The sequence below is a fragment of the Mycobacterium tilburgii genome (assembly GCF_902168065.1).
Taxonomy (GTDB): Bacteria; Actinomycetota; Actinomycetes; order Mycobacteriales; family Mycobacteriaceae; genus Mycobacterium; species Mycobacterium tilburgii.
In genome coordinates, this window is record NZ_LR655706.1 from 1 (window position 1) to 55,371 (window position 55,371).

Here is a 55,371-nt window from a genome sequence, read left to right on the forward strand (position 1 = left end):
GCTCGGAGCCAGTTGGTGGGCGGGGGCGGCGCGGAAGCACCGGCGGCGGTTCGGGGAGTCGCCCCGGCGATGGGGTCGAGCCCGGGCGCCGGCCACGATCGGTTGGTCGATCGCCGTTCACCTGGCCAACATACGCGGGTGTGCCTGGTGCGCAGGCACGCAATGCGCGTCTGGGGGCGCCGCTACTACTGGCGGGCGCGCAACCCGTTGATGAACGGGCAGCCCATCAGCACCCGAATGGCCTGGCTCAGCCCGGCCATGTCGTCCACCGGTTTGTGGAAAGGCAGCCGGATGTCGTGGTCGCCGTCGTGGCCTTCGACACGGAAGCGCACACCGTAGCGGTCCAGTCCCAGAGGCCGAACCTGCCCGCGCCGCAGCGGCGCCGGCAAGCGGGACACCAGGCGGCCGACCACGTCGCTGTGCGCGTTGTCCAGGTGCAACAGCAGGGCGGATTCGATCTCGCAGAACGGATCGGGCCGCGCCGCGAGCAGGTCGTCGATGCTGACGGGCTCGGCGCCGACGGCGTCGGTGACGACGACCGAGGCGATCGCGAGCCGCAGCAGGGTGTATCGCTCGTCGCCCGGACCGGCCGGCGCACATTTCGGGGTATCGATCTGCAGCAGGGCCGACTGCGGGCACTCGCTGGCGATGATATCGAGCGTGTCAGTGATCTGGGCCGGCGGCACCGGCTGCAACCGGCCGCGAACCCACACCAGCGAGCGCACCGGCTCGCGCAGCGGCAGCGGCGCGTAGTCAGTGAGTTCGAGCAGCGCCTGCGATCCGCCGAACCGCCCGCTGGCCACGCTGTCGGTGGGCAGCCCGACCGCGAACGTTCCGTCCTGGAGCAGGTGGTGCACCAGGGTGGGCACCGGGTTCTCCCGCTCGATGGCCAGCAGAGCACCGCCGGCCCGAGCGCATGCGCTGCGGATGCGTTCGGCGGTCGTCGGCGCGGCGCTGGTCAGCGAAGACATCGTTCTCCTCAAGTGCTTAGATAAGCCTAAGTCAACTTACTACGTGAGACGAAGCAAGGTCCAATTTACATCGACCCCACTAGGGTTGTGCTCGTGGTCGCCATCACTTACCTCGGACCCGAAGGGACCTTCACGGAGGCGGCGCTCCTGCAGATGACCGACGCGGGCCTGATTCCCAACCAACACCTGGGGCCGGTCCAGCGGTTGCCGGTCGACAGCACGCCGGGAGCGTTGGAGGCGGTCAGCAACGGCGAGGCCGACTACGCGTGCGTGCCGATCGAGAACTCGATCGACGGATCGGTGACGCCTACCCTGGACAGCCTCGCGATCGGGTCGCTCCTACAGATCTTCGCCGAGACGACGTTAGACGTGGCCTTCAGCGTCGTCGTCCAGCCCGGCCGCGGCGCCCGCGACGTGCGTACCGTGACGGCCTTTCCCGTGGCGGCGGCCCAGGTGCGGCACTGGCTGGCCGCCAATTTTCCCGACGTCGAACTCCGGCCCGCGTACTCGAACGCCGACGCGGCGCGCCGGGTCGCCGAGGGGGGGGCCGACGCGGCGGTGACCTCGCCGCTGGCCGCCGCGCACTGGAAGCTGGCCGCATTGGCCGAAGGCGTCGTCGACGAGACCAATGCCCGCACCCGCTTCGTCCTGGTGGGCCTGCCGGGGCGGCCGCCGGTGCGCACCGGAGCCGACCGCACTTCGGTGGTGTTGCGGATCGAGAACGCGCCGGGCGCGCTGCTCGCCTCACTGGGCGAATTCGGCATCCGCGACATCGACCTCACCCGCATCGAATCCCGGCCCACCCGAACCGAACTCGGCACCTATCTGTTCTTCGTCGACTGCGCCGGGCACATCGACGATGACGCCGTCGCGGAGGCGCTCAAGGCGCTGCGCCGTCGCTGTGTCGAGGTACGGTATCTGGGTTCCTGGCCAACGGGCTCGGCTGCCGGGATAGGGCCGCCACCGCCCGACGAGGCCGCGCGGTGGCTGGCCCGGCTGCGGGAGGGCAGACCGGACGACGACGCCGCGGTCGGGGGACCGGGCCGATGAGCGGCCGTTTGGTGCTGCTCCGGCATGGCCAGTCCTTCGGCAACGTCGAGCGCCGGCTGGACACCCGTCCGCCTGGGGCGGACCTGACGCCGACCGGTCGCGAACAGGCACGAGCATTCGCGCGTGAATCGAAAAGGCCTGGACTGCTTGCACATTCGGTGGCCATCCGCGCGTCGCAGACGGCTGCGGTGATCGGCGAACAGGCCGCGGTGCCGCCGCGGGAATTCGCCGGCATCCACGAGGTCCAGGTCGGCAGGCTGGAAAACCGCAACGACGACGAGGCGGTCGCGGAGTTCAACGCCATCTACGAGCGCTGGCAGCACGGCGAGCTCGATGTGCCGTTGCCCGGCGGCGAAACCGGGAACGACGTGCTGAACCGCTATGTCCCGGTGCTCACCGATCTGCGGCTGCGCTACCTCGACGACCACGACTGGCGCGACGACATCGTCGTGGTCAGCCACGGCGCGGCGATCCGGTTGGTCTCGGCGGTGCTAGCCGGGGTGGACGCCACCTTCGCCCTCGACAATCACCTGGGCAACGCCGAATCTGTGGTGTTGGTGCCGATCACCGACGGGCGGTGGAGCTGCGTGCGTTGGGGAGCTGCGACGCCGCCGTTCCACCCAGAACCGGAGGCCGGCCCGGTCGTCGACGCCGTCCGATCCAACAGCGACCCGATGGGTTAATCAGCCGGCCAGCGCGATCGATTCCGTGCAGGTGCAGCCCACGGCGTCGCAGTCGATGACGAAAGTGTGCGGCAGCAGCTCAGGGCTGACGCAATCCGGCTCGGTGCATTCCGCGCGGTTCAGTGTGTGTCGAATGATGGTGCCGTGGCAGTGTTCCAAGCCCGCCAGGCAGTCGCGGCAGTCAGCGCTCATAGGCCATTCCTAGCACCGGGGGCCGACAAATTTGCGCTGCCGCGCCCGGCCCGGACGGCGTTTTCTCGGCCCGGAAGTCAGCCCCAGCCCAGCTCGTCCAACTGGTCGTCGTCGATACCGAAGTGATGCGCGATTTCGTGAATGACGGTGATCGCCACTTCCTCGACGACGTCGGCCTCGTGCTCGCAGATGTCCAGCAGCGCTTCGCGATAGATCGTGATGGCGTCCGGCAGCGAGCCGCCGTAGTCCGAGTCGCGTTCGGTCAGGGCCACGCCCTCGTACAGACCGAGCAGGTCGGGCTCGTCGGGATGGCGGTCTTCGATGAGGACGGCGACGTTGTCCATCGCCGCCGCTAGTTGGGGCGGGATCAGATCCAGTGCGTCGGCGACCAGTTCCTCGAACCGCTGCGTATCCATCCGCACGGCCACCCGGCTAGCCTCCCGGCGCCGGGTTGGCCGGGGGCGGGGGCGCACCGGCGTCCGCAGGCGGCGGCACGTCCTGTGGCGGCTGAGCGTCCGGCGCTTGAGTGGTGGTCGCCCGGGGCGGCGTGACAACGGGTTGTTGTTGCGGGAGGTGCTGGTTGCCGGGTGGCATGTCGGGCGGGGTGTTGGACTGCTGCGGCGGGCTGGCGGGCTCCTGGACGAGGATCGGCGGCATCGTCAGCCGTTCCTCGGGGATGTCGGGCGGTGGCACCGGCGCCTGGCCGTTGATCAGCAGCTGCTCCTTGACGCTGTTGACCAGGGTGGCCCAGCCGCCGTTGCCCAACGTCGCGCCGATGCTGCAGGCGACTTCGCGGCTACCCGCCGACCAGCTCGGCAGCGACACGGTCGGGTAGATCAGCGTCAGCGTAGTGGTGCGCAACTTGACCGGCGCGAGGTAGGCGTCAGTTATCTTGGTGCAGGTATCCTTGATATAACCGTCCTGCTCGGGTTCGGTCGGCAGCCCGCCCGGGAACTTCTCACCCAGGTTGACCGTGCCGGTGACCTCCATAGCGTGCGGCGCCTTGCAGTCGACTGGGACATCGATCGGCTGGTTGGCGGTCGAATCGATGCCCAGGCAGGTACCGGGGGGCCATACCTTGGACTGGTCGACGTCGGCGACCTTGCCCTTGAACGCGGCCTGTTCGTTGTTGGTGCCGGGCATCTGCAGCCCACACAGCATGCGGCGCTCACCGGCCTGACGCCAGGCGCGGTCCCCCGCCCACAACAAGCTGACACTGAACTTGCTGTTGGGGTCGTACTTGGGCCCCATATAGTGGCGCACCGCGGCCTCGCACTGTTCCTGGCCGATCTGCTGAATCCGGGCCGGCGAAGGTGGCGCGGCGTTGGGCCCGTACTCTGAGCCGGGGAACGTCCGCATGTCGATGGACTCGGCGACCTCGAACTTGTGATCGTCGGAGCACTTGACGATGGTCGCCGCCTCCGGCGTGACGTCCGGCCACATCAGGCAGTCACCCGACTTGGCGCGGTTGAAGGTGGCGTCGCTCTTAGCGCCGGTGCGGGGCACCGGATTGCTGTCTAGGTAGCCGGCAAGCCGGCCCTGTCCCGGGCCGCCCACCGGCAGCGCGGTCACCAGGCCGGCGATCAACAGCCCGCCGAGGGCGAACAGCAGCAGCGCCCGCCGCGTAGCGGCCGCCTGCAAGGTGCGCGGCCACCGGAAGCTGGCCAGCTGTCCCTCCGCCTCGGCGGCGGTCGGGCTTGGTGCGGCAACTTCCGTTTGGAGGGCGTCCGACATCGCCTCCATTCTGACAGCACCCCCTGGCGGTCGTGACAAAAGTTACTGATGTGAGTACTGGGAAATAGTCGCGGACGCGATGCGCGCCCGGCGCCGGGCAAAAAGTAATCTTCAGGCCGTGATTGACCTCAAGCTGCTCCGGGAAGACCCCGACGCCGTCCGCCGCTCCCAACTCAGTCGTGGCGAGGACCCGGCGCTGGTCGAGGCGCTGCTGGCGGCCGACGCCGCCCGCCGGTCCGCGATCTCGGCCGCCGACGCGCTGCGCGCCGAGCAGAAGTCCGCGAGCAAGAACGTCGGTGCCGCGGCACCCGACGAGCGCCCCGCGCTGCTGGCGCGCGCGAATGAGCTCGCCGAGCAGGTCAAGGCTGCCGAAGCCGCGCAGGACAACGCGAAGACGGCGTTCACCGCCGCGCACATGGCGATCTCGAACGTCGTCATCAACGGGGTGCCTGCCGGCGGCGAGGACGACTTTGCCGTGCTGGATGTCGTCGGCGAGCCGCCCGCGATCGAGAACCCTAAGGATCACCTGGAGCTGGGCGAGGCGCTGGGCCTGATCGACATGCAACGCGGCACCAAGGTGTCGGGCTCGCGGTTCTACTTTCTGACCGGGCAGGGCGCGCTGCTGCAGCTGGGCCTGCTGCAGCTGGCGCTGCGGCTGGCGGTCGAGCACGGCTTCACCCCGATGATCCCGCCAGTGCTGGTCCGCCCGGAGGTGATGGCCGGGACGGGGTTCCTGGGCGCCCACGCCGACGAGATCTACCGGGTCGAGGCCGACGATCTGTATCTGGTTGGAACCTCCGAAGTACCGCTGGCCGGCTATCACTGGAACGAGATCATCGACCTGTCCGACGGGCCGTTGCGCTACGCGGGCTGGTCATCGTGTTTCCGGCGGGAAGCCGGCAGCTACGGTAAGGACACCCGCGGCATCATTCGGGTCCATCAGTTCGACAAGGTCGAGAGCTTCGTTTACTGTACCCCCGCCGACGCCGAGGCCGAACACCAGCGGCTGCTGGGCTGGCAGCGCGAGATGCTGGCCCGCATCGAAGTGCCGTACCGCGTAATCGATGTCGCCGCGGGCGATCTGGGATCGTCGGCGGCCCGCAAGTACGACTGCGAGGCGTGGGTGCCCACTCAGCACACCTATCGCGAGCTCACGTCGACCTCGAACTGCACCACGTTCCAGGCGCGCCGGCTGTCGACGCGCTACCGCGACGAGAACGGCAAGCCGCAGATCGCGGCCACCCTCAACGGTACGCTGGGCACCACCCGGTGGCTGGTCGCCATCCTAGAGAACCACCAGCAGTCCGACGGCAGCGTGCGCGTCCCCGACGCGCTGGTTCCCTTCGTGGGGGCCGAAGTGCTTGAGCCCTAATCGTTTACCGTCGCGCGGTCCTGCTCGTGGCGGCGCTACCGTTCCGTCGTTGCGAAGTAGAAGGCGAACGCGAAACTGGTTAACAGCCTGGACACGAAGTACAGCCACGGGTGACGCAGACCGCGGCGGTACACGTCGACGACCGTAAAGATCGGCAGAAGAACAACATTCGCAATCGTGTAGTCCTGGCTGACCGAACTGGCGGCGGGGTTGGTGGACATCAGCTTGATGTACTCCAGCCAGCTGCCGTGTTCACCCCACAGCGGATTGTGGATCGCTGCGAGCACTCACGTACGAAGGTGACAGGGCCCCACCCGCGTCCTGCGCCGGTTCGACGCCGCGACGCCACCCAAGAGCACCGACGAGATGTATGCCTGTGTTACAAATGAATTCGAGTGCGCGGCGATCGACGACATGCTGTTCGCCTCGGTGACCAACGTGCTAGACCGCTACCTGCCGTACCGCGAGAAGCACGGCGCGCTGCGCGGCTCGATGACGGTGCTGGCGGTCAACACGCTGCCCGGGGCCCCGCGACCCCGGGCAGCGCCGCCGCACTCGCGTTCGGGCTGGGCGTGCCCGACGACAGCACTGTGCAGATGAAAAAGCTGCGCGGCGGCATCGGCCGCTCACCTCGCATCTGTGCGACGTGCTGGCAGAGCACGGCGGAGAACTTCGGTTGCGGACCAAGGTGACCGAGATTCTGGTCGCCGGCGGACGGGTCGCCGGGGTGCGCACCGAAACCAGCGAGACGTTGACGGCCCCCATCGTCGTCTCGGGCATCGCCCCGGACGTCACGCTCAACGAGCTGATCGATCCCGCCGACCTGCGCGAGCGCTACGCGCGCATCGACCACCGCGGCAGTTATCTGCAGATGCACTTCGCGCTGGACGAGGCCCCCCATCTTCACCGCGCCCTACGAGGCACTCAACGATCCGGCGATGCAGGCGTCGATCGGGCTGTTCTGCACACCCGAGGAGGTCCAGCAGCAGTGGGAGGACGCCCGGCGCGGGATCGTGCCGGCCGACCCAATGGTGGTTCTGCAGATCCCCTCGCAAAACGATCCGGACCTCGCCCCGCAGAGCAAGCACGCCGCGTCGGCGTTTGCCCTGTTCTTCCCGATCGAGGGTGAGGTGGACTACGGGCAGGCCAAGATGGAGATGGGCCAGCGGGTGATCGACAAGATCACCAGGATCGCAACGAATTTCGAGCGCAGCATCATCCGGCACACCACCTTCACACCCCGGCACAGGGGGTGATGTTCGGTGCACCCGGTGGCGACTACTGTCACGGCTGTTGAACGCCAACCAGATCGGCCTGAACAGGCCCGGGCCGAAAGGTTTTCTCGGCCAGCCCATCCCGATCGAGGGGCTGTACCTGGGTAGCGCGGGTTGCCACGGCGGTCCGGGTATCACGTTCATCCCGGGGTACAACGCCGCCCGGGCGGCGCTCGACGACCGTTAGTCGGTGCGGGTCAGCAGCTCGTCGAACAGGGCGACGAACTCGTCCGGACGGGCCGGGGTGAACGCGGGGCTGGGCCGGGTCCCCGGCACGTCGAGGATGATCAATCGCGACTTGAACGGCCGTTGCAGGTCCAGCGCCAGCCAATAACGCGGGTCGGCGCCACCCCAGAAGGTGAACCGGGCGGTGAACCAGCCGAGCGGCTGCGCCTTGTACCCGCGGATCGTGTCCAGCGCGATGACCTTCGACGTGCCGTCCGGAAAGTGATAGCGCCGCAACGTGATCGCCGTAGGGTCGAGCTGCACCACACCGTCGTCGTAGGTGGCGCTCATGTACGGCGGCTTCGCAGCTGGTGACCGCGGGTGGTCAGGCAGCGACCATCTTCCAGTCGCCACTGCCAGCCGTGCAGATTGCACGTCAGTGTGTTGCATTCCACCACACCAAATTTCAATAGGTCCGCCTTGAGGTGCGGGCAACGGCGTTGAATCTCCCAGCCATCCAGGGTGACCGTCGCCGAATCGTCGTGCGACTCGGCGAACCAGCCGTCGGCGTAAGCGATCCGCTCGTCGGTGAGGCACTTGAAGAAGGTGTACAGGTATTCGTTGTACCCGCTGACCCGCCAGGCCCGGAACCGGGTGGACAAGAAGATGGTGTTGACCCAGTCCGGCTCCCGGTCGCGCAACACCGTGCGAACCAACTCTGGGGCGATCTCGAACCCGTAGCGGACCTTTTCGTGGGGAATCCGTTCGCGCACCGTCCGTTTGGGGAAGTCGAGGACGACGGTCTCCGGGCCGATCGCCAGTTCGACGGAGTAGCCGATGCCGTCGCAGATCTCGCGGCTTTGCCGCATGATCGGCTCGAACAGCGCCTGCAACGGCTCCAGCAGCGGCTCGCCGGTCGCGGGCGCCCAGCTCTGCCGCTCGGCGGCCAGGACCGGCGCCATGCGATCGGCGTACTCGGCTATGTAGGCGGCCTTACCGGTGGTGAAGATCGCCTCCACCTCCTCGATGGGCAACGGATGCCGCAAAGAAGTCAGGGCGTCGCCGGTGAAATCCGCGACCGAACCGGGCATCATCAGCAAACCGCGATCGTGTCCATGCCGGCGCAATTGATCGAGGAACACCATTTGGTCGGGGAAGATGTTGGCCGGATCGCCGTGGTCGTCGTTGAGGTGACGCAGTTCCGGGTCCAGGAAACACGGCGGCCCCGCAGACGGGACCACCCAGGTCGCGTCCACCTGCGCGATGTACTGCCGGGCGCGGTCCATCTGACGCTGCCGTTTCTGGATGCCGAACGACTCCTTGGCCCGGGCGGGCATATCGTAGACCATCGGATACCAGATCGCACCGGAGTACTGCAGCAGGTGCACGTCGATGTGCCCGAACTCGGTTCCCAACATGTCCAGGTCGACCGGCCGAGCGTCGTTCATGTTGAAAACCGTTGTCTGGCCGTCGGACACGACCAGAGCGGAGTCACCGATGGGTCCGTCAGCGGGCGCCTGGAGCGCAACGATCATGATGTCGAGCGCACCCTGGGGTGCGTCGATCCGATGCTTGACCGAATCGCTGGTCTCGAAGAAGCGCCAGAATCCTAACTCCTGCAATGCATTTTGAAGGTCGGGGACCGGAAATTCGGGCAGCAGCACCAGCGCGTCCTTATTGACGTGGTCGCGCAGCAGCTTGGCATCGAAGTGATCCTTGTGCAGGTGCGAGACGTATAAGTAGTCACAGTCGCCCAACGCGTTCCAGTCCAGACCGGAATTGTCCGGGAACGGGAACCAGGAGGCAAAGTAGGCTGGGTTGACCCAGGGGTCGCACAGAATGCTGCCTGCCCGGGTCCGAATCAGAAATCCGGCGTGGCCTACGCTCGTGAACTGCACAAATGCCTTTCGAAGGTTTCGGGAACCGGCTGCAGCTTACCGCGCGGCGACCCCGTTGGCCCGCCACAGCCACCCGCGGTGGCCAGTGGGTTTTCCCACTGTCGGCGGTGCACCGGCGGTAGCACTAGGCTGAGAACCTGTGGAACCGGTATACGAGACTGTCATCTTCCTCGCCCGCACGATCTGGCGGGTCCAGGGGCTGAAGATCACCGTTTTGGGCGTCGAGCATTTGCCGGCCACCGGCGGTGCGGTCATCGCGATCAACCACACTGGCTACCTCGACTTTACCTTCGCCGGCCTGCCGGCCTACCAGCAGGGCCTCGGCCGCAAAGTGCGGTTCATGGCCAAGCAAGAAGTGTTCGACGGCAAGATCACCGGCCCGCTCATGCGCAGCCTGCGGCACATTCCGGTGGACCGGCAGGACGGCGCCGCCTCCTACGAGGCGGCCGTGCGCAACCTCAAGGACGGCGAGCTCGTCGGCGTCTACCCCGAAGCGACCATCAGCCGCAGCTTCGAGATCAAGGAATGCAAGAGCGGCGCCGCCCGCATGGCGCTGGAGGCCCAGGTGCCGATCATCCCGGTGATCGTGTGGGGCGCCCACCGGATCTGGACCAAGGACCACCCCAAGAAGCTGATCCGGCCGAAGGTGCCGATCGTCGTGCTCGTCGGCGAACCGATCGAACCGACGCTGGAGGTGCCGGAGCTGCGGGGCCTGCTGCACTCGCGGATGCAGCATCTGCTGGAACGAGCGCAAGAGCAGTACGGACCGCATCCGGCCGGCGAGTTCTGGGTGCCACATCGGCTGGGCGGCGGGGCGCCGTCGCTGGCCGAGACGGCCCGCCTGGACGCCGAGGAAACGGCCGCGCGGGCGGCCAGGCGCGCGCAAGCCGCGGGGGCGTTGGAGTAGTCGCCGATGGTGGAGCCGACCTACAGCACCCTCGAGCTTCTGTCCTGGCTGGCGGTGTTGGCCACCGGAACCAAGATCACCTACGGCGGCATCGAACACATCCCCGAACGCGGCGGTGTGGTGGTGGTGGCGATCAATCACACCAGCTACGTTGACTGGCTACCGGCCGGGTTGGCCATGCGCCGCCGCAACCGGCGGCTGCGGTTCATGATCAAGGCCGAGATGCAGCAGGTGAAAGAGATGCAGCAGGTGAAATTGGTCAACGCGCTGATCAAGCGGACCGGCACCATCCCGGTGGACCGGACGGCCGGCTCGGGTGCCTACGCCGAGGCGGTGCAGCGGCTGCGCGCGGGCGAAGGTGCGCGAGGTGGACGTCCCGATCGTCCCAGTGATCGTGTGGGGCGCGCAGCGGATCTGGACCAAGGACCATTCCCGGTGCCTCGGCCGCCACAACGTCCCGATCACCGTGCTCGTCGGGCCCGCCGCTGCGCGCCGAGGACGACGTCGCACGGACCGGCGAGGCGCTGCGCGCATCGATGACGAAGCTGCTGTACGCGGCGCAGCAGTAATACCCGCACCCGGCGGGACAATATTGGGTGCCGCATCGGCTAGGTGGCGGGGCGCCGACGTTGGCCGGGGCGCCCGGATCGAGGCCGCGGCCAGGGCGGCAATCCGGACACCGCGCCAGTAGCCTTAGGGGGCAAAGGAGAAGACATGGCAGAGCCGTTTTATCGGTTCGGGGAATTGGTCGTTCCCTCACTTGTCGCGATGAACGGGACGAAGTTCACGTTCCGCGGACTCGAGAACATTCCGCAGCGCGGTGGGGCGCTGCTCGCGCAGAATCACACCAGCTACCTGGACTGGCTTCCGCCGCTGTTTGCCGCACGGGAGCGGGGCCGGCGGATGTACTTCATGATCAAGGCCGAGATGGCCGACGTGAAGGCCGTCGACTACGTCATCAAGCACGCCAGGCTCATTCCGGTGGACCGCCGCAACGGGCACGACGCGCTGACCGTGGCGGTGCAGCGGCTGCGCGCGGGCGAGTTGATCGGCATGCACCCCGAGGCCACCATCAGCCGCAGTTTCGAACTGCGCGAATTCAAGACCGGGGCGGCGCGGATGGCGCTGGAGGCCCAGGTGCCGATCATCCCGGTGATCGTGTGGGGCGCCCACCGGATCTGGCCCAAGGATCACCCGAAGAAGGTGTTCCGCAACAAGGTTCCGATCACCGTCGCCGCGGGACGGCCGATCCCGCCGCACGGGACGATCGAACAGCTCAACACGACGCTGCGGCAAGTCATGAATACGCTGCTGTATCAGGTGCAAGAAGAGTATCCGCACCCCGAAGGTGAGTTCTGGGTGCCGCGGCGATTGGGCGGCAGCGCGCCGACGCGGGATGACTCGCAGGCGATCCGGCTGGCCGAATTGCAACAGCGGGTGCAAAAGTACGGGACCGATGGGGTGACTCGGCCCGGGCAGTCGCAAAGTGGCCGGCATTGACCGGCGCAGCTGACCGGACGGGCGGATCGGCTCAGTGACCGCTCGATAACACCCCTATGATGGGGCCGACTTCGCGGCCGGCGCTGATCGCGTGCGATGTCGACGGTACCCTGTTCGACGACAACGAAACCATCACCCCGCGTACCCGCGACGCCTTACGCGCCGCCGTCGCCTCAGGCGCCACCTTCGTGGTGGCCACCGGCCCGTCCGCAGCGCTGGATACGCCCCATCGTCGACGAGTTGGGGTTCGCCCCAATGGCGGTGTGCGCCAACGGCGCCGTCGTCTACGATCCGGCCCACGACCGGGTGGTGTTGGCGCGCACCCTGCCTGTCGACACCCTGGCCGAGCTTGCTACCCGCGTCATCCCGGGCGCCGGCCTGGCGGTGGAGCGCATCGGCACCAGCGCCCACGACACCGCCACGCCGCAGTTTGTCAGTTCGCCGGGCTACGAGCACGCGTGGCTCAAACCGGACAACACCGAGGTGTCGATCGAGGATCTGCTGAGCGCCCCGCGATCGAACTGCTGATCCGCCAAGCCGGCCGCCTGCAGCGCCGACATCGCGACCGAACTCGCCAAACACGTCGGCATCGAGGGTGGCATCACCTACTCCACCAACAATGGGCTGGTCGAGATCGTGCCGCTGGGCATCAGGAAGGCCACCGGCATCGAAGAGGTCGCGGCACCGCTGGAGATCGGTCGCGACGAGGTGGTCGCGTTCGGGGCGACATGCCCAACGACCTGCCGCTGCTGCGCTGGGCGGGCCGGGGCGTGGCGATTGCTGTCGACGTGATTACGGCGTGGATAACGGATCCGGACAACGTGGATTTCGCGATCGGCTGGGCGAAGGGGTACCTCGATGAGGGGCCGTACGGCTATCAGGCCCTGCTGGCCGGATTGTCGGGCTGTCGGGTTGGCTGCTAATCGGTTGGTTAAGGCCGAGAGCGAATCGGGGAAGGCGACCCGGGACGAGATGAGGACCATCCTGCAAGACATCGCGCGCAGGTCGATCTAGCCTTCCCGCAGGCTTTTCGGCTGCACCGACGCCACGACCAGGGTGTCGGCGTCGATGCTTCGGGGCTGGTAGGACAGCGTCGGTAGCCGCGCCACCACCGCGGCGATGGTATCCGCATCAGCGTCGGCCAGTCCGCAGAGAAATGCCCACCCGTGTTCTTCGACGCCGAAATGGCTTACAGTTGGGAAGTTTTCGTTGAACCGTAGGCACGAAAGCCGCAACGACTCGATGCGCCACAGCGTCGGGCAGCCGGCCTGCGCGACCACCACCCGGCCGATGTCGCGGCAGCGCCGCAGGAAAGCGGTGTCGTAGAGGCGGTTGTGCTGGGCGGGTTCGACCCGCTCGTCGGGAAGGTCGATGACCACGATGTCGTAGGGCGCGACGGCGTGCTCCACGAACTCCCAGCCGTCGCAATAGTGCACCGCCACGGGGACCAATCCCGCTTCGACACCGCGTAATTCGTTGACGGTGTAACCTTAGGGGAGGCGTTGTGCGCACAGCCGGACCGCGTCGCAATCGATGTCGACATGGTCGACCCGGGTGGCGCCCGCCGCGACGGCCCGCTGGCTGACTACACCCTCCCCCAAGCCGATGACGAGCAACCGGGTGACGTTGCCTGCCAGCAGCAGGGCGGGAACCAGCAGCGCCTCGTGGTAGACCAGCTGGCTGAACTCGGTGCTCTGTCGTTCGTCGTCGCTGAGCAGCGCGACGCCCTGGTGGGTGCGTCCGATGACCAGGTGCTGGAATCTGGTGTGCACGTCGCAGATCACTTCGGACAGCTGCCAGCTTCGCGTCAGCCCCGGCGCCAACCGCTCGATAATCTCCCGGCACGGCTCCACGGCGGGTCGATCGACGAAATACGTTGGCAGTACCGGAAACCCATTGAACGCGACCGGTGCGTAACTGGCGGTGTAGGCACCGGCGTTGAGGATGTCGACCCGGTCACCGGGGACCGGGGCGGCGGGTAACGGATAGCTGCGGTAGAGCAAGTCGTCGCCGTCGCAGGTCGGCCCGGCCACGACCGCATCGTCGAGCCGATCCCCGTCGCGGTCGGTGCTCAGCCAATATCGGATGTATTCGTTCTCCGTCGCGGCCAGACCGCCGTACCGGCCGATGTCGAGGTACACCCAGCGCCGGGTGTCGGTCCCGGTGCGCACCGACACCACCTGGCAGGCGATGGTGCCCACCGAGGCCACGAGCAGCCGGCCGGCCCCACCGCGAGCCGGGGTGGCTGGCTGCCGAAATACCCGGCCAGCGCGGAGGTAATGACCGCGGTGATCACGGCGAGGTCCGGCACGTCGCACGCGTACGGCACCGGGAAACCGCCGCCGACGTTGATCGTGGTGAGCTCCGGGACGTCCTCGAAAATAGGTGCCGCACTGCGTATTACGAGTTACCATGTGGACGGCTCCAGCTGCTGGGAACCGACGTGAAAGCCCACTTCCTACGGGCTCAGTTCCAGCCGCCGGGCGCCCGCCAAGAGCTCCACCACAGCCTCGGGAGCACAGCCGAACTTGTGCCCGAAGGGCGTCACCGAGGCCGGAAACGTCGTTGCGATAAGTCATTCCACCGCAGCGCCGGGCGCATGCTTGGCAATGGCAACGAGGCTCCGCTCGCTATCGAAGGCGAATCGGCGAACGCCGCGCGCATGGCCCTGGCGATGTCGATTGGCTTCTTGATGGTGTTGCCGAACGTCAATCGCCGGCCGTCGATGTCGGCGGCGGCGCAGGCGTCGACCTCGCCGACCGAGGCGACATCGAAGGCGCAGCCCTCGTCGGCAAGCATCCGCAGCACCGGTTCGGCCGGATTGGCCTCGACCGCGTAGCGAATTTGCGCCCCCGACAACGCGGCGCGCAGTGCCCGGTGATTCTGACGCACCCGACCGAGATCAAGGCTCAGGTACGGGGTCTCGGGCACAGTTCGCACAGTAATACCCGCACTACCCGCTGTCCCGTGGGCGGGGCCGGGAGTCAGGAGTCCGGGTGTGTCAGCAGTGAGAAGTGTTCCGGCGGGACGGCCGGGGCGGCGGGATCTTGCGCCGCGAGTTGTGTCGTGATGCCGTCGAGCACCTGGCTGATGGTGCCGGTGAGACGATCGTAGTTCAACGTTCCATGCTGGAAGTTCTGCGTGATCTGCAGCGGCTCTTGAATTTCGGCGCTGGTGGGCAGGCCGAGCGGGCCGCGCTCGTAGCTTTGCGCGGCCCAGGCGTCATAGATCGCCCCGATGACGGGCTGCGCGCCGGTTGCCGGTGACCAGTACATGGCGCCCTTGGCGAAGGTGGAGTAGCGGGCATCGCCCTCGGCGTTGTCCTCGGGCGATGTCGGTGCACCCAGCCCGCGTTTTCCGAACCGCGCCACCAACGTTCGACGGCAACCGTAGAGTGTGATGACTCTGCGGTGCCGTCAGGTGACAGGACCCCAAAGGTTTTAGAGTTTTAGACGGGGGGCAGCGCGGGCGGCAGGGCAGCGCGGCCCGCTGCTGGGAGGGCACCGGCCGCATGCGGCAGCGCGGCCGGTGCACCCGGCAGGGCCGCGCTGCCCTGCTGTGCCTGCGCGATGGCCGGCATCACCAAGCCCTTGAGCAGGTCAATGGCCTGACCCGCGCCCAACTGGTTGGCGGCCTGCATGACGTCGTTGACGAGCCCGCCGCCACCGTTGCTGCTCCCGCCGCCGATCGGCGACGTACCGCCCAGCGTCGACGGGTCACCCAGGATCGGGTAGGTGCCGTCGACACCCGGGTCGAGCGGAGCGCTGATCGGCACTTCGCCCGGGGTGCCCACGCCGGGCGTGAGTCCGGCCGGGCTGGTCAGCCCTGTGGCACCCGGAGTCAGGCCGGTGGCACCTGGAGTCAAGCCGGGACTGGTCAGACCCGGGTTCGTCAGGCCCGGAGTGCCCAGACCGGTGGTCCCCAGGCCGGGGGAACCCAGGCCCGGGCTGGTGAGGCCGGTGCCGGTGCCGCTGAGGGCGGGCACGGGCGGCAGGTTGATCCCGAACGAGGACAGCCCCTGGCTCAGTGCGCCCATGAGCTCGCCCGGCAGGTCGGCCATGACGGCGGCCTGTTTGAACTCGTGGTGCTCCACTGGCTTGCTGCTGCCGGCGGTCGATTCGTAAACAAGGCAGTACGCGCATGGACTCGCCATTGCCAGGGCGGCGACCGCGCTCATGGTTGTCGAGAGCTTGCGACGGCGTCGGTTCGGCACGGAAGTCTCCTCAATCTATTGGTTGTGTCGGGGCGCCCGGCCGGTCCGTTCCGGGGGGAACCACACAGAATTGATGGTACGAGCGAGAAGAGTGTTACTAGAGTGGCGATATTGAATCGTGAGGCTTTTGCGACCCTGCGCGTTATGTGCGATTCGAATCACTGCAAACCACTTTTACGTGCTCGAACCCCAGCCTGCCCGGCTCGCCGGATGGGGTAGCCGCGCGGGGTCCGATACCCTAAGCAACCGATGACCGCTCGTTTTGACCTCCTCGTCGTCGGCTCCGGTTTCTTCGGCCTCACCATCGCCGAACGCGTGGCGAGCCAACTCGGGAAGCGCGTGCTCGTCGTGGAGCGGCGCCCGCACATCGGCGGCAACGCCTACTCCGAAGCCGAGCCGCAGACCGGCATTGAGGTCCACAAATACGGCGCGCACCTGTTCCACACCTCCAACAAGAGGGTCTGGGACTATGTGCGCCAGTTCACCGACTTCACGAACTACCAGCACCGCGTGTACGCGATGCACAATGGACAAGTCTACCAGTTCCCGATGGGCCTGGGCCTGGTGTCGCAGTTTTTCGGCAAATACTTCACCCCCGACCAGGCCCGGCAGCTGATCGCCGAGCAGGCCGCCGAGATCGACACCGCCGACGCGCAGAACCTCGAGGAGAAGGCCATCTCGCTGATCGGCCGGCCGCTCTACGAGGCGTTCGTTAAGGGCTACACCGCCAAGCAGTGGCAGATCGATCCCAGGGAACTCCCCGCGGCCAACATCACACGACTGCCGGTGCGCTACACCTTCGACAACCGCTATTTCAACGACACCTATGAGGGCCTGCCGGTCAACGGGTACACGGCGTGGCTGCAGAACATGGCCGCCGACGAGCGCATCGAGGTTCGGCTGAACACCGACTGGCTCGAGGTCCGCGACCAGCTTCGCGCCGAGAACCCCGACGCGCCGGTCGTCTACACCGGCCCACTGGACCGCTACTTCGACTACGCCGAAGGCCGGCTCGGCTGGCGGACCCTCGACTTCGAGCTCGAGGTACTGCCCGTTGGCGACTTCCAGGGCACCCCGGTGATGAACTACAACGACCTCGACGTGCCCTACACCCGCATCCACGAATTCCGGCACTTCCACGTCGAGCGCAACTACCCGACCGACAAGACGGTGATCATGCGGGAATACTCCCGGTTCGCCGGGGACGACGACGAGCCCTACTATCCGATCAACTCCGAGGCCTACCGCACCCTGCTGGCCGCCTACCGGGCCCGGGCGAAGTCCGAGACCGCTTCGGCGAAGGTACTTTTCGGCGGGCGGCTGGGCACCTATCAATACCTGGACATGCACATGGCCATCGCCAGCGCGCTAAACATGTACGACAACGTTCTCGCGCCGCACCTCCGTGACGGTGCATCGTTGACTCAGGACCAAAACAACGGCCAGGACAAAGCGGAAGGCGCGCGCTGATGCGCGCCGACGACAATGCACAGCGACGCACGATGAGGAGTGGCGCCCAATGACTGCCGTGAGCTTGCTGTCTCGCATCATCTTGCCGCGACCGGGTGAACCCCTCGACGTCCGCAAGCTGTACCTAGAAGAGTCCACCACCAACGGGCGGCGCACGCATGCGACCAGCCGCATTTCGCTGGAGATCGGCAAAGAGTCCGAGGTGTCGTTCGCCACCTACTTCAACGCGTTCCCGGCCAGCTACTGGCGGCGCTGGTCGATCTGCACCTCGGTAGTTCTGCGGGTCGAGGTGACCGGGACCGGGCGGCTGGACGTGTACCGGACGAAGGCCACCGGGGTACGGATATCGGTCGAGGGCCGCCAATTCGTCGGCACCGACGGCCAACCGGCCGTCGTCGAGATCGATGTGCCGCTGAAGCCGTTTGAGGACGGCGGCTGGATCTGGTTCGACATCACCACCGACACCGACGTCACCTTGCGCAGCGGGGGCTGGTACGCCACCGAGCCGGCCCCGGGCACGGCCAACGTCGCGGTCGGCATCCCCACCTTCAACCGCCCGGCGGACTGCGTCAACGCCCTGGCCGACCTCACCACAGATCCCTTGGTGGACGCGGTGATCGGTGCGGTGATCGTGCCGGATCAGGGCGTCCGCAAGGTCCGCGATCACCCCGACTTCCCGGCCGCGGCCGCCGCCCTGGGCAATCGGCTCTCCATTCATGACCAGCCCAACCTCGGTGGGTCCGGCGGCTACAGCCGGGTGATGTACGAGGCGCTGAAAAACACTGACTGTGAACAGATTCTGTTCATGGACGACGATATCCGCATCGAGCCCGACTCGATTCTGCGGGTGCTGGCCCTGAGCCGCTTCGCCAAGTCGCCGATGCTGATCGGCGGCCAGATGCTCAACCTGCAGGAGCCGTCGCACCTGCACATCATGGGCGAGGTCGTCGACCAGTCGAACTTCATGTGGACCGCCGCGCCGCACGCCGCATACGACCACAACTTCGCCGAATTCCCGTTGGGGGACAAGAACGAACGCAGCGCGCTGCTGCACCGGCGCATCGACGTCGACTTCAACGGCTGGTGGACGTGCATGATCCCGCGGCAGGTTGCCGAGGAACTCGGCCAGCCGCTGCCGTTGTTCATCAAATGGGACGACGCCGAATACGGTCTGCGCGCCGGAGAACACGGCTACCCGACGGTCACCCTGCCTGGCGCGGCGATCTGGCACATGGCTTGGAGCGACAAGGACGACGCGATCGACTGGCAGGCCTACTACCATCTGCGCAACCGGCTGGTGGTCGCTGCGCTGCACTGGGAGGGTGACATCACCGGACTGGTTCGCAGCCATCTCAAGGCGACGCTGAAACACCTTGCCTGCCTTGAATATTCGACTGTCGCGATCCAGAACCGGGCCATCGACGACTTCCTCGCCGGTCCGGAGCACACCTTCTCGATTCTGGAATCGGCGCTGCCGGAAGTTCATCGGCTGCGCAAGGAGTATACGGATGCCGTCGTGCTGCCGGCGGCCAGCGAGCTGCCGCCGCCGCGGTACAAAACCAAGGCGATGAAGCCGCCGGTGAATCCCGTGTCGATCAGCTACCGGCTGGCCCGGGGAATCCTGCACAACCTCACAGCCGCCGACCCGGAAAGCCACCGGCGGCCAGAGTACAACGTGCCGACCCAGGACGCGCGCTGGTTCCGGCTGTGCACCGTCGACGGCGTCACCGTCACCACGGCCGACGGGTGCGGCGTGGTCTACCGGCAGCGCGACCGGCGCAAGATGTTCACCCTGCTGTTGCAGTCGCTGCGACGCCAGCGTCAGCTGCTGCGCCGGTTCGACGAGATGCGCCGTGTGTACCGCGGCGCGCTGCCGGTGCTGTCCAGCAAGCAGAAGTGGGAGACGGCGTTGCTGCCCGCAGCACAGCATGGCTGAATCCGCGGCCGAGGCGCCGACCGGCGAGGTGGCCGCGATGGTCGCCGTCCAATCGGCGTTGGCCGACCGGCCCGGGCTGTTGGCCGTCGCCCGAGCCATGTCGCACTTCGGCGAGCACAGCCTCGGCTGGCTGATCGTCGCGATGTTCGGCGCGGCGGTGGCGCCGGCGCGGCGCCGCGACTGGCTGGTCGCCGGCGCGGGCACCTTCACCGCGCACGCGGCGGCGGTGCTGATCAAACGGGTGGTGCGACGCAAGCGCCCGCATCACCCGGCCGTCACCGTCAACGTCGGCACGCCCAGTCAGCTGAGTTTCCCGTCCGCGCATGCCACCTCGACGACGGCCGCGGCGCTGCTGATGGGGCGGGCCGCCGGGCTGCCCTGCGGACTGAGCGTGGCGGTGCTGGTGCCGCCGATGGCGCTGTCGCGGATACTGCTGGGCGTGCACTATCCCAGCGATGTCACTTTCGGCGTGGCGCTCGGCGCCACGGTCGCACGCCTTGCACTCTGGCTCGATAGGAAGTCGAGGTAGGTGTGTCCGAGATGAGCGAAGACGTGGTGACCGGGCGGCCGCCGGCAAACCTGATCACCGGAGTGATCAAGGCGATGCGCCCGCGCCAATGGGTCAAGAACGTGTTGGTGGTGGCCGCCCCGGTGGCCGCGGCCGGTCGCGGTGTCCGCTACGACTACGCCGAAGTGGCGACCAAGGTGGGCGTGGCGTTCGTCGTGTTCGGCCTGGCGGCCTCGGCGATCTATCTGATCAACGATGTCCGTGACGTCGAGGCCGACCGTGAGCATCCCTCCAAGCGGTTCCGGCCGATCGCGGCCGGCGTGGTGCCCGAGTGGCTGGCCTACGTGCTCGCTGCGGCGCTGGGCACGGCCTCGCTGGCCCTGTCCTGGTGGCTCACCCCAAACCTCGCCGTGGTAATGGCCGTCTACATCGCGATGCAACTGGCCTACTGCTTCGGCCTGAAACACCAAGCGGTGATGGACATATGCATCGTGTCGTCGGCGTATCTGCTGCGGGCGATCGCCGGGGGCGCGGCCACGGACATCCCGCTGTCCCAGTGGTTCCTGCTGACCGCGGCGTTCGCGTCGCTGTTCATGGTGGCCGGAAAACGCTATGCCGAATTGCAGCTGGCCGAGCGCACCGGGGCGGCCATCCGCAAGTCGCTGGAGAGCTACACCAGCACCTACCTGCGGTTCGTCTGGACGTTGTCGGCGACCGCAGTGGTGATGTGCTACGGCCTGTGGGCCTTCGAGCGGGACCGTTACTCGGGTTCCTGGTTCGCGGTGTCGATGGTCCCGTTCACGATCGCGATCCTGCGTTACGCCGTCGACATCGACGGCGGGTTGGCGGGCGAGCCCGAAGACATCGCGCTGCGCGACCGGGTGCTGCAGCTGCTGTTCCTGGCGTGGATCGCAACGGTTGGTGCCGCGGTTGCCTTCGGCTAGTCCCGGCTTGGAGGCCATCAAGCGTGAGATGATGCACCGCCGGGCCGGGGGCACGCGGCGTGGCCGGTCGCCGTTCCCGTACGACCCCGTGGTCCGGATCAGTCTGTGGATCAGCGTGGCGGTGATCGCCGCGCTGTTCGGCTGGGGAGCGTGGCAGCGGCGCTGGATCGCCGACGACGGGCTGATCGTGTTGCGCACTGTACGCAACCTGTTGGCCGGCAACGGGCCGGTGTTCAACCAGGGCGAGCGGGTGGAGGCCAACACCTCGACGGCCTGGACCTACCTGATGTATGCGGGAGGCTGGGTCGGTGGGCCGCTGCGATTGGAATACGTCGCGCTGGCGTTGGCGCTAGTGCTGTCGGTGACGGGCGTGGTGCTGCTGATGCTGGGCACCGGCCGGCTCTACGCACCGAGCCTGCAGGGCCGGCGCGCGATCATGTTGCCTGCCGGGGCGCTGGTGTACATCGCGTTGCCGCCGGCTCGGGACTTCGCCACCTCCGGCCTGGAAAACGGCTTGACGCTGGCCTATCTGGGGTTGCTGTGGTGGATGATGGTCTGCTGGTCCCAGCCGGTGCGCAACCGGCCGGATAGCGAGGTGTTCATCGGGGCGCTGGCCTTCGTCGCGGGGTTCAGCGTGCTGGTGCGCCCGGAGCTGGCGCCGATAGGTGGACTGGCACTGATCATAATGCTGACGGCGGCCCGCACCTGGCGTCGCCGGGTGCTGATCGTGTCGGCCGGTGGGCTGCTACCGGTGGGCTATCAGATCTTCCGGATGGGATACTACGGGCTGCTGGTGCCCGGGACCGCTCTGGCCAAGGACGCCGCAGGTGACAAGTGGTCTCAGGGCATGATCTATCTGTCCAACTTCGTTCACCCATACGCCGTGTGGTTGGCAGTACTGCTGTTGGTGCCGCTGGGTCTGCTGGTGATGGCGGCGCGACACCGCCCGTCGTTTCTGCGCCCGACGCTGGCCCCCAATTACGGTCGGCTCGCCCGCCGTGTGCAGTGCCCGTCGGCAGTGGTCGCCTTCGTCTTGGTGAGCGGTCTGCTGCAGGCGTTGTACTGGACTCGGCAGGGCGGTGATTTCATGCACGCGCGGGTGTTGCTGGCGCCGCTTTTTTGTTTGCTGGCGCCGGTCGCGGTGGTGCCGGTGCTGATTCCCGACGGGCAGGATTACTCGCGCGAGACCGAGTACTGGGTAGCAGGTTCAGCCGGGCTGCTGTGGCTGGGGCTGGCGGGCTGGTCGCTGTGGGCAGCAAACTCGCCGGGGATGGGATACGACGCCACCCACGTCACCTACACGGGCATCGTCGACGAGCGGCGCTTCTACGCTCAGGCGACCGGGCACGCGCACCCGCTGACCGCCGCGGACTACCTGGATTACCCGCGGATGGCGGCCGTGCTGACGGCGCTGGACAACACTCCCGAGGGGGCGCTGCTGTTGCCGTCGGGCAATTACACGCAGTGGGATCTGGTGCCGATGCTGCAGCCCCCGCCCGGGCAACCACCGCAAAATCCGCAACACGCAGTGTTTTTCACGAACCTGGGCATGCTGGGCATGAACGTCGGTCTCGACGTCCGGGTGATCGACCAGATCGGGTTGGCCAACCCGCTCGCCCAGCACACCCAGCGCCTGACACACGGGCGGATCGGGCACGACAAGAACCTCTTTCCCGACTGGGTGATCGCGGACGGGCCATGGGTGAAGCTGTATCCGGGCGTTCCGGGCTATCTGGACGTGAATTGGGTTGCTCAGGCGGTGGCGGCCCTGCAGTGTCCCGACACCAAGGCCGTGCTGGCTTCGGTGCGTGCGCCGATGACGCTGCATCGGTTCGTCTCAAACTTCTTGCACTCCTTCGAATTCACCGGCTACCGAATCGACCGGGTGCCCCGCTACGAACTCGCCCGGTGCGGTCTTCCGGTGCCCGAAGCGATTCCCCCGCCGGCGCGCGAGTGAAAATTGCGGCGACAAATCTCACAGATCACGAACCAATCTCGATTTTTCTTGCGCCACATACTGACAGCAAATTCACATGTGGCCGCAGACCTGTGTGCGAGCACCACCCGGCACATGCGCAAACGCCTGTTTCTCGCGATCCGCCGCTCGGCAAAAACCGACGAAAACTTCGCCGGCAGACGGTTGCGGAGTGTCCTCGATGAGAGGCCCCGCGTGTAGGTGTGGTTCACTACTCCAGGACTGCCACGCCCGTTGCGCATGCAGTCCGAACCAATCGACGACGCGCCCTGCTGAAGGATGCGCCGAAAAGATGAGGAAGCAAGGATGACGCTTGTTGACAGGTTTCGCGGCGCTCTGCTGGAACGGATGCCACGCCGACTCGTGGTGGGTGCCGCAGGTGCGGCTCTGTTGTTGGGTCTGATCGGCGTCGTGGGGAGCTCGGCAACCGCGGGAGCGTTCTCGCGTCCCGGTCTGCCGGTGGAGTACCTGCAGGTTCCGTCGACGGGGATGGGCCGCGACATCAAGGTTCAGTTCCAGAGCGGCGGCGCGAACTCGCCGGCGCTGTACCTGCTCGACGGCATGCGCGCGCAGGATGACTTCAACGGCTGGGACATCAACACCCCGGCGTTCGAGTGGTACAACCAGTCGGGCATCTCGGTGGTCATGCCCGTCGGTGGCCAGTCGAGCTTCTACTCCGACTGGTACAAGCCCGCCTGCGGTAAGGCCGGCTGCACCACGTACAAGTGGGAGACCTTCCTGACCAGCGAGCTGCCGCAGTACCTGTCGGCACAGAAGCAGGTCAAGCCGACTGGCAGCGCGGCCGTCGGTCTGTCGATGGCGGGCTCGCCGGCGCTCATCCTTGCGGCCTACCACCCCGATCAGTTCCCGTACGCCGGCTCGCTGTCGGCGCTGCTGGACCCGTCGCAGGGAATGGGACCGTCGCTGATCGGCCTGGCCATGGGTGATGCCGGCGGCTACAAGGCCTCCGACATGTGGGGCCCGTCCATCGACTCCGCGTGGCAGCGCAACGACCCGTCGCTGCAGGTTGGCAAGCTGGTCGCGAACAACACCCGCATCTGGGTGTACTGCGGTAACGGCAAGCCGTCGGACCTGGGGGGCGACAACTTGCCCGCCAAGTTCCTCGAAGGTATCGTCCGGACCAGCAACCTGAAGTTCCAGGACGCCTACAACGCGGCCGGTGGCCACAACGCGGTATGGAACTTCGACGCCAACGGCACGCACGACTGGCGCTACTGGGGCGCGCAGCTGTACGCCATGCTGCCCGACCTGCGGTCGTCGCTGGGCGCCACTTCTGGTGCGGGCCTGGCTACCGCGGCCGCCGCTGGTTCCACCCAGGGCACTTAACCACGCAACACGACACGACTGTGGCGGCGGGAACCCTTCGGGGTCCCGCCGCTCGTAGTTGCGGCAGTGTGACCTGTTTCACTACCCTGCGGATCGGCCGTACTTACGCGCTGGTTATTGTGCAAACACAGCGACAACACGATGGAGGGTGGACATGACGGTCGTGCGGGTTGTGCCAGCGGTTTTCTGGGCGCTCTGCGTGGCGGTACTGGCGGCGGGGCTGGCCTTGGCGCTACAGCTTGCCGGCATTGTCGGCAAAGCCAGGGCGGCGGGGTACGAAACGCTGATGGTTCCCTCGGCGGCCATGGGTCGCGACATCCCGGTGGCGTTCCTCGGCGGTGGGCCGCACGCCGTGTACCTGCTGGACGCCTTTAACGCGGCACCGGACGTCAGCAACTGGGTGACCGCCGGCAACGCGATGAACACGCTGGTCGGCAAGGGAATCTCGGTGGTGGCCCCCGCCGGGGGCGCGTGGAGCATGTACACCAACTGGGAGCGGGACGGCAGCAAACAGTGGGACACCTTTCTGTCCAGCGAGCTGCCGGACTGGCTGGCCGCCAACAAGGGTTTGGCGCCCGGCGGTCACGGCGCCGTCGGCGCCTCGCAGGGCGGGTACGGCGCGCTGGCGCTGGCGGCCTTCCACCCCGACCGGTTCGGCTTCGCCGGCTCGCTGTCCGGGTTCGTCTACCCGTCGAGCACCAACTACAACGGCGCGATCCTGGTCGGCCTGCAGCAGTTCGGCGGCGTCGACGGCAACGGCATGTGGGGAGCGCCACAGCTGGGCCGCTGGAAGAGGCACGACCCATACGTGCATGCTGCGCTGCTGGCGCAGAACAACACCCGGGTGTGGATCTACAGCCCCACCACCCAGGCCGGTGACGACGCCGCCATGGTCGGCCAGGTGGGCGCGGCGATGGGCAGCTCGCGGGAATTTTACCAGCAGTACCGCAACGTCGGCGGGCACAACGGGCACTTCGACTTCTCGGCAGGCGGCGACAACAGCTGGGGCTCGTGGTCGGGGCAGCTGGGGGCCATGTCGGGCGACATCGTGGGTGCCATCCGCTAACTCCGGGGACGATTGTCGGACGGAGGGAGCCGCGCCCCGAGCCGGTACCGTGTAGTGGACGTAGCAGAGGGCGGGACGGCCGCTTGACCGTGTTCGAGCTGCGACCGACCGACTCTGCCAGCAGGAGACCATGACCACGAACTCCCGGCGCAACAAGCGCCGCCGCATCTTCGCTTGGGCCGCCGCGCTCAGCATGGCCGGCGTCGTCCTGTTGGTCATCGTGGCCGTGGTAACCATGCTGCGTAGTTCCGAACCGCCACTCAGCGGGATGCTCCCGGGTGTGCTGCCGCCACCGTCCACGAGCAGCTACCCGCACAAGCCGCGGCCGGCCTCGCAGGACGCGTCGTGTCCCGAAGTCGAAATGATAGTGATCCCCGGGACCTGGGAGTCGTCGCCGCAGGACGATCCGCTCAATCCGGTGCAGTTTCCGAATGCGTTGCTGCACAACCTGACCGGGGTGATCAGGCAGCAGTTTCCGGCGTCGCGGGTGTTGACCTACACCGTGCCCTACACGGCGCAGTTCCGTAACCCGCTGAGCGGCGACACCCAGATGTCCTACAACGAGAGTCGGGCCGAGGGCACCCGGGCGGCAATCCAGGCGCTGACCGACATGACCAACAGGTGCCCGCTGACCAGCTACGTGCTGCTGGGCTTTTCGCAGGGCGCGGTGATCGCCGGCGACATCGCCAGCGACATCGGTAACGGGCGCGGCCCGGTCGACGACGATCTGGTGCTCGGGGTGACGCTGATCGCCGACGGCCGGCGTCAGCAGGGGGTCGGCAACGACGTCGGGCCAAACCCGCCCGGCGAGGGTGCCGAGGTCACCCTGCATGAGGTGCCGGTGCTGTCGGAACTGGGGTTGACAATGACCGGGGCGCGGCCCGGCGGTTTCGGCGACCTCTACAGCAAAACCAACGAGATTTGCGCCCCGGGTGATCTGATCTGCGCAGCCCCGAAAGAGGCGTTCAGCATCGCGAACCTGCCGAATGTCCTCAATACCCTGGCCGATGGCGCGGGCCAGTCGGTTCACGCCATGTACGCCACACCCCAGTTTTGGAACCTGGACGGCACACCGGCGACGGACTGGACGTTGAATTGGGCGCGTAATCTCATCGAAAACGCGCCGCACCCCAAGCACGGATGACTGGTCGAGGACACAACGGTCAGGTGGGCTGGTACCGGCGGCAATCGGCGGTACCTTGAGATTTGGTCTGCCGCGCGTCGCCACCTAACATTAAGAGAAAACTAAGAGCTATTAGAGTTTGGTGGGCTTCCTACCGGGTCGTAGCTCGCACGGACCGGCGCAGCTCTGCGCCGCTAACGAGGCTGGCCCACACAGACCAACAGTCGGCGTAGCCGACACCAGAACCGCCGGAGCAGCTGACCGGCGAGCGTGACAGGAGAGAGCGGCATGCCGTACCACAACCCGTTCATTGTGAACGGACGAATCAGGTTCCCGGATAATACGAACTTGGTTCGGCACGTGGAGAAGTGGGCGAAGGTTCGCGGCGACCGGCTAGCCTACCGGTTCGTCGACTTCTCCACCGAGCGCGACGGGGTGTACCGCGACATCGTCTGGCGCGACTTCAGCGCCCGCAACCGTGCCGTGGGGGCCCGCCTGGAGCAGGCCACCCAGCCCAGTGACCGCATCGCCATCCTGTGCCCGCAGAACCTCAACTACCTGATCGCGTTCTTCGGCGCGCTGTACGCCGGCCGGATCGCGGTGCCGCTGTTCGACCCCAGCGAGCCGGGCCACGTCGGCCGCCTGCATGCCGTCCTCGACGACTGCCACCCGTCGACCATCCTGACCACCACCGAGGCCGCCGAAGGCGTCCGCAAGTTCATCCGGTCCCGCGCGGCCAAGGAACGGCCGCACGTCATCGCCGTCGACGCGGTGCCCGACGAGGTCGCCGCCACCTGGGTCGAGCCCGAGGCCACCGAGGAAACCATCGCCTACCTGCAGTACACCTCCGGCTCCACCCGCACCCCGACCGGCGTGCAGATCACCCAGCTCAACCTGCCCACCAACGTGCTGCAGGTGCTGGTCGGCCTGGAGGGCAAAGAAGGTGACCGTGGCCTGTCCTGGCTGCCGTTCTTCCACGATATGGGCCTGATCACCGCGCTACTCTCGCCGGTGCTCGGGCACAACTTCACCTTCATGACGCCCGCCGCTTTCGTGCGCCGCCCCGGCCGCTGGATCCGGGAGATGGCCCGCAAACCCGACGACGCCCCGGACTGCGAGGTGTTTACGGTCGCACCGAACTTCGCCTTCGAGCACGCCGCCGTGCGCGGCGTGCCCAAGGAGGGCGAACCGCCGCTGGACCTGAGCAACGTCAAGGCGATCCTCAACGGCAGCGAGCCTGTCTCGCCGGCGTCGATGCGCAAGTTCCACGAAGCGTTCGCGCCGTACGGTCTGCGCGACACCGCGATCAAGCCGTCCTACGGCCTGGCCGAGGCGACGCTGTTCGTCTCCACCACGCCGATGGATGAGAAGCCGACCATCATCCATGTCGACCGCGACGAGCTGAACAACCAGCGCTTCGTCAAGGTGCCCGCCGATTCGCCGAACGCGGTCGCGCAGGTGTCCACCGGCGTCGTCGGCGTCGACGAATGGGCGGTCATCGTCGACCCCGACACCGCCACCGAGCTGCCCGACGGCCAGATCGGGGAGATCTGGCTGCACGGCAAGAACCTCGGCACCGGCTACTGGGGCAAAGAGGAAGAGACCAACCACGTCTTCCGTAACATCCTCAAGTCGCGCATCCCCGAGTCGCACGCCGAGGGTGCCGCCGACGACGGGCTGTGGGTGCGCACCGGCGACTACGGCACCTACTTCGACAGGCACCTCTATATTGTGGGGCGAATCAAGGACCTAGTCATCATCGACGGCCGCAACCACTACCCGCAGGACCTCGAGTACACGGCGCAGGAGGCCAGCAAGGCGCTGCGCACCGGATACGTGGCCGCGTTCTCGGTGCCGGCCAACCAGCTGCCGCAAGCGGTGTTCGACAACCCGCACACCGGCCTCACGTTCGACCCGGACAACAACTCCGAGCAGCTGGTGATCGTGGCCGAGCGCGCCGCGGGTACGCACAAGCTCGATTACCAGCCCATTGCCGACGAGGTTCGCGCGGCCATCGCCGTGCGTCACGGCGTCACGGTCCGTGACTTGCTGCTGGTTCAGTCGGGGTCGATTCCCCGGACGTCCAGCGGCAAGATCGGCCACCGTGCCTGCCGCGCCGCCTACCTTGACGGCAGCCTGCGCAGCGGCGTGGGATCCCCGACCGCTTTTGCCAACGCAACAGACTGAATCCAGGAATCATGGCTGACACAGAATCTGATCTGCCCGAAAACCCCGTAACCGCGGCCTCGGCCCCCGGCGGGGAGACCGGCGAGGTGCCCGCCGAGACGACCGCGCCGCCCGCCGGCGACGAGGTGACGCACAGCGACGGGGAGAAGCCGCGCATCACCACTGTCGCCGAGATGCGCGAGTGGCTGCGCAACTGGGTGGGCCGGGCCGTCGGGCAGTCGCCCGACGCGATCGACGAGTCCGTGCCGATGGTGGAGCTGGGGTTGTCGTCGCGCGACGCCGTGGCGCTGGCCGCCGACATCGAGGACCTGACCGGTGTTACCCTGTCGATTGCCGTGGCGTTCCAGCACCCGACCATCGAGTCGCTGGCGACCCGCATCATCGAGGGTGAACCGGAACGCCCCGATGACGACTTCGACACCGTCGACTGGACGCGCACCGGACCCGCGGAACGGGTCGACATCGCGATCGTCGGGTTGGCGACCCGGTTGCCCGGGGACATGAACAGCCCCGAGGAAACCTGGCAGGCGTTAATGGAGGGCCGCGATGCCATCACCGACCTGCCCGAGGGCCGCTGGTCGGAGTTCCTTGAAGAGCCGCGCATCGCACAGATGGTGGAGAAGGCGTGCACCCGCGGCGGCTACCTTAAAGACATCAAGGGGTTCGACTCTGAGTTCTTCGCGATCGCCAAGACCGAGGCCGACAATATCGACCCGCAGCAGCGGATGGCGCTGGAGCTGACCTGGGAGGCGCTCGAGCACGCCCGCATTCCGGCGTCGAGCCTGCGCGGCGAGGCCGTCGGCGTGTACGTCGGATTCTCCAACCACGACTACCAGTTCCTGGCGGTCTCCGACCCGACCGTCGCGCACCCCTATGCGATCACCGGCACCGCGAACTCGATCATCGCCAACCGGGTCTCCTACTTCTACGACTTCCGCGGCCCCTCGGTGGCGCTGGACACTGCCTGCTCGAGCTCGCTGGTGGCGACGCATCAGGCGGTGCAGGCGCTGCGCAACGGCGAATGCGACGTCGCCCTCGCCGGCGGCGTCAACGCGCTGCTCACCCCGCTGGCGACGCTCGGTTTCGACGAGATCGGCGCCGTGCTGGCACCCGACGGCCGGATTAAGTCGTTCTCGTCGGACGCCGACGGCTACACCCGCTCGGAGGGCGGCGGCATGTTCGTGCTCAAGCGGGTCGCGGACGCTCGCCGGGACGGCGACCAGATCCTGGCCGTCATCGCCGGCAGCGCGGTCAACCACGACGGCCGCTCCAACGGTCTGATCGCCCCCAACCAGGACGCCCAGGCCGAGGTGCTGCGCCGGGCCTACAAGGACGCCGGCATCGATCCGCGCAATGTCGACTACGTCGAGGCGCACGGCACAGGAACTGTGCTCGGCGACCCGATCGAGGCCGAGGCGCTGGGGAGGGTCATCGGCCGGGGTCGTAGCGCCGACCGCCCGGTGTTGCTGGGTGCGGTGAAAACCAATGTGGGACACCTGGAGTCGGCCGCCGGCGGGGCCAGCCTGGCCAAGGTGGTGCTGTCGCTGCAGCACGACAAGCTGCCGCCGTCGATCAACTTCGCCGGGCCCAGCCCCTACATCGATTTCGACGGCATGCACTTGAAAGTCATCGACAGCGCGACCGATTGGCCCCGCTACGGCGGGTACGCGCTGGCCGGTGTGTCCAGCTTCGGCTTCGGTGGCGCCAACGCGCACCTGGTGGTGCGCGAGGTGCTGCCCAGCGACGTCGTCGAGCGCCAGCCGAAACCGGCGCCCGAGGCCGCGGCGCAGGCGGACGCCGAGCAAACCGAAATGCCTACGCTCGAAAGTCACTCGCTGCGCTTCGACGACTTCGGTAACATTATCCCCGACGATCTCCCGGTCGACGACTTCGAGCCGGAGCTGCCCGGCCTCACCGAAGAGGCGCTGAGCCTCAAGGCGGCCACGTTGGAAGAGCTTGCGGCACAACAGGAAGCGGAGCCGGTCAAGCCGCTGATCCCGCTCGTCGTGTCGGCGTTCTTGACTTCACGCAAGAAGGCCGCCGCCGCCGAGCTGGCGGACTGGATGGAATCCCCAGAGGGGCAGGCGTCTTCGCTGGAGTTGATCGGCCGGTCGCTGTCGCGACGCAACCATGGCCGGTCGCGGGCGGTGGTGTTGGCCCACGATCACAAGGAAGCCATCAAGGGCTTGCGCGCGGTGGCCGAGGGTAAGCAGCGGCCGGGAGTGTTCAGTGTCGACGGCCCGGTGGCCAACGGCCCGGTGTGGGTGCTCGCCGGTTTCGGTGCGCAGCACCGCGAGATGGGCAAGAACCTGTATCTGCGCAACGAGGTGTTCGCCAGCTGGATCGACAAGGTCGACTCCCTGATCCAGGACGAGCTGGGCTACTCGGTGCTGGAGTTGATCCTCGACGACTCCCAGGACTACGGCATCGAGACCACGCAGGTCACCATCTTCGCGATCCAGATCGCGCTGGGTGAACTGCTCAAACATCACGGCGCCAAGCCCGCCGCGGTGGTGGGCCAGTCGCTGGGTGAGGCCGCGTCGGCCTACTTCGCCGGTGGGCTGTCGCTGCGCGACGCCGCCCGGGCGATCTGCTCGCGGTCGCATCTGATGGGCGAGGGCGAGGCGATGCTGTTCGGTGAGTACATCCGGCTGATGGCGTTGGTGGAGTACTCCGCCGACGAGATCAAGACGGTGTTCTCCGACTTCCCGGATCTCGAGGTGTGTGTCTACGCCGCGCCCACCCAGACCGTCATCGGCGGCCCGCCCGAACAGGTCGACGCGATCATCGCCCGCGCCGAATCGGAGGGCAAGTTCGCCCGCAAGTTCCAGACCAAGGGCGCCAGCCACACCTCGCAGATGGATCCGCTGCTCGGCGAGCTCAGCGCCGAGTTGCAGGGCATCAAGCCTATGAGCCCCACGGTCGGCATCTACTCGACGGTGCACGAGGGCAGCTACGTCAAGCCGGGCAGCGAGCCGATCCACGATGTGGAGTACTGGAAGAAGGGCCTGCGGCACAGCGTGTACTTCACCCACGGGATCCGTAACGCCGTGGAGAGCGGGCACACCACCTTCCTGGAGCTGGCGCCCAACCCGGTGGCGCTGATGCAGGTCGGGTTGACCACCGCGGCGGCGGGACTGCATGACGCCCAACTGATCCCGACGTTGGCGCGCAAGCAGGACGAGGTCGAGTCGATGATCTCGACGATGGCGCAGCTCTACGTCTACGGCCACGACCTGGACGTCCGGACGTTGTTCACCCGCGCGCAGGGCTCGCAGGACTACGCGAACATCCCGCCGACCCGTTTCCACCGCAAAGAGCACTGGCTCGACGTGCGCTTCACCGGTGACGGCGCGGTAGTCATGCCGGGCGCCCACGTCGCGTTGCCGGACGGTCGGCACGTCTGGGAGTTTGCGCCCCGGGGCGGCGAGGTCGACCTACCGGGGCTGGTAAGAGCCGCTGCGGGCCAAGTGATTCCGGACGCGCAGTTGACCACGGCCGAGCAGCGCGCCGCGCCCGGCGACGGTGCCCGGCTGGTCACGACGCTGACCCGGCATCCGGGTGGCGCGTCGATTCAGGTGCACGCCCGGATCGACGAGTCGTTCACGCTGGTGTACGACGCGCTGGTGGCCCGAGCCGGTCAAACCGTCGGCGCCCTGCCCGACGCGGTCGGTACGGGCGCAGCGATCGCGCCCACGGCCGCAACGGGATTGGCGGAAGCGCCGGCCGCGTCGCCGACTGGTGAGGCTGAGGACGCCGAGACGTTGTCGGACAGTCTGACCAACCGCTACATGCCGAGCGGGTTCACCAAGTGGTCGCCGGAGTCCGGCGAGACCATCGCCGAGCGGCTCGGCGCGATCGTGTCGGCGGCCATGGGCTACGAGCCGGAGGACCTGCCCTGGGAGGTGCCGCTGATCGAGCTCGGGCTGGACTCGCTGATGGCGGTGCGGATCAAGAACCGCGTGGAGTACGACTTCGACCTCCCGCCAATCCAATTGGCGGCGGTGCGTGACGCGAACCTCTACAACGTCGAGAAGCTGATCGAGTACGCGATCGAGCACCGCCACGAGGTGGAGCAGCTGCACGAGTACCAGAAGACGCAGACAGCCGACGAGATCGCCGAGGCACAGGCCGAATTGCTTAGTGGGGCAACGCCGTCGTCGGTGGTGACCGCACCGGACCCGCAGGCGGAGCACCAGACTCAGCCGGCCGCACCGGCGCTGTCCTCGGACACGCCGATTCCACCGCCGACGGATCCGTCCGGCCCCACGGGCAATGGCTCGGCCAATGGCGCCAAGCCGAACCTAACCGGGGCGGTGGAGGCGCTCAGCCAAGATACCGTCGCACAGGCGCTCAACTCCGATGTGCCGCCGCGTGACGCCGCCGAACGAGTCACCTTCGCCACCTGGGCGATCGTGACGGGTAAGTCACCGGGCGGCATCTTTAACATGTTGCCCAAGCTGGACGAGGACACCGCCGCCAAGATGGCGGAACGGCTATCGGAGCGCGCGGAGGGTCCGATCACGGCCGAGGAGGTGCTCACCTCGGAGAACATTCAGGCGCTGGCTGACAAGGTGCGCCAGTACCTGGAGGCCGGCACGATCGACGGGTTCGTTCGCACGCTGCGGGCGCGTCCCGAGGACGATCCCACCAAGGTGCCAGTGTTCGTGTTCCATCCGGCCGGGGGCTCGACGGTGGTGTACGAACCGCTGCTCAACCGGTTGCCAGCGGACACGCCGATGTACGGCTTCGAGCGGGTCGAGGGGACCATCGAAGAGCGTGCGGCGCAATACGTGCCGAAGCTGATCGAGATGCAGGGCGACGGGCCCTACATCCTGGCCGGCTGGTCGCTGGGCGGGGTGCTGGCCTACGCGTGCGCGATCGGCCTCAAGCGGCTCGGCAAGGACGTCGCGTGGGTGGGTCTGATCGACGCGGTCCGTGCCGGCGAGGAGGTTCCGCAGACCAAGGAGGAGATCCGGAAGCGCTGGGAACGGTACGCCCGGTTCGCCGAGAAGACCTTCCAGGTGACCATCCCGGCGATCCCCTACGAGCAGCTCGAGGAGCTCGACGACGAGGGGCAAATCCGGTTCGTGCTGGAGGCGGTCAAGCAGGGCGGGGTGCAGATCCCGGCCGGCATCATCGAGCACCAGCGCACGTCGTACCTGGACAACCGGGCGATCGACACCGCCGAGATCCAGCCGTACGACGGCCACGTCACCCTCTACATGGCCGATCGCTACCATGACGACGCGATCATGTTCGAGCCGCGCTACGCCGTGCGCCAACCGGACGGCGGTTGGGGTGAGTACGTGTCCGACCTCGAGGTGGTGCCGATTGGTGGCGAGCACATCCAGGCCATCGACGAGCCGATCATCGCCAAAGTCGGCGCGCACATGACCCAGGCGTTGAACGAGATCGTGCACCGCTGGACGAGTGAGGTAGGCAAGTAGTGACGGATGTAGCGCCTGGACCGGCTCCTGTCGTGCACACCACGGCCGAAAAGCTGGCCGAGCTCACCGCTCGACTCGAGCTGGCCAAGGAGCCAGGCGGCGCGAAGGCCGCCGCCAAGCGTGACGCCAAGGGCATCCCGAGTGCTCGCGCCCGCATCCACGCACTGGTCGACCCGGGCACCTTCCTGGAGGTCGGGGCGCTGGCCAAGACCCCGAACGACCCCGACGCGCTTTACGGCGACGGATGCGTCACCGGCCACGCCATGATCGCCGGCCGGCCGGTCGGGGTGTTCTCTCACGACCAGACCGTGTTCCAGGGCACCGTCGGCGAGATGTTCGGCCGCAAGGTGGCCCGGCTGATGGAATGGTGCGCGATGGTCGGCTGCCCGATCATCGGCATCCAGGACTCCGGCGGCGCCCGCATCCAGGACGCTGTCACGTCGCTGGCCTGGTACGCCGAGCTGGGCCGCCGCCACGAGACGTTGTCCGGAGTGGTGCCGCAGATCTCCCTGATCTTCGGGAAATGCGCTGGCGGAGCGGTCTATTCGCCGATCCAGGACGACCTGCTGGTCGCGGTGCGCGACCAGGGTTACTTCTTCGTCACCGGGCCGGACGTGATCCGGGAGGTCACCGGCGAAGAGATCACGCTTGACGAGCTGGGTGGCGCCGACATCCAGGCCCGGTACGGCAACATTCATCACGTCGTCGACACCGAGGCCGAGGCGTTCCAGTACGTCCGGGACTTCCTGTCCTTCCTGCCGTCCAACGTGTTCGACAGCCCGCCGATCGTCAATCCCGGTCTGGAGCCGGAGATCACGCCGACGGACTTGGAACTCGACACGATCATCCCGGACAACGACAACGCCGTGTACGACATGCACGAGATTCTGCTGCGGATCTTCGACGACGGCGACCTTCTCGAGGTCGCCTCGCAGCAGGGGCCGGCGATCATCACCGCGTTCGCGCGGGTCGACGGCCGCCCGGTCGGCGTGATCGCCAACCAGCCCATGCATTTGGCCGGATCGATCGACAACGAGGCGTCCGACAAGGCGACCCGGTTCATCCGGTTCTGCGACATCTTCGAGCTCGCGCTGATCTTCGTGGTGGATACGCCCGGGTTCCTGCCGGGGGCCGAGCAGGAGAAGAACGGCATCATCAAGCGCGGCGGCCGGTTCCTGTCCGCGGTCGTCGAGGCCGACGTGCCCAAGGTGACGATCACCGTACGCAAGTCCTACGGCGGCGCGTACGCCGTGATGGGATCACGGCAGCTGACCGCCGACTTCAACTTCGCCTGGCCCACAGCGCGCATCGCGGTGATCGGCGCCGAGGGCGCCGCCCAGCTGCTGATGAAGCGGTTCCCCGATCCGACGACGCCCGAGGCGCAGCAGATCAAGAAGGACTTCATCGAGGGCTACAACCTCAACATGGCGATTCCGTGGACGGCCGCTGAACGTGGTTTCATCGACGCGGTGATCGATCCGCACCAGACCAGGCTGCTGATCCGTAAGTCGCTACACCTGTTGCGCGACAAGCAGATTTGGTTCCGCGTCGGGCGTAAGCACAGCCTGCTGCCGCTCTGACGAGCATTCAGGCTTCTTCAACCGCGCTATTTTATGCGATTCCGCTGTCGAAACCCGTTCCACCCTAGCATTTTTGGTGTTGATGTGACCCGTACGGCCGACTACTTGCGCAGGGTGAACTGATTGAGGTCGGTGTAGCCCTTGCGGAACAGATTAGCGCAGCCGGTCAGGTACTTCATGTACCGCTCGTACACCTCTTCGGACTGAATCGCGATGGCTTCGTCCTTGTTCGCCGCGAGGCCCTCGGCCCACACGTCCAACGTCTTTGCCTAATGCCGCTGCAGCGATTGACGGCGTTTCATCTTGAAGCCGGCCTTCTGGGAGAACTCCTTGACCATGTCGATCGTCGCCAGGTAGCCGCCCGGGAAGATCTCGGTCTTCATGAAATCGCTGAACTTGACGATCGCCGGTGTCAGCGGCAAGCCCGAGGCGATGATCTCCCGTCCCGAAAGGACGGTGATCGTGTGCAGCAGGAACGTGCCACCAGCGGGCAACAATTCATGGGCCCGCTCGAAGAAAGCGGTTTAGCAGTCGTAGCCGACATGCTCGAGCGGTCCGATCGCGACGATGCGGTCCACCGGTTCGTGAAACCGCTCCCAGCCCTCGAGCAGCCCGCTTGGGGCGCGGGCTGTCCAGTTCGTCGAACATCTTTTGGGCATGCGCAGCTTGGTTCTTGGACAGCGTCAAACCGATGACGTTGACGTCGTAGCGCTCGATGGCGCGCTTCATCGCGGCACCCCTGGCGCAGCCGAGGTCGAGCAGCGTCATGCCCGGCTTGTAAGTCGAGCTTGCCGAGCGAGGGGTCGATCTTGGCGATCCGGGCCTCTTCCAGCGTCATGTCCTCGCCGACAAGCCAGTACGCGCACGTATACATCTGCATGTATACATCTGGGTGCGGGCGAGGAACAGGCGGAAGAAGTCGTCCGAGAGGTCGTAGTGCGCCTGAACATCTTCTAAATTCGGCGTGAGCTCCTCAGCCATGTCCATCACTGTAAGACGAGGATGGCGGCGTCTCGCCGAGGGCGCGGGTTTGCTTGACTATCGCTGTTGTAGTCGCAGCGCTCCATCCTCCCCGAAGCGTTCCAGCGCCTCGTCGGTGTCGGCGTCGATGCCGCGCAGCGGCCCGTGATCGGCGAGGTAGCGTCGCGCGTACAGGGCCGCCACCAGTGCTTTGCGCTCGCTGCCGCGGGTCTCCCGTTCCCAGGCGGCCTGCTCGATGAGCAGTGCCCCCGCGAGTTTGGTGACCGGCACCGCGATGCGCTGCCGCATGGCCTTGGGCTGGCGATGATTGGCTGCGCCGGTGCCGTCGAACACCATGGCCTGGGCGGCTTCGACGTCGACGATCAGCTCGACCAGCTTGCGCCGCATCAGCGGCTTGTCGATCAGCGTACTGCCGAACGCTTCGCGTTGCCGGGCGTAGCACAGCGACTCGACCAGGGCCCGGCGCGCGTTGGCCAGGCCGAACAACGCGATTCCCAGGCGTGCGGCGTTGGTCAGCTCCATCATTCGGCCCAACCCCTTGCCGTTGGAAGGGCCGGCTTGCCTTTGCGGGCCGCTCGGCTTCTCTGACAGCAGAAACGCCTCGGCGTCGACGAACTCGCCGGAGGCGACTGACCGGGTGCAGAGTTTGTCCTTCAACCGCCGCACCCGTACACCGTTGCGGGACCCGTCGCGGCGGGCGCGCAACACCAGGAAGTTGGCAATGCCCCGCGAATTATCTTGGCTCCTTCGAGTTTAGCCAGCACGACGAAGGCCTGGCCTGCGCAGTTCGAGGCAAACCATTTGAAGCCGTTCAACAGCCAGACGTCGCCGCTGCGCCGGGCCGTGGTCTCTAGTGCGCCCAGATCGGAGCCACCGGTGCGCTCGGTCAACAGCTGCGCGGTCTCGCCGGCCCACTCGCCGGAGGCGAACTTGCCCAGCACGTATTCGGCCACATCGGCCGGCGCGTACGCGGACACCAATGACTGGACCATGCCGCCGCCGGTGCCCAGCGCGCAGCCCATCCCGATGTCGGCCTGGTTGAGCAGATAGTTCGACGCGAACAACGCCAGCCCGGAGCTCACCTTGGCCGCCCGCGCGTCGCTGCGCAGCGCCTGCTGGGCGTCCAGGACCGCGAGTTTAGCCCGGGTGAACGACTCCGGCATGACGACTCGGCTGACGTCGTGGCCCCACCGGTCGTAGCGCTCCAGCCGGGGCGGGTTAGGGTCGTTCTCTTCGGCCCAGCGTGCCACCGGCCCGCCCATCAGGTCGCCGATGCTCTCCAAACGTGGTTCCACGACAGACAATTCGTCGGGCGCAATTCGTCGGGGCGCAAGTAGTACGCCATGGTGAACTGCAGCGTCGGGTCGGAGCAATACCAGTTTCAGACCGACGGCCCCGCGGTAGTGGTCCGTTTGGTAGCGCCGCGACTTCTTCGGCGTGGCGAAGGGCAGCCGGTCCACGGCCTCAGTGTCATAACCGGTGTCACAACCAGTGTCGGAGCCAGCGTCGTCGCTCATAATGCGACGGTATTACAGCCGCTACGAGGGTCTCGCTCGATCAGGCCGCGCGAGGCAGGTCGGGGCAGGCACTGCTCGAGCTGGGCTTTGGTTGGTCGGAGGTGGGGCCCACCCCACATAGCTCAGGTACACACCCGCCAGCGCGAAGACGACGCAGAGCGCTAGATCGTCGGGCGCCATTTCAGCGTTGATGCGCCGCGACAATGATGAGGCCGAAGGCCAGGATGAAGGCGCCGGCCACCCACGACCACAGCGGGCTCGACTCGAAGTCGGCAAGGACGGTCCTCATGTCGGAAGCTCGGGCCAGCGCCGTGACGTCGATGATGACCAGGAACGGACCCAGCACGTGGGCGAGCATGCGTGTCGTGGCTTGGCGATTGCGGAGAGGTTTCCATGGTCGTACCTCCAGCTGATGATGGTGCCGATCTCATCGCACCATTCGGGTGAGCTACAGCTGTAGGGCCGAAGGCCCTCGACGCGGCGGTGCGACTCGGCGCATCATCGATCCAGTGGCCATCAATCAAGGGAGTCGACAATGAAGGCCAACGTGGGTGACTGGCTCGTCATCAAAGACACAACGACCGAGCCTACCCGATAAGCGCGGGCTGATCACCGAGGTCCGCGCCCCGACGGCGCCCGCCATACGTGGTGCGCTGGCTGACCGACGGGCACGAGGCAACCGTGTTCCCGGGCTCGGACGCCATCGTCTTCACCGCTGCCGAGCAACAACATTCGGAGCAGCGCCCGGCCGGTATCGGCGCGACCTACATCGGGACGACGAATCTCGATTGTAGTACTCGGCCGGATTCTGGGAGTTCGGGTTGGGGTGCTCGATGATCACCCAGGACGCCGGTCGTGCCGGGCCGCAGGGTCTCCGACACGGTCACCGTCCCGTTGCCGCGGCGTCGGTCTCCAGGCCGGTGAAGGCGGTGCCCGCTGCGCCGGTACCGCAGCCGACCGAGGCCGGCCTGGGCGTCTCGAACCAGCCCGACGTCGAAATGCGTTAGCGACTGCGGGGAATCGGACAGCTGCACCTCCGCGACCGCCCGCCTGCCAACCTTGCGGACGGTGACCGAACCGGTGCCTAGGGGCGTTCTGCGGCACCATGGGCACGGTGCTGATCAGGCTGAAGTCGCAGCTACGCAACTTGGCATCCAACACGACGATCGTGCCGTTGGCGGTGGCGATCCCCACGGTCGCCACCGGCGACACTGCCGCGGTGAAAATCGCCCCGAGTATGCCCAGGCGTTCCACATGTCCATCCGGTGGCCCGTCCTCCCCGCCGCGTGACCTGAATCGCGCCAGGGTAGATATGACCATTCATTGGGCGAATTAAACTGAATGCAAAGACTTACTAAACCGTCAATTAACCGGCCATTATTTTACCGGTGACTAATTATCCGCAGCGAAGGTCTATTACCCGTTTATCTCGCGGCCATTTAGGGCTTGATCCGGATTTCGCCGGGTGACCACCATCCGGTGCGGGTTGCCTTGCCGAGGTAGATCTGTGCAGGTTGGGAGTCCGCTATCGTCTCGAACTTGCGCAGTGAGCCCCAGTCCCTGCCCCAGTCCTCAAACAGATATGTCGACATCACGTGCGCCCGCAATAACAAGTCGGTGATTCCCAGCAAACCGCCGTTGACGCCGTCTTGCCAGGTGTCGGTGTCCTGTTTCTTCGCGTTGTAGTCCGGGGTGATGCGGAACTTCGGGATTTCGGTGACCCCGTTGGAATGCAGCATCGGGTGTTGGCACGGGAATGCCAATCCGACCGCCCAGTCCATCAACACGGGCTGTGACGAGCCCACGTATTCCTGCAACGAACGCAACTCCGGGACCCGCGGCGGCGTCACCGCAATCCAGTCGTCCGGCGTCAGGGACAGATCCTCGGCGACCACCCGCACCGCGATCGCGTCGGCCGGCATCTGGGAGCGGGTGAAGCGCAGGTTTCGCCACACCTTCGGCTGCTCGCCGTACAGGTCATAGGGCACCAGCCGGCCGGCCGGCTGCACTGTACCGTCCGGGCCGGGCCGGCCGTATTCCAGTTCCACCGTCTGCCCGTTGGTGTGGTGGTGCAGGATGCTGTTGCCGGCGATCGTGCCCGCGGCGGTCATCACCACTAGCGGGTGCCCGTCGTCGAGCTTCGGCAGCTGGTACCATGCCGAGGTGAGCCTGCTCTGCTGTTGGGCGCCGGTGGTGTAGCTGCCGGCGAGCGGCACCCGGTCCGGATCGAGTCCGTACGGCAGCGGCACCGTCGACCCGTTAATGCCCGGCTTCGGCAGCTTCAGCGGCCCATACCAGTCGTAGTCGGTTCCGGGCTGCGGCACCGCGGTCTCCTTGACCGACTCGGCCAGGGTGCGGTCCGGCACGCCGTTGGGGGTGAACCCGGTAGGGTTGATCCCACCCAACGGCCCCAGGGGGCCGTAGTTTTCGGGCTCCCCGGTTTTCACCGGCGCCATGAACCCGGCGTTGCTGTCCGGTTCGACGAGCACGTCGTCGGCCAGGCCGCAGCCGCCGCTGAACTCGCGCAGGTTGTCCCAGGCATTGGAATAGGTGGGGTACTGGCGGACGATGCCGGCCGTCATCGACGCCACGAAGACCAGCGCCATGAACCCGGCCCCCACTGGGACGGGCGCTGCGGTCAGTGCCCGCGCTAGCCGGCCCTCGCCGTGGCCGGTGTCCGCGAAATGCAACAAGGCCGCGTACACCGCGACAATCGCAAACAACGCGAAAAATATTGTGCTGATCGATATCCCGGCGATCCTCGGCATGCTGTTGTTGAACGGCACGCCATAGCTGGAGACGTACCACCAGCCGTTGGTGGTGGCGAAGCACAGCGCCAGCACGAACAGCACCCCCGCGAGGAACGCCATCCGATTGCGCGACCAGCGCAACACCTGGGGCGACACCAGCACCGTGGTCAGCGCCGCCATCGCCGCGCCCACCGCGGCGAACAGCCCGAAGTGGTGCACCCACTTGGTGGGGGTGAACATCAGGAAGAACATGGTGCCGAAGATGACACCCATCAGCCGCCACGCCGGGCCGCGGGCCACCCCCGAAACTCGCTTGCGGCGCAACATGATGAATAGCGCCGTGAACAGGCACAGCGCGGTCAGCAGGAATCCGAACCGGCGCGACAACGATCCGTCGACGGTGGGCAGGATCAGGTAGTAGTAGCGCAGGTTCTCGGTGTACCACGCCTGACTGGGTCCGATCGCGGTGCGAATCCTGGTGGCCTCCAACACCGTTGACAGCGTCTGGTCGGCGAACACCACGGTGAGGATGACGAACCCGGCGGCCAGCATCGGCGCCACCAACGGCCATGTCCCCACCAGGCAATGCCGTTTGACCATGATGCGCAGGATCGGCCGGCCACCGGCGACCAGTGCGGCCACGGCGATCAGCCCGGTCGGCTGTACACCCAGCGTGAACGCCGCGGTGATCACCGCTAGCGCCGCCGGTGTCAGCCGGGAGGCGCACATCGAACGCTCGATCAGCACGTAGGTGATCAGCGAGCCGAGCGCGATGATGGGTTCGGGACGCAGCCCGTTGTCGAACGGCATCCACGAGGTCAGCAGCACCATGCCCGCCGCCCAGTTCGCGGCCTTGCTCGAGGTCACCGCGGGCCCCAGCCGGGGCAGCACCTCACGCGACAGCAGCAGCCAGCACACCAGCCCGGCGACCAGGTCGGGCGACCGCATCCACAGGCTGTCGTCGCTGACGTGGGTCATCAGGGCCAGCAGGTTGTAGTACCAGCCGAAGGGATCCTCCGGGCTGCCGAACCAGCGGAAGTAGTTGGACATGTAGCCCGCGTGGTCGGCGACCCTGGCCATGCCGAGGATGTAGCCGTCGTCGGACGAGTTCGCCCCGATCACATGCCACAGCACGAACCCGAAGATGACTGTGGCGTCGGTGAGGATGAACTTCTTCCACCGGGTCGGAATCAGCCGATGCATGCGCCGGCCGTCCAACTGGTCCAGCCGCCACAGTGCGATCAGCGAGACGCTGGTGGCCAGGATGGCGCCCACTATCGCCAACAGCTTCAATGTCGTTGGGGTGGTGGAGAAACGGGTGTCGATGGTCGCCGAAAACTTTAGACCGGGCGGGGCGGGCCCGCTGAGATCGGTGAACACCCCGACGATCTGGGGGCGCAGGTTGGGATCGGCAAAACCGCCGGATTGCGGCTTGCCCGCCGGATTGGTCAGCCCGACGAACGTGGCGAAAGTGCCTGCATGCGTGGATGTTATTTCGATGCGCTGACATTGCGGGGATGCGGCCTGCTCGCGCGGGACACTCGCGATCACCACGTTGCGGTCGGTGACGTCGACCCGCTTGCTGTTGACGACGACGAACAGCGCGTTGAGCGCGGCGTCTTTGCCCTTCTTGGGCGCGGTGCTCAGCGCGACGCCGCCCTCAGGCGGCAGGTCGCGCACTACCGAGCAGTGCACGGTGACCGTCACGTCCACCGGGGACAGCGAAATCAGCGGCGCCGTCACGCTATTGAGTTGGCCGTTCTGCGGCCAGTTGAGCTGCGCCGTCGTCTGCACGACCGGCAACAGCGGCGTCGCGACGGACAGCAGGAAGCCCATCAGCCCGGCGATCGTGGCGACCCACCGGGTCACCCGGACGGTGTCGCGGGCACCAGGGGCGGCAGTGGTCGGCTCGTCATGGTGGACAACGGTCATGGCAGTGCTCGAATCGGTCCCTGCCGGCTCCAGCCGTTCAAGGTCATTACACCCTGTTCAACGACGGCGTTCGGCGTCTGATCACTCGGCACCAACTGGTGATACTGCTCGACCGAACCCCAGTCGCGATACCAGTCGCCGCGCAGATACGTCGAGATCGTCGAGGTGCGCAACAGCGTCTGGGTGAACAAGAAGGGTCCGCCGGCCTCGCCGGCCTCCCATCCGTTCGACGAGGACGCCGTCTGCTTGTGGTCCGGCAGGATGCGGTAGGCCGGAAGTTCAGCAACGCCAAGGTGTTCGGAGAACGGACGCTGGCACGGGAAGTTCGCCGCGGTCGCGATGTCCATCAGCACTGGTGTCTGCGATCCCATCAGCTGCTGCAGGGTCCGCAGCACGGGAACCCGCGGCGGGGTGAACGCGAACCACTGATCCGAGCTGAGGTTCGGGTCGTAGGCGACGATGCGGGCCACGTTGGCCTCGGGCGGCGCCCAGGTCAGCGGGAAGCGGAGGTTGCGCCACGCCGGCTCCGGGCCGATGTCGATGGGCTGCACCGCGTTGAGCGGTTGCGTGGTGCCGTCGGGACGGGTGACACCCCACTGCAGTTTCAACGACTGTCCGTAGGTGAAGGTGCCGTCCTCCTTGTAGGACCAGATGGCCCCGGCCGCCGACACCACCACGAGCGGCCGCTCGGCGGTGCGAGGCGGCAGCTGATACCACGCCGAGGTAGCGGTGGCCGCAACGGAGTTCTCGCCGTAACTGCCCATCACCGGGGTGCGGGCCGGGTCCAGGCCGAACGGCAGTGCCACGTTCGAATTGTTCACCCCGACAGGGCCTTTGCCGCCGGCCGTACCCGCGGAGTCGGTCATGGTGGCGTTGGGCTTGTTCGGTGAGGCGTCCGAATTCACCACGCCCGGTTTGGTCACCACCGGGTAGGACCTCAGGTCGTCGCCCACTCCGTCGGGTTTGAAGCCGACAGGATTGACGCCGCCGAGCGGGCCGTCGGGCCCGAATGTTTGGCCCGGAACCGGTTGCAGCAGACCAAGATTGGGGTCGGGCTCGGTCAACACGTCATCGGCCATCGCGCAACTGGTGGTCGACAGGCCGGACACCAGGGCCGCGAGATTCGCCTTGCCGGTGGTGTATAGCGGGTAGCGGAAGACCGCGCCCTTAGCCAGTGACCCCACCTCGCCGAGGACCATGATCGTCGCCACCACCAGCAACGGGGTGGACGCCAGTACGCGGTTGCGCCGGCTGTCCTTGACCTCGGTGTGCCCGGCGTAGTCCATGCGGAAGTGCTGCCACGCGGCCAGCAGGCCGGTCGCGATCGACAACGCCAGGAACATGGACGTCACCGGGAGGCTGGCGATGACGGGCTGGATGTCGTACCACGGCACGCCGTAGTTGCCGACGTAGAACCAGCCATTGACGCCGGAGGTGGCCACCGCCAGCACGAACAACAGCGCCGTCACGTAGAGCGTCAGGTTGCGCCGGCTGTGCAGACCGATGCGGGCGAACGCGAACGCGGTGACCGCGCCGAGCGCCCCGGCCAGCCCGGCGAACGCGCCGAATTGCACCGCCCATTTCGTCGGCGTGAACGTCAGCACCAGCAGCCCGATCGCGGTGGTACCGATCAGCCGCCACGCCGGGCCGCTGGCTAGTCCCGGCACCCGGCCCCGCCGCAGCAGCACCATCAGCATGCCGAACAGGCAGAGGAACATCATCAGGACGGCGAAGCGGCGCGCCATCGACCCGTCCGGGTTGGACTCCACGGTGAGGAAGTAGTAGCGCAGCCAGTCCTGGTACCACGCGATCGTGGGACCGACCTTGTATTTGATGCGGGCCGACTCGGCGACCGTGGCCAGCGTCTGGCTGCGGAACACCACCGCCAGAATCAGCGACGCCGACGCCGCCAGCACGGCCAGCGGCGGCAGCAGCCCGTCGGTGCCGCGGCGGCGGCAGATGATCCTGGCGATGGCCCGCGCCCCGGTCAGCAGCGCGGCGACGGCGATCAGCCCCTGGGGTGCGAGGGTGGTGGTCAGCATCGCGACCACGATGGCCACCGCCGCGGGCGCCAGCCGTTGCAGGGCGATCGCCCGCTCGACCAGCATCCAGGTGACGATCACGCCCAGGGCGATCAGCGGCTCGGGACGCAGGCCGTTGTTGAACGGCAGCCACGCGGCGACGAACACCATGCCGCCGGTCAGCACCGCGACCGTGTTGGAGCCCAGGCCGCTCTGCCCGGGACCGAGCCGGCGCAGCCCCCAGTGGCTGATGATCAACCAGCAGGCGATCCCGGCCAGCGTGGCCGGCAGCCGCATCCACACGCCCGCGGTGCTGACCGAGACCAACTTGGACAGCACCGACAGGTACCAGTCGAACGGCGCCTCGGTGGTCCCGAAGTAGCGGTAGTAATTGGCCACATAACCAGCCTTTGGCGCCACCCGCGCAATGGTCAGGTTGTAGCCGTCGTCCGACGAGGTGGCGCCGATGACGTGCCAGACCAGCAGCGTCCCGATCACACCCACGTCGGCCAGCACCGTTGTCCAACCGGTTCGCCACCGGACGGCCCATGACGGCCGGCCGACCAGCGCGCCGCCGCGGCCGTGCCGGTCCAGCATGACCAGCGCGACGATGGAGATCAGGACCGCCAGCGCGCCTGCAGCCATCACCAGCTTCTTGAGGGCGGTCGGGGCCGTGATGAACCGGGTGTCGATGTCGACGCGCGCCGACAACCCCGGTTGGGGCTGCACTTTCAGATCGGTGAAGATGCCATCGACCTGGGGCTTCTTCTCGGCCGACAGTTTCCCGGCGGCGCCCGGTACGCCGACGAAATCGGCGCCCGCCGCGGCGGTGTCGGCCCACACGTGCAGCACGCTGCAAGCCCCCGCGGCCACGGCCGCGCGTTGTGCCACCGCCGCCACGGTGTCCCGGAATGCGACGACGACCATGTCCTTGTCGGCGCGCACGAACAACCCGTTCTTGCCCGGGTCCACGCTGCCGGTCGGCAGCGTCGAGATCACCAGTCCGCCGCTGGCCGGCAGGGTGGCGATGGCCGCGCACGGAACGGAGATGTCGAGCGTGCGCGGCGTCCCGGACACCAAGGGGCCGGTGATCTGGGCGACGTGCCGGTCGACGCTGCCCTGCGGCCAGGCGATGGTGGCGGTGGTCTGCCGGACCGGAAGCAACGGCACGGTCAGACACAACAGCAAGCCGGCAAGCCCGGCGACGACGGCGACCAGGCGGACGATTCGCTGCGATCGCTCATTACCGTCGTGGGGCACGGGGTTCGATGGTAGGGGACGGCCCCTTAGTCGGATGAGGATGCTGGGCCGCGCACGAGGCTTTTAGGGAGGGTTCAGCGGCCGGGAAGCCGTGTGGCCAAGGTCGCGTGACCGGGTCCGGCCAGATCTGCCAGCGCGGCGCGACGCCCGACCATCGCCATCAGCAGCGCTTCGCCGGGTCCGCTCACCTCGGGTCCATCGCCGTGCGTCCAGTCGACATCGGCGGCTCCGCAGCCGCAGCCCGCGGAGCCGCCGTCCGGTGCCCAGGCGCGGGTTGACGGGCACCACGGCAAGCACCCGCTCGAGCCGATCTGTCGGCACCGTCCGTGGTCGCTGCAGCACGCGGGCGGATGTCTTGGCGATGGATAGTGTCGTCGACGAGGGCGATCATGCCGCCGAAACGTGTTGTCAGTCTTCGGGGTTGGAGGTGATCGTGCAAGAAGGCCAGCAGTTGGGCCGGACTCAGCTGCACAAACTCGTCGACCCCCGCCTGTTGGCCCGCACCACCCAGCCTTTCGCGAAGCGCTTCAGCAGTCCCAGCGGGCCGAGCTCTTCATAGCTGACCACATGTGCGACAACGTCTTTGACGGTCCATTTGGCGCAGAGGGTGGGCGCCAGCCAGTCGTCGGGTACCAAGGTGGCCAGAAAATCAGCCAGCTCGGCCCGTTCGGCGTGGGCCATGTTCTTCATCGAAGGCGCCGTCATCGTCGCGCCTCAACAGGGCAGAGCCCGGCGTAGCGGTACAGGTAGAGCGGCCAGCCTGCCTCGCCGTCGCCGCCGCGATCGTAAATGTGGGGCCGCCCACATGGGTTTCGAACACCGTTTCGGCGATCGGGACTGCCAGCAGATTGTGTTCGCGCGGTTTGAAGTCGACGAACTGTTTCGGTGAAGACGGTGAACGCGCGCTCGATCGCGGCGTTGACGACGACCCGGTGTGCGATGTTCGGGATTCGCGGTTGCGTCACGAGGCGTCTCCTTCGATCTCGGTGAACTTGGCGGCGTACCCGGCCAGGGTCTGCGTCCAGAACCGGTCCAGCTCGGCGCGTAGGACCACGAGGCCGGTCTGGTCGAATTGGTAGACGCGCCGTGTTCCCACCGCGCGATCACGCACCAACCCCGCGCACTTGAGCACCTTGAGATGCTCTGGGACCGAAGCGTCTGCCACCCGTGGTACTTCGACCAGAACAGCCCGCCGACCAATTCGACCATCATCAAAGGGTTTCCACCGCCGCGACCGCCGTCGCCTCCGTGCATACCGTTCATCAACTGCCTGCCGGGGCTGTGACGGCTAGCCCCGGCGCAGCGGGGCCGGGTCCCAAAGCCCGCTGCGCGTCGCCCTGCCTAGCTGCAGATCCGCTGGCTCGGCGTTGGGGTAGTACGGCGTGAGCCGTTGCAGCGAGCCCCAGTCCCGGGCCCAGTCGTCCTTGAGATAGGTGGCCATCGTGGTCGCCTTCACCAGCAACTCGGTGACCCCCAGCGGGCCACCGCCGTTGTTGTCCATCACCGGCGAGTTGGCCTCGGCGCCGAACCGGTCGGGCAGGATCCGCCATTCGGGTGTCTCGTCGACGCCGTTCTGGTGGCCGAACGAGCGCTGGCAGGGGAACGCCAGGCCCACCAGCCAATCCAGGAAGACCGGGTCGTGGGAGCCGACCACCTGCTGTAGCGTGCGCAGGTGGGGGATTCGCGGCGGGGTGACCGCGATCCAGTGCTGGGGCGCTAGGTCCTCGTCGTTGGCGACCAACCGGACCTGGGTCGCGCTCTCGGGGATCCAGGACAACGGCATCCGCAGGTTGCGCCACGCCGGTGACGCGCCGACGTCGAAGAACTGGAACGACCCGCCCGGGTGCCCGGCCGCCGCGTCCGCGTCGGTGGCCCACTGCACCTGCACCTCGCGCGGATCGAACCGGCCAGCCGCCGAGACGACCAGCAGCGGTCCCGCCTTGTCCCGCGGGGGCAGTCGGTACCACCCCGACCGCAGCAGGGCGGGTACCTGGATGCCGGATCGCCAGCTGCCCAGCACGGGCGTGCGCGCCGGGTCCAGGTTGTAGGGCAACTGGGCGCGCGAGCCGTTGATCCCGGGTGCGGCGCTGGTGCCGCCCTCGGTGCCGGCCTCGCTGGTGGTGGTCTTGCCGTCTTCGTTGACGAAGCTGCGGTCGCCCGGCCGTTCCATCACCGGGTCGGCCGAGACGTCGGCGGGAATACCGTTGGCGGTGAAGGCTTCTGACAGGCTCGCCCCCAACGCATCGCGCACCGAGCCGGAGACCGGCGTCAGCATTCCGGCGTTGGGCTCCTGTTCGACCATGACGTCCTCGGCCAGGCCGCACGATTTCCCGTCCAAGGTCTCCAGGTTGGACCGGCCCACCGACCACGCCGGGTATTGGCCGATCATCGCCAGCGTCAACGACGCCACCTCGAAGGTAACCAGCAGCCACGCCGCAATTGCCAACGGGGACTGGATGATTCCGGTCATGCGCGGCCCGATGCGGGTGTTGTGAGGTCCGCCGGCGCGCCCGTTGGCGGCGAAGTGGAACCAGGCCGCCAGCAGCAGCACCAACACCGTCAGCCCGAGCAGAACAGTGGCAAACGCGTAGTGCCACGCCGGGAATTCATTCGACCAGGGCACACCGAAGTTGGAGACATACCACCAACCGTTGACACTGGCGAACGACAACGCGACCAGGAACAGCACCGCCGCGGCGAACACGGTGCGGTTGCGGCGTAAGCGCATCGCCACACTCGTCACCGCGACCGCCGCCAAGGCGCCCAGCGAGCCCGCCAGCCCGGCGAGCACCCCGAAGTGGTGTGTCCATTTGGTCGGGGTGAACATCATCGCCAGGAAAGAGATGATGGTGATGCCGACGATGCGCCGGCTCGGGCCGATCGCGGTACCGGGAATTCGCCCCTTGCGCAACGACATTGCCACCGTGATGCCAAGCGCGAGCAGCACCGCCAGCACCGCGAAGCGCCGGGCGACGGATCCGTCGGGGCTGGCCATGAACAGCCGCTCGTAGCGGATGTGTTCGTCGAACCAGCTCAGGCTGGGCCCGAGCGCCCGCTTGAGTGCGGTGGCCTGCAGCTCACCGGCCAACGTCTGATCGCGGAAGATCAGGATGATCGTTACGGTGGCCGCGGCCAGGATCGGGGCCAGCAAGGGCAGTGCCCCGAATTGTCGGGAGCGGCGGTGAATGATCGTGCGCAGCGGTCCGATCGCCACCAGCAGGGCACCGATCGACGCGATACCCGTCGGCCCGGAGAACAGGGTCAGGGCGCCGATGATGCATGCGACCGCCACCGGCAGCAGCCGGTTGGTGGCCACCGCCCGCTCCACCGAGCACCAGGTGAGCAAGATGCCGAGCGCGATGATCGGTTCGGGGCGCAGGCCGTTGTCGAGCGGCAGCCAGGTGGCTAGGAACAGCCCGGCGGCCGTCCACGCCGCCGCGCGGCTGGTCTTCACGGCGTGGCCCAGCCGCGGCATCACCTCGCGGCTGATGGCCCACCAACAGGTCAGGGCCATGGCCAGGGTGGGCAGCCGCATCCAGATGCTGCTGGTGCTGACGTGCGCCCACACCGCGAGCAGGTCGTAGTACCAGCCGAAGGGCGCCTCGGGGGTGCCCAGCCAGCGGTAGTAGTTGGCCATGTAGCCGGCATGCTCGGACACCCGCGCCATCGTCAGGATGTAGCCGTCGTCGGAGGTGTTCGCGCCGACGAAGTGCCACCACACCAGCACGCCGATGACGAGCGCGTCGAGGCCGCCGATCGACCACCACCGCGCGGGAAGGAAGCGGCGGTGCCGGGTGCCCGGGAAGTCGCCGCCGGTGTCGAGGATGTGCAGCGCGATCAGGGCGGCGAGCGTCAGCACCACCCCGAAGACCATCGCGGCCATCTTCAGCGGGGTGGGGCTGCTGCTGTAGCGGGTGTCGACGGTCGCGGACAAGCTCAGTCCCGCGGGCGCTGGCCCGGACAGATCGGTGAACACTCCGACGATCTGTGGCCGAAAGTCGTAGCCGCTTTTCTCGCCGCGCAGCGGTGCGCCGGGATGTTCGGCGTTGGGCCCCTGGGTCAGCCCGACGAATTCGGCGGTGACCCGGTCGGCGTGCGCGGTGAACGTCAGCCGCTGGCAGGCCGGGCTGAGCATCTCCTTGAGCGGTGCGGTGACCACCGGGACGTTGCGCACCACCAGCACCAGTTCGTCGTTGGCGCGCAGGATCAGCAGCCCGCGGTCGACGGCCTTCGGCGCCTGCTTGGGCACCGTCGAGAGCAGCACCGTCTTACCGGCGCTCTGCGACCCTGTCAGACCGGCGGCGGCCTGACAGGGCACGGAGATGGTCAGCTCGGGGGCCACATAGCCGATCAACGGCGCTTCGACGCTGGCGAAGGTGCCGTTCTGCGGCCAGTTGAGCCGGGCGGTCGTCTGGCTGACCGGCAACAGCGGCGTGAGAAACGCCAGCAGCGTCCCGAGCAGACCGGCCACCACTGCCACGACACGAGCAACCCGGTAGCGTGCGCCCACGCTCTTCACGGACCTAGATGGTAGTTCTTCGACCAAGTCGGGCGAGGTGTCGGTGGCCATCAGCGGCTGGCCACCGGTTGGGCCGCGGGCTTGCGGACTGCCAGCACAAACGGGCCGATGCTCTGCACGGTAAACCGCGGATCGTCGAACAGCGCGGCGCGCAGCTCGACGGTGTAGCGGCGCACGTTGGGCTGATTGGGATAGACGTCTTCGGCCAGCCGCAGCGTGTAGTTGTTGCTCCCGCCGCGGCGCATCAGGAACACCGTCGGCGGCGGCCACGGCGAGGTGTCCAGCGCGTGGAGGAACTCGTCGGGGGACTTGAGGGTGGACCATTTCTTGATCTGCGCGGCCCGCAGGTCGAACTGCGCCAGCGGGTTGGCGTAGTGCGACGTCAGCCCCTGGAAGCCCCAGTACGGGTAGTAGGACAGGAAGCTGTAGTCGGCGGTCAGCACCACCGTCTGGTCCCGGGGTTTGCCGGTGAGCTGCTGGATCGCGGCGTTGACGGCGGCGTAGAACTTCTCCGAGCTAGGCGGCCGCCGGTCACCGCGTTGTCCATGGCCGTCGGTGTCGGTGTAAGCGATGGTCAGGTCCGGCCGTAGCACGTCGGGGATGTCCTGGCTGAACGCGATCGTGGCGGTTAGCCCGATCGCGCCGACCACCGGGACCGTGACCCTTTCCAGGGCGCGGCCGCGGTGTCGCAACGCGGACGTGGCCTGGGTGAATCCGAACACCCCCGCGGCGACTAGCAGCACCGACAGGGTCGGCTGCAGCCGGAACGACAGCAGCGTGGTGCGCGCCAGCGTGGTCAGCATCGACAGCAGCGACCACAGGTAGATGGCCAGCATCCCGATGGTCAGGGCACCCGCCCGCACCGAGGTGCGGGTGCGCACGACCAGCCACAGGGTGCCGATCATGCAGATCACGCCCAGCAGCGAGAACTGGAGCATCGGGAAGGTCAGCTCAGCGCCGTCGGCCGGCAGGTAATGAAAAGCGCTGCCGCTGTTACTGATTGGTCTGGTGGCCGCGCGCAGCAGGAACGGCAGCCAGGTGATGCCGGCGATGGCCGCGGCGATGACAGCGATGACGGCCAGCCGCCGCAGCGGGTCCAGCGCGGCCCGCCACCCGGCGCGTCGCCAGCGGGACATCACTAACACCAGCGCCATCAGCGTCATCGTGAACGCGGTGTAGCCGAACAGCAGTGTGTACCAGGTGGCGGTGAAGCCCAGGAACAACCCGGCGCCGAGCACCGCACCCCAGCCTTGCGCCCGTGGCCGGCCGCCTCGTTCGTGACGTTCGGCGGCGCGCAGACCCGACCAGGTCAGCACCAGCACCGGCGGCAGCAGGACGGTGATCATCGCGGAGTAGGGCTCCGGCGAGCTGTAGGCCAGCGTCACCGCCGCCGTCGCGGTAGTGACGATCAGGGCGTACTCGAAGCGGATCATCCGCCACCACAGCACCAGCGCGACGGCCACCGCGATCGTGATCGAGGTGATCGCCCACGGCTTGAACATCTCCCAGGCGGGTGTCGCGGTCAGCTCCGCGGCGCGCCCGCCGATCCAGAACCACCCCGGCGGGTAAAACGACGGCAGCCCGAGATAGGTCATGTCATGCAGGGCGGGACTGTCGGCCAGCCGCGTCAGGTATTCGGTACGGAACTGCTGATCGACCGAGATGCCGAACAGATACAGCTTCGTCGCCCCCAACGGCATGCCCAGCGTCACCACGCTGAACGCCGACACGAACACCAGCCCGGCCAGTTGGGCCGGCAACCGCCACCGGCTCGAGAGCCGCCACAGCCAACCGGTCGCCACCAGCCCGAGCAGGCAACCCACCTGGCCGACGGTGGTGAGCGCGTGCAGTTGATTCGACGACGGGAACGCCGGCCACTGCACCCTGTCGATGGCGATCAGCGAGGTCACCGAGACCACGACGGCCACCGCAACCGCCACCCCCATCTGGCCGAGAGTGGCCAGCGCGTTACGCATGATCAGATGGGCAGCTTGCGGAAGATGAGCCGCGGAATGTGCCGCAACACCATCATCACATATCTGAATCCTCTTGGCGCCCAAACCAATTCCTTGCCTTTTGCGGCAGCGGTCACCGCGAGGTTAGCGACGTATTCCTTGTCCACGGTCAGTGGCGCTTCTTTGAGGTGCGCACTCATCCGGGTCCGCACCTGGCCCGGACGGATCACCAGGACCCGCACCCCGTACTCACGCAGCGCGTCGCCCAGCCCCAGATAGAAACCGTCCAGCCCGGCCTTGGTGGAGCCGTAGACGAAGTTGGATCGCCGCACCCGTTCGCCGGCCGTCGAACTCATCGCGATGATCTGGCCGAAGCCCTGGGCGCGCATCTTCTCGCCTAGCAGAACACCCACCGAAACGGCTGCGGTGTAATTGATCTCGGCGGCCAGGACGGCCTTGTGCTGGTTCTGCCAGAGCTCCTCGGCGTCGCCGAGGACGCCGAACGCCACGATGGCCACGTCGACGTCGCCGTTGGCAAAGGCCGCCTCGATCATCTTGGGGTGGCTGTCCGGAGCGGTGGCTTCGAAGTCGATCAGCTCGACCGAGCGCGCGCCGGCGGCCTGCATCTGCGCGACAGCGGCGTCGCGTCCAGGGTCGTTCGGCATGGCGGCCAACACAATTCGGGCGCGCGCGTTCTGCAGATAACGCTCGGAGATCGCCAAACCGATCTCCGAGGTGCCGCCCAGCAGCAGGATGGTCTGGGGATTCCCCACAGCGTCTAACACCATCGGCGCACCATCTAGAGCAACTCCAAACGTCGGGCCATGTCGGAGGCGAAGACCCGCATCGGGTCGACCTTGCGGCGCACGGCGATCCATTCGTCGATGCGAGGATACATGGCGTGGAAGGTTTCGGCACTCACCCGCGAGTCTTTGGCGGTGTAGACCCTGCCGCCGAATTCCAGTGCGCGCCGGTCGAGTTCGTTGAGGAACTCGTTTATCCCGGGCTTGTTGGGGAAGTCCATCGCGACGTTCCAGCCGGCCATTGGGAAACTCAGCGGTGCGCGGTTGCCCGGGCCGAACAGCTTGAAGACATTCAATGCCGAATAGTGGCCGGTGGTTTGGATCCAGCGGATGATGGCTTTGAATTCGTCCATCGCATCCGGAGGGACCAAGAATTGGTATTGAGCGAAACCCCTTGGGCCATAAGCATTGTTCCAACCACTAAACAGGTCGAGCATGTGGTAGAACTGCGACAGATTCATGATCTTGCCGGTATAGGTGCCGCCCAACCGGTAATACACTTCACCGATAGCCATGAACGATAGCTTGTTCATAGCGCTGACCGGGAAGACGTCCGGCACCGTCAACAACTGTGGCGCATCGAATTTCAGCGGATTCCTGGCCAGTTTCTTCGGCAGCTGATCCAGGGTGGCCAGGCTGGCCCGGCTGACCGCGGCCCGGCCCAGTTTCGGTGGCGGACTGATCAGGTCGAACCATGCGCTGGAGTACGTGTAGTTGGCGTCGCTGCCGTCAAGGTGTACGGCGACGGTTTCATCGAGGTCTCGGGTGGCCACGCCGTCGGCGATGAAGTAGGCGGTTTCGGTCGGCGTCATCGCGATGGTGGCGCGCAGCACGATTCCGGTCAGCCCGTTGCCCCCGACGGTCGCCCAGAACAATTCGGCGTCTTCCGCGGTCGGGCCGTCGGGGGTGATGGTGCGGACGGTGCCGTCGGCCAGTAGCAGATCCATCGACCGCACGTGGTTGCCGAAGCTGCCCGCACTGTGATGGTTCTTGCCGTGGATGTCGCAGGCGATGGCGCCGCCGACGGTGACCTGGCGGGTGCCCGGCAGCACCGGGACCCACAGCCCGAACGGGAGCGCCGCCTTCATCAACTGGTCCAGGCTGACGCCGGCGTCGACATCGACTAGCCGGGTGTCGGCGCTGATCGAATGGATGCGGTTGAGCACCGTCATGTCGATCACCAGGCCGCCGCCGTTTTGCGCGTTGTCCCCGTAGGAGCGGCCCAGCCCGCGCGCGATCACGCCCCGGCCGCCGGCGTGGGCGACCCGGGCGACGGCCTTGGCGATAACCTCGGGATCGCGGGTCGACAGCACCTGGGCCACCGACGGTGCGGTGCGGCCAAAGCCCATCAGCTGGGTGGGCCTGGTCGGAAACTCGGGGCTCAACATCGTCAAAGAGGCTACCGCCTGCCGATGCGACGATGCGGGACGCTTGGGTCCCGCTGAGGAGGGAGGGTCAGCGGATACGGAAGATGACGAGCCGCTGCACGACAAAGTTGATCACTGTAGCGGTGCTCTGCGCGATCACGAACGCGACGATGGGCGCCCAGCCGCGGTAGTGCATGAGCACCAGGCACAGATGATTGAGCCCAACCTGGACGGCGAAGGTGATGCCGTAAAGCACCATGACCGCGACGAACCGGGCCGTGCTAAGCTCGGCTTGGAAGGTCCACCGGCGGTTGATCAGGTAGGCGGTCACGGTACCGACGACGAAACTGGTCGCCTTGGCCATGTCGACCTGGACGCCCAGTCCCCTCCAAAGCACCATGTAGAGACCGAAATCGATGATGCCCGCCAGCCCACCGGTCACCACGAAACGCGTGATCTGTGTGGCTAGACTCAGGGGCGCCGGCACGGTTCCGGACTCGGGGGGATGCATTGGGGGAGTTTATCGGGACGCGCGCGCCACCGGGGCAGCCGGTTCTCTTATACACATCTCCGAGCCCACGAGACAGGCAGAAATCTCGTATGCCGTCTTCTGCTTGAAAAAAAAAAAAAAAAAGAAAAGTATAATATAGTATGTCTGGAATAGATAGAGAGACGAGCTGGATAGTATGATTGACAATAAGAAGGTGATATGACACGGTTG

The 55,371-nt window shown here is 66.9% G+C and carries 36 protein-coding genes and 11 pseudogenes; 20 read left to right on the forward strand and 27 right to left on the reverse strand.

Features of this window, described 5'->3' with window-relative positions:
- Window positions 1–185: 185 nt before the first annotated feature.
- Window positions 186–971, reverse strand: a complete 786-nt coding sequence (locus tag FQ389_RS08865) for a DUF2470 domain-containing protein (RefSeq protein ID WP_144206891.1) — start codon at window positions 969–971, stop codon at window positions 186–188.
- Window positions 972–1,064: 93 nt separating this feature from the next.
- On the opposite strand from FQ389_RS08865, the gene pheA reads away from it, so the two are divergent.
- On the forward strand, window positions 1,065–2,021 hold the full coding sequence (pheA, locus tag FQ389_RS08870) for a prephenate dehydratase (protein ID WP_144206893.1): 957 nt from the start codon (window positions 1,065–1,067) through the stop codon (window positions 2,019–2,021).
- A complete protein-coding gene (locus FQ389_RS08875; protein WP_144206895.1) occupies window positions 2,018–2,704 on the forward strand; it encodes a histidine phosphatase family protein in 687 nt (228 codons plus the stop codon). Before pheA ends, FQ389_RS08875 begins: the two co-directional genes overlap by 4 nt.
- Here the strand turns inward: FQ389_RS08875 and FQ389_RS08880 are convergent, their stop codons facing one another.
- The 3 genes from FQ389_RS08880 to FQ389_RS08890 form a co-directional block, all read right to left on the reverse strand.
- Entirely contained in the window at window positions 2,705–2,896 is a 192-nt protein-coding gene (locus FQ389_RS08880; protein WP_144206898.1) for a hypothetical protein, read from the reverse strand.
- Between the two features lie 77 nt (window positions 2,897–2,973).
- Window positions 2,974–3,324 carry a metallopeptidase family protein gene (locus FQ389_RS08885; RefSeq protein WP_144206900.1) on the reverse strand — a complete coding sequence of 117 codons (351 nt, stop codon included), beginning with the start codon at window positions 3,322–3,324 and terminating at the stop codon, window positions 2,974–2,976.
- Window positions 3,325–3,328: 4 nt separating this feature from the next.
- Window positions 3,329–4,639, reverse strand: a complete 1,311-nt coding sequence (locus FQ389_RS08890; RefSeq protein ID WP_144206902.1) for a septum formation family protein — start codon at window positions 4,637–4,639, stop codon at window positions 3,329–3,331.
- Window positions 4,640–4,748: 109 nt separating this feature from the next.
- Here FQ389_RS08890 and serS point away from each other — a divergent pair, with 109 nt between their 5' ends.
- Complete coding sequence (gene serS / locus FQ389_RS08895; RefSeq protein ID WP_144206904.1) at window positions 4,749–6,002, forward strand: serine--tRNA ligase; 1,254 nt, start codon at window positions 4,749–4,751, stop codon at window positions 6,000–6,002.
- A 35-nt stretch (window positions 6,003–6,037) separates the two neighbouring features.
- Here the strand turns inward: serS and FQ389_RS08900 are convergent.
- Window positions 6,038–6,271, reverse strand: a pseudogene (locus FQ389_RS08900) (DUF2834 domain-containing protein); the annotation flags it as partial.
- 34 nt (window positions 6,272–6,305) lie between these two features.
- Here FQ389_RS08900 and FQ389_RS08905 point away from each other — a divergent pair.
- Window positions 6,306–7,463 (forward strand): annotated as a pseudogene (locus tag FQ389_RS08905) (phytoene desaturase family protein); the annotation flags it as partial.
- On the opposite strand, the gene FQ389_RS08910 reads toward FQ389_RS08905, so the two are convergent.
- On the reverse strand, window positions 7,460–7,792 hold the full coding sequence (locus tag FQ389_RS08910) for a hypothetical protein (RefSeq protein ID WP_144206907.1): 333 nt from the start codon (window positions 7,790–7,792) through the stop codon (window positions 7,460–7,462). The pseudogene FQ389_RS08905 and the gene FQ389_RS08910 sit on opposite strands and share 4 nt — an antisense overlap.
- A complete protein-coding gene (locus FQ389_RS08915; protein ID WP_144206909.1) occupies window positions 7,789–9,339 on the reverse strand; it encodes an MBL fold metallo-hydrolase in 1,551 nt (516 codons plus the stop codon). The genes FQ389_RS08910 and FQ389_RS08915 overlap by 4 nt, the downstream gene beginning before the upstream one ends.
- A 139-nt stretch (window positions 9,340–9,478) precedes the next feature.
- Here FQ389_RS08915 and FQ389_RS08920 point away from each other — a divergent pair, with 139 nt between their 5' ends.
- From FQ389_RS08920 to FQ389_RS08935, 4 genes and pseudogenes are all read left to right on the forward strand, one after another.
- On the forward strand, window positions 9,479–10,246 hold the full coding sequence (locus tag FQ389_RS08920) for a lysophospholipid acyltransferase family protein (RefSeq protein ID WP_144206911.1): 768 nt from the start codon (window positions 9,479–9,481) through the stop codon (window positions 10,244–10,246).
- A gap of 6 nt (window positions 10,247–10,252) precedes the next feature.
- Window positions 10,253–10,937 (forward strand): annotated as a pseudogene (locus tag FQ389_RS08925) (lysophospholipid acyltransferase family protein).
- A 23-nt stretch (window positions 10,938–10,960) separates the two neighbouring features.
- Window positions 10,961–11,746, forward strand: a complete 786-nt coding sequence (locus FQ389_RS08930; protein WP_144206913.1) for a lysophospholipid acyltransferase family protein — start codon at window positions 10,961–10,963, stop codon at window positions 11,744–11,746.
- A gap of 59 nt (window positions 11,747–11,805) precedes the next feature.
- A pseudogene (locus FQ389_RS08935) lies at window positions 11,806–12,669 on the forward strand (HAD family hydrolase).
- An 87-nt stretch (window positions 12,670–12,756) separates the two neighbouring features.
- Here FQ389_RS08935 and FQ389_RS19560 read toward each other — a convergent pair.
- The 5 genes and pseudogenes from FQ389_RS19560 to FQ389_RS08955 all read right to left on the reverse strand — a co-directional run bounded on the left by FQ389_RS19560 (window position 12,757) and on the right by FQ389_RS08955 (window position 15,959).
- Window positions 12,757–13,188, reverse strand: a complete 432-nt coding sequence (locus FQ389_RS19560) for a polyamine aminopropyltransferase (protein ID WP_260860607.1) — start codon at window positions 13,186–13,188, stop codon at window positions 12,757–12,759.
- 48 nt (window positions 13,189–13,236) lie between these two features.
- On the reverse strand, window positions 13,237–13,956 hold the full coding sequence (locus FQ389_RS19565; RefSeq protein ID WP_260860608.1) for a hypothetical protein: 720 nt from the start codon (window positions 13,954–13,956) through the stop codon (window positions 13,237–13,239).
- A gap of 334 nt (window positions 13,957–14,290) precedes the next feature.
- Window positions 14,291–14,677, reverse strand: coding sequence for a type III PLP-dependent enzyme domain-containing protein (locus tag FQ389_RS19570; protein WP_260860609.1), 387 nt, complete (start codon window positions 14,675–14,677; stop codon window positions 14,291–14,293).
- Between the two features lie 53 nt (window positions 14,678–14,730).
- Window positions 14,731–15,093, reverse strand: a pseudogene (locus FQ389_RS08950) (LGFP repeat-containing protein); the annotation flags it as partial.
- Window positions 15,094–15,194: 101 nt separating this feature from the next.
- Window positions 15,195–15,959 (reverse strand): hypothetical protein, encoded by a 765-nt coding sequence (locus tag FQ389_RS08955; RefSeq protein WP_186296330.1) that lies wholly within the window; start codon window positions 15,957–15,959, stop codon window positions 15,195–15,197.
- A 249-nt stretch (window positions 15,960–16,208) separates the two neighbouring features.
- On the opposite strand from FQ389_RS08955, the gene glf reads away from it, so the two are divergent.
- The 11 genes from glf to FQ389_RS09010 all read left to right on the forward strand — a co-directional run bounded on the left by glf (window position 16,209) and on the right by FQ389_RS09010 (window position 35,545).
- Window positions 16,209–17,429, forward strand: a complete 1,221-nt coding sequence (gene glf, locus FQ389_RS08960; RefSeq protein ID WP_144206917.1) for a UDP-galactopyranose mutase — start codon at window positions 16,209–16,211, stop codon at window positions 17,427–17,429.
- 49 nt (window positions 17,430–17,478) lie between these two features.
- Complete coding sequence (locus FQ389_RS08965; RefSeq protein WP_144206919.1) at window positions 17,479–19,365, forward strand: glycosyltransferase; 1,887 nt, start codon at window positions 17,479–17,481, stop codon at window positions 19,363–19,365.
- A complete protein-coding gene (locus tag FQ389_RS08970) occupies window positions 19,358–19,894 on the forward strand; it encodes a phosphatase PAP2 family protein (RefSeq protein ID WP_144206922.1) in 537 nt (178 codons plus the stop codon). Before FQ389_RS08965 ends, FQ389_RS08970 begins: the two co-directional genes overlap by 8 nt.
- Before the next feature lie 11 nt (window positions 19,895–19,905).
- On the forward strand, window positions 19,906–20,817 hold the full coding sequence (locus FQ389_RS08975) for a decaprenyl-phosphate phosphoribosyltransferase (RefSeq protein WP_144206924.1): 912 nt from the start codon (window positions 19,906–19,908) through the stop codon (window positions 20,815–20,817).
- Window positions 20,804–22,774: a terminal beta-(1->2)-arabinofuranosyltransferase gene (gene aftB, locus FQ389_RS08980; RefSeq protein WP_313901963.1), complete on the forward strand. Its 1,971-nt coding sequence runs from the start codon at window positions 20,804–20,806 to the stop codon at window positions 22,772–22,774. Before FQ389_RS08975 ends, aftB begins: the two co-directional genes overlap by 14 nt.
- Window positions 22,775–23,098: 324 nt before the next feature.
- Window positions 23,099–24,139, forward strand: a complete 1,041-nt coding sequence (gene ag85B, locus FQ389_RS08985) for a diacylglycerol acyltransferase/mycolyltransferase Ag85B (protein ID WP_144206928.1) — start codon at window positions 23,099–23,101, stop codon at window positions 24,137–24,139.
- A gap of 154 nt (window positions 24,140–24,293) precedes the next feature.
- Complete coding sequence (locus FQ389_RS08990) at window positions 24,294–25,205, forward strand: esterase family protein (protein WP_407662825.1); 912 nt, start codon at window positions 24,294–24,296, stop codon at window positions 25,203–25,205.
- A gap of 130 nt (window positions 25,206–25,335) precedes the next feature.
- On the forward strand, window positions 25,336–26,349 hold the full coding sequence (gene culp6 / locus FQ389_RS08995; RefSeq protein WP_144206930.1) for a carboxylesterase Culp6: 1,014 nt from the start codon (window positions 25,336–25,338) through the stop codon (window positions 26,347–26,349).
- Between the two features lie 267 nt (window positions 26,350–26,616).
- A complete protein-coding gene (gene fadD32, locus FQ389_RS09000) occupies window positions 26,617–28,515 on the forward strand; it encodes a long-chain-fatty-acid--AMP ligase FadD32 (protein ID WP_144206931.1) in 1,899 nt (632 codons plus the stop codon).
- Between the two features lie 11 nt (window positions 28,516–28,526).
- The gene (gene pks13 / locus FQ389_RS09005; RefSeq protein ID WP_144206933.1) at window positions 28,527–33,965 is read left to right on the forward strand and encodes a polyketide synthase Pks13; all 5,439 of its coding nucleotides are present in this window, start codon (window positions 28,527–28,529) and stop codon (window positions 33,963–33,965) included.
- On the forward strand, window positions 33,965–35,545 hold the full coding sequence (locus tag FQ389_RS09010; RefSeq protein ID WP_144206935.1) for an acyl-CoA carboxylase subunit beta: 1,581 nt from the start codon (window positions 33,965–33,967) through the stop codon (window positions 35,543–35,545). The genes pks13 and FQ389_RS09010 overlap by 1 nt, the downstream gene beginning before the upstream one ends.
- A gap of 101 nt (window positions 35,546–35,646) precedes the next feature.
- Here FQ389_RS09010 and FQ389_RS22335 read toward each other — a convergent pair.
- The 5 genes and pseudogenes from FQ389_RS22335 to FQ389_RS19575 form a co-directional block, all read right to left on the reverse strand.
- Window positions 35,647–36,042 (reverse strand): annotated as a pseudogene (locus FQ389_RS22335) (class I SAM-dependent methyltransferase).
- 27 nt (window positions 36,043–36,069) lie between these two features.
- A complete protein-coding gene (locus FQ389_RS22340) occupies window positions 36,070–36,204 on the reverse strand; it encodes a hypothetical protein (protein ID WP_407662826.1) in 135 nt (44 codons plus the stop codon).
- A gap of 16 nt (window positions 36,205–36,220) precedes the next feature.
- Window positions 36,221–36,532, reverse strand: a pseudogene (locus FQ389_RS22345) (class I SAM-dependent methyltransferase); the annotation flags it as partial.
- Window positions 36,533–36,583: 51 nt separating this feature from the next.
- Window positions 36,584–38,043, reverse strand: a pseudogene (locus FQ389_RS09020) (acyl-CoA dehydrogenase family protein).
- A 181-nt stretch (window positions 38,044–38,224) separates the two neighbouring features.
- Window positions 38,225–38,389, reverse strand: a complete 165-nt coding sequence (locus FQ389_RS19575; RefSeq protein WP_260860610.1) for a hypothetical protein — start codon at window positions 38,387–38,389, stop codon at window positions 38,225–38,227.
- Window positions 38,390–38,578: 189 nt separating this feature from the next.
- Here FQ389_RS19575 and FQ389_RS21210 point away from each other — a divergent pair.
- A pseudogene (locus FQ389_RS21210) lies at window positions 38,579–38,880 on the forward strand (DUF1918 domain-containing protein).
- A gap of 602 nt (window positions 38,881–39,482) precedes the next feature.
- Here the strand turns inward: FQ389_RS21210 and FQ389_RS09040 are convergent.
- From FQ389_RS09040 to FQ389_RS09085, 10 genes and pseudogenes are all read right to left on the reverse strand, one after another.
- Entirely contained in the window at window positions 39,483–42,725 is a 3,243-nt protein-coding gene (locus FQ389_RS09040) for an arabinosyltransferase domain-containing protein (protein ID WP_144206937.1), read from the reverse strand.
- Window positions 42,722–46,006 carry an arabinosyltransferase domain-containing protein gene (locus FQ389_RS09045; protein WP_144206939.1) on the reverse strand — a complete coding sequence of 1,095 codons (3,285 nt, stop codon included), beginning with the start codon at window positions 46,004–46,006 and terminating at the stop codon, window positions 42,722–42,724. Before FQ389_RS09045 ends, FQ389_RS09040 begins: the two co-directional genes overlap by 4 nt.
- Window positions 46,007–46,080: 74 nt before the next feature.
- Window positions 46,081–46,711 (reverse strand): annotated as a pseudogene (locus FQ389_RS09050) (maleylpyruvate isomerase family mycothiol-dependent enzyme).
- A gap of 62 nt (window positions 46,712–46,773) precedes the next feature.
- Window positions 46,774–46,971: pseudogene (locus tag FQ389_RS19585) on the reverse strand (ATPase); the annotation flags it as partial.
- Window positions 46,968–47,171: a hypothetical protein gene (locus FQ389_RS09060; RefSeq protein WP_260860612.1), complete on the reverse strand. Its 204-nt coding sequence runs from the start codon at window positions 47,169–47,171 to the stop codon at window positions 46,968–46,970. The gene FQ389_RS09060 and the pseudogene FQ389_RS19585, both read right to left, overlap by 4 nt.
- 123 nt (window positions 47,172–47,294) lie before the next feature.
- Window positions 47,295–50,576: an arabinosyltransferase domain-containing protein gene (locus tag FQ389_RS09065; protein WP_144206941.1), complete on the reverse strand. Its 3,282-nt coding sequence runs from the start codon at window positions 50,574–50,576 to the stop codon at window positions 47,295–47,297.
- The gene (locus tag FQ389_RS09070) at window positions 50,576–52,501 is read right to left on the reverse strand and encodes a galactan 5-O-arabinofuranosyltransferase (RefSeq protein ID WP_144206943.1); all 1,926 of its coding nucleotides are present in this window, start codon (window positions 52,499–52,501) and stop codon (window positions 50,576–50,578) included. The genes FQ389_RS09065 and FQ389_RS09070 overlap by 1 nt, the downstream gene beginning before the upstream one ends.
- 2 nt (window positions 52,502–52,503) lie before the next feature.
- Complete coding sequence (locus tag FQ389_RS09075; protein ID WP_144206945.1) at window positions 52,504–53,268, reverse strand: decaprenylphospho-beta-D-erythro-pentofuranosid-2-ulose 2-reductase; 765 nt, start codon at window positions 53,266–53,268, stop codon at window positions 52,504–52,506.
- Window positions 53,269–53,279: 11 nt separating this feature from the next.
- Window positions 53,280–54,671, reverse strand: coding sequence for an FAD-binding oxidoreductase (locus FQ389_RS09080; RefSeq protein WP_144206951.1), 1,392 nt, complete (start codon window positions 54,669–54,671; stop codon window positions 53,280–53,282).
- 67 nt (window positions 54,672–54,738) lie between these two features.
- Entirely contained in the window at window positions 54,739–55,161 is a 423-nt protein-coding gene (locus FQ389_RS09085; protein WP_144206947.1) for a GtrA family protein, read from the reverse strand.
- Window positions 55,162–55,371 lie beyond the last annotated feature (210 nt).

What these genes read in the sequence shown, in the direction of transcription:
- FQ389_RS08865 (WP_144206891.1), bottom strand. Translation starts at nt 971, where the DNA reads ATGTCTTCGCTGACCAGCGCCGCGCCGACGACCGCCGAACGCATCCGC.
- FQ389_RS08875 (WP_144206895.1), top strand. Translation starts at nt 2,018, where the DNA reads ATGAGCGGCCGTTTGGTGCTGCTCCGGCATGGCCAGTCCTTCGGCAAC.
- FQ389_RS08880 (WP_144206898.1), bottom strand. Translation starts at nt 2,896, where the DNA reads ATGAGCGCTGACTGCCGCGACTGCCTGGCGGGCTTGGAACACTGCCAC.
- FQ389_RS08890 (WP_144206902.1), bottom strand. Translation starts at nt 4,639, where the DNA reads ATGGAGGCGATGTCGGACGCCCTCCAAACGGAAGTTGCCGCACCAAGC.
- FQ389_RS08910 (WP_144206907.1), bottom strand. Translation starts at nt 7,792, where the DNA reads ATGAGCGCCACCTACGACGACGGTGTGGTGCAGCTCGACCCTACGGCG.
- FQ389_RS08930 (WP_144206913.1), top strand. Translation starts at nt 10,961, where the DNA reads ATGGCAGAGCCGTTTTATCGGTTCGGGGAATTGGTCGTTCCCTCACTT.
- glf (WP_144206917.1), top strand. Translation starts at nt 16,209, where the DNA reads ATGACCGCTCGTTTTGACCTCCTCGTCGTCGGCTCCGGTTTCTTCGGC.
- FQ389_RS08965 (WP_144206919.1), top strand. Translation starts at nt 17,479, where the DNA reads ATGACTGCCGTGAGCTTGCTGTCTCGCATCATCTTGCCGCGACCGGGT.
- FQ389_RS08970 (WP_144206922.1), top strand. Translation starts at nt 19,358, where the DNA reads ATGGCTGAATCCGCGGCCGAGGCGCCGACCGGCGAGGTGGCCGCGATG.
- FQ389_RS08975 (WP_144206924.1), top strand. Translation starts at nt 19,906, where the DNA reads ATGAGCGAAGACGTGGTGACCGGGCGGCCGCCGGCAAACCTGATCACC.
- ag85B (WP_144206928.1), top strand. Translation starts at nt 23,099, where the DNA reads ATGACGCTTGTTGACAGGTTTCGCGGCGCTCTGCTGGAACGGATGCCA.
- FQ389_RS08990 (WP_407662825.1), top strand. Translation starts at nt 24,294, where the DNA reads ATGACGGTCGTGCGGGTTGTGCCAGCGGTTTTCTGGGCGCTCTGCGTG.
- culp6 (WP_144206930.1), top strand. Translation starts at nt 25,336, where the DNA reads ATGACCACGAACTCCCGGCGCAACAAGCGCCGCCGCATCTTCGCTTGG.
- fadD32 (WP_144206931.1), top strand. Translation starts at nt 26,617, where the DNA reads ATGCCGTACCACAACCCGTTCATTGTGAACGGACGAATCAGGTTCCCG.
- pks13 (WP_144206933.1), top strand. Translation starts at nt 28,527, where the DNA reads ATGGCTGACACAGAATCTGATCTGCCCGAAAACCCCGTAACCGCGGCC.
- FQ389_RS22340 (WP_407662826.1), bottom strand. Translation starts at nt 36,204, where the DNA reads ATGCCCAAAAGATGTTCGACGAACTGGACAGCCCGCGCCCCAAGCGGG.
- FQ389_RS09040 (WP_144206937.1), bottom strand. Translation starts at nt 42,725, where the DNA reads ATGACCGTTGTCCACCATGACGAGCCGACCACTGCCGCCCCTGGTGCC.
- FQ389_RS09065 (WP_144206941.1), bottom strand. Translation starts at nt 50,576, where the DNA reads ATGGCCACCGACACCTCGCCCGACTTGGTCGAAGAACTACCATCTAGG.
- FQ389_RS09070 (WP_144206943.1), bottom strand. Translation starts at nt 52,501, where the DNA reads ATGCGTAACGCGCTGGCCACTCTCGGCCAGATGGGGGTGGCGGTTGCG.
- FQ389_RS09075 (WP_144206945.1), bottom strand. Translation starts at nt 53,268, where the DNA reads ATGGTGTTAGACGCTGTGGGGAATCCCCAGACCATCCTGCTGCTGGGC.
- FQ389_RS09080 (WP_144206951.1), bottom strand. Translation starts at nt 54,671, where the DNA reads ATGTTGAGCCCCGAGTTTCCGACCAGGCCCACCCAGCTGATGGGCTTT.
- FQ389_RS09085 (WP_144206947.1), bottom strand. Translation starts at nt 55,161, where the DNA reads ATGCATCCCCCCGAGTCCGGAACCGTGCCGGCGCCCCTGAGTCTAGCC.